General features: G+C 56.8%; 55 protein-coding genes and 1 pseudogene (1 of these 56 running past the window's edge). 41 read left to right on the top strand and 15 right to left on the bottom strand.

Annotated elements, in window-relative coordinates:
* Positions 1 to 1,259 carry the 3' portion of a flavin monoamine oxidase family protein gene (locus tag C0039_RS04880; protein WP_084179949.1) on the top strand. Its footprint begins 205 nt before the window's first position, so the window shows 1,259 of its 1,464 coding nt (coding positions 206-1,464); its start codon lies beyond the left edge, outside the window; it ends in the stop codon at positions 1,257 to 1,259.
* A 107-nt stretch (positions 1,260 to 1,366) separates the two neighbouring features.
* Positions 1,367 to 1,738 carry a c-type cytochrome gene (locus C0039_RS04875; protein ID WP_133125940.1) on the top strand — a complete coding sequence of 124 codons (372 nt, stop codon included), beginning with the start codon at positions 1,367 to 1,369 and terminating at the stop codon, positions 1,736 to 1,738.
* A 175-nt stretch (positions 1,739 to 1,913) separates the two neighbouring features.
* Here C0039_RS04875 and C0039_RS04870 read toward each other — a convergent pair whose 3' ends face one another.
* Positions 1,914 to 3,068 carry an MFS transporter gene (locus C0039_RS04870; protein ID WP_207796370.1) on the bottom strand — a complete coding sequence of 385 codons (1,155 nt, stop codon included), beginning with the start codon at positions 3,066 to 3,068 and terminating at the stop codon, positions 1,914 to 1,916.
* A gap of 447 nt (positions 3,069 to 3,515) precedes the next feature.
* On the opposite strand from C0039_RS04870, the gene ndpH reads away from it, so the two are divergent.
* From ndpH to C0039_RS04830, 8 genes are all read left to right on the top strand, one after another.
* Positions 3,516 to 4,268 carry a maleate isomerase gene (gene ndpH / locus C0039_RS04865; RefSeq protein ID WP_076001920.1) on the top strand — a complete coding sequence of 251 codons (753 nt, stop codon included), beginning with the start codon at positions 3,516 to 3,518 and terminating at the stop codon, positions 4,266 to 4,268.
* 10 nt (positions 4,269 to 4,278) lie between these two features.
* Positions 4,279 to 5,061, top strand: a complete 783-nt coding sequence (locus C0039_RS04860; RefSeq protein WP_076001919.1) for an alpha/beta fold hydrolase — start codon at positions 4,279 to 4,281, stop codon at positions 5,059 to 5,061.
* A gap of 29 nt (positions 5,062 to 5,090) precedes the next feature.
* Positions 5,091 to 6,122, top strand: coding sequence for a 2,5-dihydroxypyridine 5,6-dioxygenase NicX family protein (locus tag C0039_RS04855; protein ID WP_076001918.1), 1,032 nt, complete (start codon positions 5,091 to 5,093; stop codon positions 6,120 to 6,122).
* 54 nt (positions 6,123 to 6,176) lie between these two features.
* On the top strand, positions 6,177 to 6,806 hold the full coding sequence (locus C0039_RS04850) for an isochorismatase family protein (protein ID WP_076001917.1): 630 nt from the start codon (positions 6,177 to 6,179) through the stop codon (positions 6,804 to 6,806).
* Positions 6,807 to 6,894: 88 nt separating this feature from the next.
* Positions 6,895 to 7,824 (top strand): alpha/beta fold hydrolase, encoded by a 930-nt coding sequence (locus C0039_RS04845; protein WP_076001916.1) that lies wholly within the window; start codon positions 6,895 to 6,897, stop codon positions 7,822 to 7,824.
* 56 nt (positions 7,825 to 7,880) lie between these two features.
* Entirely contained in the window at positions 7,881 to 8,576 is a 696-nt protein-coding gene (locus tag C0039_RS04840; RefSeq protein WP_076001915.1) for a TetR/AcrR family transcriptional regulator, read from the top strand.
* A 351-nt stretch (positions 8,577 to 8,927) separates the two neighbouring features.
* On the top strand, positions 8,928 to 9,395 hold the full coding sequence (locus C0039_RS04835; protein ID WP_076001914.1) for a (2Fe-2S)-binding protein: 468 nt from the start codon (positions 8,928 to 8,930) through the stop codon (positions 9,393 to 9,395).
* The gene (locus tag C0039_RS04830) at positions 9,392 to 11,641 is read left to right on the top strand and encodes a xanthine dehydrogenase family protein molybdopterin-binding subunit (protein ID WP_101517410.1); all 2,250 of its coding nucleotides are present in this window, start codon (positions 9,392 to 9,394) and stop codon (positions 11,639 to 11,641) included. Before C0039_RS04835 ends, C0039_RS04830 begins: the two co-directional genes overlap by 4 nt.
* Positions 11,642 to 11,884: 243 nt before the next feature.
* Here C0039_RS04830 and C0039_RS04825 read toward each other — a convergent pair whose 3' ends face one another.
* The gene (locus C0039_RS04825; protein ID WP_101517409.1) at positions 11,885 to 13,399 is read right to left on the bottom strand and encodes an arylsulfatase; all 1,515 of its coding nucleotides are present in this window, start codon (positions 13,397 to 13,399) and stop codon (positions 11,885 to 11,887) included.
* Positions 13,400 to 13,718: 319 nt separating this feature from the next.
* Between C0039_RS04825 and C0039_RS04820 the strand changes: the two genes are divergently transcribed.
* From C0039_RS04820 to C0039_RS04765, 12 genes are all read left to right on the top strand, one after another.
* Entirely contained in the window at positions 13,719 to 14,060 is a 342-nt protein-coding gene (locus C0039_RS04820; RefSeq protein WP_076001910.1) for a hypothetical protein, read from the top strand.
* A 26-nt stretch (positions 14,061 to 14,086) separates the two neighbouring features.
* Positions 14,087 to 14,512 (top strand): hypothetical protein, encoded by a 426-nt coding sequence (locus C0039_RS04815; RefSeq protein ID WP_101517408.1) that lies wholly within the window; start codon positions 14,087 to 14,089, stop codon positions 14,510 to 14,512.
* On the top strand, positions 14,509 to 15,333 hold the full coding sequence (locus C0039_RS04810) for an SDR family oxidoreductase (protein ID WP_133125939.1): 825 nt from the start codon (positions 14,509 to 14,511) through the stop codon (positions 15,331 to 15,333). The genes C0039_RS04815 and C0039_RS04810 overlap by 4 nt, the downstream gene beginning before the upstream one ends.
* Before the next feature lie 460 nt (positions 15,334 to 15,793).
* Positions 15,794 to 16,804 carry a thiamine pyrophosphate-dependent dehydrogenase E1 component subunit alpha gene (locus C0039_RS04805; protein ID WP_101517406.1) on the top strand — a complete coding sequence of 337 codons (1,011 nt, stop codon included), beginning with the start codon at positions 15,794 to 15,796 and terminating at the stop codon, positions 16,802 to 16,804.
* 18 nt (positions 16,805 to 16,822) lie between these two features.
* Positions 16,823 to 17,857, top strand: coding sequence for an alpha-ketoacid dehydrogenase subunit beta (locus C0039_RS04800; protein ID WP_076001907.1), 1,035 nt, complete (start codon positions 16,823 to 16,825; stop codon positions 17,855 to 17,857).
* 16 nt (positions 17,858 to 17,873) lie between these two features.
* Positions 17,874 to 18,119, top strand: coding sequence for a lipoyl domain-containing protein (locus tag C0039_RS04795; protein ID WP_076001906.1), 246 nt, complete (start codon positions 17,874 to 17,876; stop codon positions 18,117 to 18,119).
* 9 nt (positions 18,120 to 18,128) lie between these two features.
* Positions 18,129 to 18,800 (top strand): dihydrolipoamide acetyltransferase family protein, encoded by a 672-nt coding sequence (locus C0039_RS04790; RefSeq protein ID WP_076001905.1) that lies wholly within the window; start codon positions 18,129 to 18,131, stop codon positions 18,798 to 18,800.
* 4 nt (positions 18,801 to 18,804) lie between these two features.
* A complete protein-coding gene (locus tag C0039_RS04785; RefSeq protein WP_076001904.1) occupies positions 18,805 to 19,542 on the top strand; it encodes a lipoyl protein ligase domain-containing protein in 738 nt (245 codons plus the stop codon).
* Positions 19,539 to 20,327, top strand: a complete 789-nt coding sequence (locus tag C0039_RS04780; RefSeq protein WP_101517405.1) for a hypothetical protein — start codon at positions 19,539 to 19,541, stop codon at positions 20,325 to 20,327. The genes C0039_RS04785 and C0039_RS04780 overlap by 4 nt, the downstream gene beginning before the upstream one ends.
* A 47-nt stretch (positions 20,328 to 20,374) precedes the next feature.
* Positions 20,375 to 22,318, top strand: coding sequence for a DUF1302 domain-containing protein (locus tag C0039_RS04775; protein ID WP_101517404.1), 1,944 nt, complete (start codon positions 20,375 to 20,377; stop codon positions 22,316 to 22,318).
* A gap of 26 nt (positions 22,319 to 22,344) precedes the next feature.
* Positions 22,345 to 23,727: a DUF1329 domain-containing protein gene (locus tag C0039_RS04770; protein WP_076001900.1), complete on the top strand. Its 1,383-nt coding sequence runs from the start codon at positions 22,345 to 22,347 to the stop codon at positions 23,725 to 23,727.
* 189 nt (positions 23,728 to 23,916) lie between these two features.
* Positions 23,917 to 24,393 carry a cupin domain-containing protein gene (locus C0039_RS04765; protein WP_076001899.1) on the top strand — a complete coding sequence of 159 codons (477 nt, stop codon included), beginning with the start codon at positions 23,917 to 23,919 and terminating at the stop codon, positions 24,391 to 24,393.
* On the opposite strand, the gene C0039_RS04760 is transcribed toward C0039_RS04765, so the two are convergent.
* Positions 24,374 to 25,408, bottom strand: a complete 1,035-nt coding sequence (locus tag C0039_RS04760) for an AraC family transcriptional regulator (RefSeq protein ID WP_076001898.1) — start codon at positions 25,406 to 25,408, stop codon at positions 24,374 to 24,376. The two genes, C0039_RS04765 and C0039_RS04760, sit on opposite strands and share 20 nt — an antisense overlap.
* Positions 25,409 to 25,596: 188 nt before the next feature.
* On the opposite strand from C0039_RS04760, the gene C0039_RS04755 reads away from it, so the two are divergent.
* The 10 genes from C0039_RS04755 to C0039_RS04705 all read left to right on the top strand — a co-directional run bounded on the left by C0039_RS04755 (position 25,597) and on the right by C0039_RS04705 (position 39,990).
* Positions 25,597 to 26,394, top strand: coding sequence for an SDR family NAD(P)-dependent oxidoreductase (locus C0039_RS04755; protein ID WP_076001897.1), 798 nt, complete (start codon positions 25,597 to 25,599; stop codon positions 26,392 to 26,394).
* Between the two features lie 61 nt (positions 26,395 to 26,455).
* A complete protein-coding gene (locus C0039_RS04750; RefSeq protein ID WP_133125938.1) occupies positions 26,456 to 27,841 on the top strand; it encodes an SRPBCC family protein in 1,386 nt (461 codons plus the stop codon).
* A 64-nt stretch (positions 27,842 to 27,905) separates the two neighbouring features.
* A complete protein-coding gene (locus tag C0039_RS04745) occupies positions 27,906 to 29,777 on the top strand; it encodes a DUF3604 domain-containing protein (RefSeq protein WP_076001895.1) in 1,872 nt (623 codons plus the stop codon).
* A 42-nt stretch (positions 29,778 to 29,819) separates the two neighbouring features.
* Entirely contained in the window at positions 29,820 to 31,355 is a 1,536-nt protein-coding gene (locus C0039_RS04740; protein WP_076001894.1) for an arylsulfatase, read from the top strand.
* A gap of 38 nt (positions 31,356 to 31,393) precedes the next feature.
* The gene (locus tag C0039_RS04735) at positions 31,394 to 33,307 is read left to right on the top strand and encodes a DUF3604 domain-containing protein (protein WP_101517403.1); all 1,914 of its coding nucleotides are present in this window, start codon (positions 31,394 to 31,396) and stop codon (positions 33,305 to 33,307) included.
* A 131-nt stretch (positions 33,308 to 33,438) separates the two neighbouring features.
* A complete protein-coding gene (locus tag C0039_RS04730) occupies positions 33,439 to 35,829 on the top strand; it encodes a TonB-dependent receptor (RefSeq protein ID WP_076001893.1) in 2,391 nt (796 codons plus the stop codon).
* Between the two features lie 279 nt (positions 35,830 to 36,108).
* The gene (locus C0039_RS04725; RefSeq protein ID WP_207796369.1) at positions 36,109 to 37,530 is read left to right on the top strand and encodes an arylsulfatase B; all 1,422 of its coding nucleotides are present in this window, start codon (positions 36,109 to 36,111) and stop codon (positions 37,528 to 37,530) included.
* A 74-nt stretch (positions 37,531 to 37,604) separates the two neighbouring features.
* Positions 37,605 to 38,540 carry a transporter gene (locus C0039_RS04720; RefSeq protein ID WP_101517402.1) on the top strand — a complete coding sequence of 312 codons (936 nt, stop codon included), beginning with the start codon at positions 37,605 to 37,607 and terminating at the stop codon, positions 38,538 to 38,540.
* 809 nt (positions 38,541 to 39,349) lie between these two features.
* On the top strand, positions 39,350 to 39,634 hold the full coding sequence (locus C0039_RS04710; RefSeq protein WP_076002486.1) for a type II toxin-antitoxin system RelE/ParE family toxin: 285 nt from the start codon (positions 39,350 to 39,352) through the stop codon (positions 39,632 to 39,634).
* The gene (locus C0039_RS04705) at positions 39,634 to 39,990 is read left to right on the top strand and encodes a HigA family addiction module antitoxin (RefSeq protein ID WP_076001890.1); all 357 of its coding nucleotides are present in this window, start codon (positions 39,634 to 39,636) and stop codon (positions 39,988 to 39,990) included. The genes C0039_RS04710 and C0039_RS04705 overlap by 1 nt, the downstream gene beginning before the upstream one ends.
* A gap of 599 nt (positions 39,991 to 40,589) precedes the next feature.
* On the opposite strand, the gene C0039_RS04700 is transcribed toward C0039_RS04705, so the two are convergent.
* The 8 genes from C0039_RS04700 to C0039_RS04665 all read right to left on the bottom strand — a co-directional run bounded on the left by C0039_RS04700 (position 40,590) and on the right by C0039_RS04665 (position 48,620).
* Positions 40,590 to 42,716 carry an oxidoreductase gene (locus C0039_RS04700; protein WP_101517401.1) on the bottom strand — a complete coding sequence of 709 codons (2,127 nt, stop codon included), beginning with the start codon at positions 42,714 to 42,716 and terminating at the stop codon, positions 40,590 to 40,592.
* Positions 42,717 to 42,783: 67 nt separating this feature from the next.
* The gene (locus C0039_RS04695) at positions 42,784 to 43,548 is read right to left on the bottom strand and encodes an SDR family oxidoreductase (RefSeq protein ID WP_101517400.1); all 765 of its coding nucleotides are present in this window, start codon (positions 43,546 to 43,548) and stop codon (positions 42,784 to 42,786) included.
* Positions 43,549 to 43,565: 17 nt separating this feature from the next.
* Positions 43,566 to 43,883, bottom strand: coding sequence for a putative quinol monooxygenase (locus C0039_RS04690; protein WP_101517399.1), 318 nt, complete (start codon positions 43,881 to 43,883; stop codon positions 43,566 to 43,568).
* A 44-nt stretch (positions 43,884 to 43,927) separates the two neighbouring features.
* Positions 43,928 to 44,833 (bottom strand): NAD-dependent epimerase/dehydratase family protein, encoded by a 906-nt coding sequence (locus C0039_RS04685; protein ID WP_101517398.1) that lies wholly within the window; start codon positions 44,831 to 44,833, stop codon positions 43,928 to 43,930.
* A 66-nt stretch (positions 44,834 to 44,899) separates the two neighbouring features.
* Positions 44,900 to 45,370 carry an SRPBCC domain-containing protein gene (locus C0039_RS04680; RefSeq protein ID WP_101517397.1) on the bottom strand — a complete coding sequence of 157 codons (471 nt, stop codon included), beginning with the start codon at positions 45,368 to 45,370 and terminating at the stop codon, positions 44,900 to 44,902.
* Between the two features lie 30 nt (positions 45,371 to 45,400).
* Positions 45,401 to 46,315 (bottom strand): NAD-dependent epimerase/dehydratase family protein, encoded by a 915-nt coding sequence (locus tag C0039_RS04675; protein ID WP_101517396.1) that lies wholly within the window; start codon positions 46,313 to 46,315, stop codon positions 45,401 to 45,403.
* 15 nt (positions 46,316 to 46,330) lie between these two features.
* Positions 46,331 to 47,503: a sulfotransferase family protein gene (locus C0039_RS04670; protein WP_101517395.1), complete on the bottom strand. Its 1,173-nt coding sequence runs from the start codon at positions 47,501 to 47,503 to the stop codon at positions 46,331 to 46,333.
* 4 nt (positions 47,504 to 47,507) lie between these two features.
* Positions 47,508 to 48,620 carry a hypothetical protein gene (locus tag C0039_RS04665; RefSeq protein WP_101517394.1) on the bottom strand — a complete coding sequence of 371 codons (1,113 nt, stop codon included), beginning with the start codon at positions 48,618 to 48,620 and terminating at the stop codon, positions 47,508 to 47,510.
* Positions 48,621 to 48,742: 122 nt separating this feature from the next.
* Between C0039_RS04665 and C0039_RS04660 the strand changes: the two genes are divergently transcribed.
* Positions 48,743 to 49,366: a TetR/AcrR family transcriptional regulator gene (locus C0039_RS04660; protein ID WP_101517393.1), complete on the top strand. Its 624-nt coding sequence runs from the start codon at positions 48,743 to 48,745 to the stop codon at positions 49,364 to 49,366.
* A 50-nt stretch (positions 49,367 to 49,416) separates the two neighbouring features.
* Here C0039_RS04660 and C0039_RS04655 read toward each other — a convergent pair whose 3' ends face one another.
* Positions 49,417 to 50,103, bottom strand: a complete 687-nt coding sequence (locus C0039_RS04655; RefSeq protein ID WP_101517392.1) for a hypothetical protein — start codon at positions 50,101 to 50,103, stop codon at positions 49,417 to 49,419.
* Positions 50,104 to 50,532: 429 nt separating this feature from the next.
* Here C0039_RS04655 and C0039_RS04650 point away from each other — a divergent pair, with 429 nt between their 5' ends.
* The 3 genes from C0039_RS04650 to ubiT all read left to right on the top strand — a co-directional run bounded on the left by C0039_RS04650 (position 50,533) and on the right by ubiT (position 52,308).
* The gene (locus C0039_RS04650) at positions 50,533 to 50,832 is read left to right on the top strand and encodes a type II toxin-antitoxin system RelE/ParE family toxin (RefSeq protein ID WP_101517531.1); all 300 of its coding nucleotides are present in this window, start codon (positions 50,533 to 50,535) and stop codon (positions 50,830 to 50,832) included.
* Positions 50,833 to 50,835: 3 nt separating this feature from the next.
* Positions 50,836 to 51,114 (top strand): addiction module antidote protein, encoded by a 279-nt coding sequence (locus C0039_RS04645; protein ID WP_101517391.1) that lies wholly within the window; start codon positions 50,836 to 50,838, stop codon positions 51,112 to 51,114.
* A 645-nt stretch (positions 51,115 to 51,759) separates the two neighbouring features.
* Positions 51,760 to 52,308: a ubiquinone anaerobic biosynthesis accessory factor UbiT gene (gene ubiT / locus C0039_RS04640; protein ID WP_133125937.1), complete on the top strand. Its 549-nt coding sequence runs from the start codon at positions 51,760 to 51,762 to the stop codon at positions 52,306 to 52,308.
* A gap of 12 nt (positions 52,309 to 52,320) precedes the next feature.
* Here ubiT and C0039_RS04635 read toward each other — a convergent pair whose 3' ends face one another.
* The 3 genes from C0039_RS04635 to C0039_RS21390 all read right to left on the bottom strand — a co-directional run bounded on the left by C0039_RS04635 (position 52,321) and on the right by C0039_RS21390 (position 54,902).
* Entirely contained in the window at positions 52,321 to 53,217 is an 897-nt protein-coding gene (locus C0039_RS04635) for a U32 family peptidase (protein ID WP_076001874.1), read from the bottom strand.
* A gap of 32 nt (positions 53,218 to 53,249) precedes the next feature.
* Complete coding sequence (gene ubiU, locus C0039_RS04630) at positions 53,250 to 54,245, bottom strand: ubiquinone anaerobic biosynthesis protein UbiU (RefSeq protein WP_076001873.1); 996 nt, start codon at positions 54,243 to 54,245, stop codon at positions 53,250 to 53,252.
* Positions 54,246 to 54,434: 189 nt separating this feature from the next.
* Positions 54,435 to 54,902: a putative zinc-binding protein gene (locus tag C0039_RS21390; protein WP_207796368.1), complete on the bottom strand. Its 468-nt coding sequence runs from the start codon at positions 54,900 to 54,902 to the stop codon at positions 54,435 to 54,437.
* A 73-nt stretch (positions 54,903 to 54,975) separates the two neighbouring features.
* On the opposite strand from C0039_RS21390, the pseudogene C0039_RS21465 reads away from it, so the two are divergent.
* The 5 genes and pseudogenes from C0039_RS21465 to C0039_RS04610 all read left to right on the top strand — a co-directional run.
* Positions 54,976 to 55,299 (top strand): annotated as a pseudogene (locus C0039_RS21465) (aldehyde dehydrogenase family protein); the annotation flags it as partial.
* Positions 55,294 to 55,536 carry an AMP-binding protein gene (locus tag C0039_RS21460; RefSeq protein WP_341476646.1) on the top strand — a complete coding sequence of 81 codons (243 nt, stop codon included), beginning with the start codon at positions 55,294 to 55,296 and terminating at the stop codon, positions 55,534 to 55,536. The pseudogene C0039_RS21465 and the gene C0039_RS21460, both read left to right, overlap by 6 nt.
* Positions 55,533 to 56,075 (top strand): AMP-binding enzyme, encoded by a 543-nt coding sequence (locus C0039_RS21170; RefSeq protein WP_207796367.1) that lies wholly within the window; start codon positions 55,533 to 55,535, stop codon positions 56,073 to 56,075. The genes C0039_RS21460 and C0039_RS21170 overlap by 4 nt, the downstream gene beginning before the upstream one ends.
* A gap of 22 nt (positions 56,076 to 56,097) precedes the next feature.
* Positions 56,098 to 56,895, top strand: coding sequence for an enoyl-CoA hydratase-related protein (locus tag C0039_RS04615; protein WP_076001870.1), 798 nt, complete (start codon positions 56,098 to 56,100; stop codon positions 56,893 to 56,895).
* A partial coding sequence (locus C0039_RS04610) for a DUF3604 domain-containing protein (RefSeq protein WP_243391556.1) occupies positions 56,880 to 57,671 on the top strand: 792 nt, incomplete at its 3' end. The genes C0039_RS04615 and C0039_RS04610, both read left to right, overlap by 16 nt.

The raw sequence follows: 57,671 nt of genomic DNA, 5'->3' as shown, positions 1-57,671 counted from the left end.
TAGGCGTTGACGGCTATCGAGTGCTCTTGCTTGAAGCGAGGCCGCGATTGGGCGGGCGTACTTTTACTGGTAAGTTCCAGGGCAAGAAAGTTGAATACGGCGGTGCTTGTGTGCATTGGATCCAGCCTCATGTGTTTGCCGAGATGCAACGTTATGGCAAGGGTTTCGAAGAGGTTCCGCTAGTTGATCTTGATGCTACAAATGTAATGCTCTCAACAGGCGAAATTCGAAGAATCTCTCCGGAAGAGTTCATTCGTGAGTATGACTTTGCGATGGAAGCATTTAATGCACGCTCCCTTGAGCTGTTTCCACGGCCTTATTCCCCGTTCTTCAATCCGGAAGTACTTGCGTTGGAAAACGTTTCAGCCGCGGAGCATATTGAGACTCTTGGACTCAACGAAATCCAGAAGGCAACATTGAATGCGGAAATGACGTTGTACGCGGGGGCTCCTACGACCGAGTACAGCTACACCAGCTTTGTGAAGTTGTTTGCGCTTGCTGCATGGGATTATTACATGTTTACCGACTCCGAGAAGCACTACAAAATCGCCGACGGAGGCACACTCGGCTTATGTAAAGCGATTCTTGATCACAGTGGTGCAGAGGTGCGCCTGGGTAAAGTCGTATCTGCGATCACACAGGAACAGGACTCTGTGCGTATCGAAACCACAGACGGGCAGGTGGTAACAGCGAAAACGACGGTTATTACCGTCCCTACAAAAGTCTATGACAGCATTAGCTTCAGCCCGGGGCTGTCGAACGAAAAGCAGGCGTTTATTAAAAATGCTGAGATGTGTGATGCCGCGTGTATGTTTGTACGCTTCAAGCAGAATATTGGAAATACCTTCTCTTTTTGTGACGACCCCAATCCTTTCTCGGCAATACAGACTGAGTACTTCGATGATCAGATTGGTACAATCGTAAAGGTGACGCTTGCACGACAATCACTCATAGATATTAATGATCAAGATGCTGTAAAGAAGGAGATGAAGCGTCTCTTTCCAAATGTCGATATTGTCGCAATATCCAGTTACAACTGGGCCACTGACCCCTTTTCCCGTCAGGGTTGGCCGTCTTACCGTGTCGGCTGGTTTAGTAAGTATAAAGATATGGCGAAACCGGAAGGGAGGCTGTACTTTGCCGGAGGTGCGACAGCAGATGGATGGCATGAGTACATTGACGGTGCCGTAGAAAGCGGGATTCGCGTCGGTCGCGAGGTGCGAGAAGCTCTCGGCCGGGAGTTGGGTTCGCGGGAATGATGTTCATTACAAGACCGCAATCCTATCGAGCCTCGCTTCTTCCGCTTTTGGTTTCTGTCCTGGCTGCTTGCTCTTATGAGGGCGGGAGCAGTCATGGCGCTGCTGGAGTGAACGAATCAGTTGACGTCAGCGACTGGGAGGAGATAGCTGAGAAAGCGACCGCGGCATCAGTGGTTAAAGGGGAAGCGCTTTTTCAGATGTGTACGGGTTGCCACAGTTTTGAGGAGGGCGAGCCTTCTCCCGCCGGGCCGGGCTTATTCGGCTTTGCGGGCCGCAGGGTTGGCTCGCTGGAGGCGTATCCGTATACGCAGGCATTGGCGAACTCAACGGAGCGCTGGACCGTTAGTCACTTCGACGCATTTATCGCATCGCCATATGATGTTTATCCTGGGACGGGAATGGCATTTTCAGGCTTGAAAAACGAGTTAGATCGACAAGCCTTGATTGCTTTCATCGGGGCGAGATTATCTGAGCCGTGATCTGCACGACTGCACGGTGAGAGTATCAACACTAGAGCCGCCTCTGTTACAGAGGTCGATACAGGCAGGGGTATTTCAAGCCGGCCTGACGTTTTGGCACACTAAAAAGCTGCGGTCTACGACTTTCACCTGGCAGGCCAGATAATCCATCGGGGTGGGTCCTGGAACGGGGTGGCTAAGTGGCCGCAATTCGGGCCAATGATCTTTTACGAGCACGAAGCGCCATGGCAGAAACCAGTAGAGCTGCAAGTAACGCGGGTGCCGGCGCAATGACGAAAACTACCGACAGCGAAGCCCCCGTCAAGGCCCCTGCGGCTATCGCCGGCCCGATAGACTGTGCGGCTACTGTTGCGATATACATCATTCGAGTCAGGTGTTCTTCCGGGTCGTTCTCCGCCGTCAGGGCCATGTAGTAGGCGAGTCCCATATTCCACGCAGAAGCATAAAGCCCGAAAGAAATTGTGTAGAGTGATACCGAGTCAGCCAGGTAGAGTGCTGCCAGCGAGGCAAGAAGGAGTAAAGTGGTGAAAGCGATCCATTTTAAGCGACCACCAACCGCACCGAAGATTAACGGGACTGTACTTCCAAACGCAGAAAATATGAAACCCAGCGCCAGGGCGTTGGCCACGCCTGCCTGATCCAGGCCATTTGCAAGGCCTACGCGCTCAACATACCCATACACAATATTTACGCTGATGCCGAAAAGAAACAGGGCGGCGAGTGCAGCCCAGCCTGTGGCCTTGGTGTGCGATATATCCTCCGCCAGATGCGGCTCCTCCACCTTGTCGGATTGACCGCCAAGCTCGCGCGACAGGAAGAGTGCGAGGATGAGCCCCAAAGCAAGCCAGAGTGCTCCGGAGCCCAGGCTGGCGGAAAAGCCATACTGCGTGCGCAGGGCATCAAGAAGCCAGACTGCCACCGCCGAAAGAAACATGCCCAGCGCCAGTCCAACACCAAAAGCACGATCCGGTGAAGCTGCCCGCGCCAGTATGCAGGCTGTCACCGTCGTGATCATTACAACACCAAAACCAGAGAGAAACCTCACCACGGCAAGCACGAAATAGGTGTCGGCTACTGCAGTCAGGACATTTGCCAGCGTTGCAAGGAGTGAGGCGGCAACGATCAGGCTGCGCCATCTGTATCGCGGCATCATGAAGTAACCCGCGACAGCGCCCAGAATGCCCCCAGCCTGGTCTATTGTCTGGACAAAACCTGCCTGGGATAGCGTTAGCCCAAGGGCATCAACGTACATTCCAATGAAGAATGGCGCGATGTCTATTAGGATAATTGAAATGGCATAGATTAGCGCCGCCAGGGCAAGCGTCCTCATAGGATTGCTACCCAGTTTTGGATTTTTATCCCCCATGTCTAGCGGCTCCCTTGCGAATAATCTGGTTATTATCAATCTTGGTTACCGGGACATTACACGACACGTAATTGTTCGTCTATACAATAAACTGAACGCAACAGCCAAAAGAACCTGGGCGCTTTCAGTCGGCTGGGGATATCCATGCTAACTTTCGGCTCGGTTAAGTCGTAACTGTTCTCTTTTTTCTATCGAATGATAGGCATGCGTTGGGGTGATAAAAAGCGCCCGTAGTCGCAGGATTTTAAGTAGTTTGCTCAGTTCAGGAAACGAAGAGATCCCTCCGGGATCGAAGCCTTCGCGAGGAAAGTAGTCACCAATCTAATTGCCACTTTACGTTCTTGCCACCGTCCGAGTTTTAATTATATACTTGAACAATATAATATTGATCTGCTGCGCTGTGGGGCTTGTATGACGAATTACAGAATTGGCCAGATAGTACCGAGTTCCAATGTCACAATGGAAACTGAGATTCCGGCGCTTCTCCGTGCTCGAGAGGGTGTTTCACCGGAGAGGTTTACCTTTCACTCTTCACGCATGCGAATGAAGAAAGTGACAAAAGAGGAGTTGGCCGCCATGGACGCGGCCAGTGACCGATGCGCGCTTGAGTTGTCCGATGCGAAAGTCGATGTAATGGGTTATGCCTGCCTGGTCGCGATTATGTCGATGGGGAGGGGCTATCATCGAGAATCTCAAAGCCGCCTGCATGAGGTGACGAAGGATAACGAGAGTCCCACACCGGTGGTTTCTTCTGCTGGAGCATTGGTGGAGGGCATCATGGCGCTGGGTGCCAGGCGCGTTGCAGTGGTTGCTCCGTACATGAAGCCACTGACAGAACTTGTAGTTGACTACATTGGTAGCGAGGGCATCGAAGTTGTTGAATGGCGAGCACTCGAAATCTCTGACAACCTGATGGTCGCAGCCCACGATCCGAGTAAGCTTCCCGGGATTGTAGCGGGTATGCAGCATATCAGCGATGTTGATGCTGTCGTCCTTTCAGCATGTGTCCAGATGCCTTCCCTTCCCGCGGTGGCCCTGGTTGAGGCGCAGACTGGCAAGCCAGTGCTGACCGCTGCGATCGCTACGACCTGGGCGATGCTTAAGGCTCTCGACCTGGACACTCGCGTGCCGGGTGGCGGTGCATTGCTCTCCGGCGCCTACTGAGGGATTTATCATGTTTGGTTTTAATGTTCAGGCGAATGGAATACGACAGCATTTGATTCAGTATGAAGGTTCTGGGCCAGATTTGTTAATAGTGCCGGGGATTACTTCACCCGCTATCACCTGGGGCTTTGTCGCAGAACGGCTTGCTGAAAACTTCAATGTTTATGTTCTGGATGTGCGAGGAAGGGGGCTTAGTCAGGCCGGGCAGCTTGACTATTCTCTTGATGCAATGGCCAAAGATGTCGTCGCCCTGACAAATACCGATTATTTTGACAGGCCCCTGGTGCTTGGCCATTCCATGGGAGCGCGTACAGCGATCCGTGCGGCAAGGAATGCACCAGAGGCTTTCTCGGGCATGATTCTTGTCGACCCGCCAATGAGTGGCCCGGGAAGAAGGGATTACCCCTCCCCATGGCCCTGGTATGAGGACTCTATCTTAATGGCTCAAAAGGGCTGTTCTGCTGAGGCAATGCGGGACTTCTGCCCGACCTGGACAGACCAGCAGCTAGCACTCAGGGCGGAGTGGTTGCACACCTGTCAGTTGGATGCCATCGAAATTGCCTACAAGGGTTTTCACAGTGACGATATCCATTCAGATATCCCCTCTCTCAAACTACCACTTCGCCTTGTTGTCGCGGGCGGGGCGCCGGTGATAAGCGATAGTGACGTTGAGGAGTTAGTCGAACTTGCACCGCATCTTGAGGTGCGGGTCGTTGAAGGTGCTGGCCACATGATTCCCTGGGATGACCTGGAAGGCTTCTTTGCGGCGGTTTCTGATTTCGCCTGCCCTTAAAAATACCAGAACTTGGAGTTATAGCGTCAATGGATCATGCCAGCTTTGCTGAAATTTGCCTGCATCAACTTAAAATGTCGGGTGTTCGAGAAGGTGAGCGCGTCACTGTTCTGACACAAGGTGACGAGCGGCTGGATTATGCAGATGCGTTCCTTGCTGCGGGTCGCCGCCTGGGGGCGAGTATTTATCATATCCGCTTACCCCCTCCGCCAGTGCAAGGGAACTGGGCCGTTGGTCAAACGGTGCTGGCATCCATGCCAGAGGTGGTTGAAGCCCTCAAAACCTCGGATATGCTGATTGATTGTGTATTCCTTCTGTTCTCACCAGAGCAAATGGCGATTCAGGCGGCGGGGGCCAGGATACTGACCGTGGTTGAACCGCCTGAGTTGCTGGCGCGCATGCTGCCCAATAAGGCGCTTCGTGAGAAAGTTGAGTTTGCGGGTGAGTTGCTTGCCAAGGCAAGTCATATGCGAATTACTTCGCCTCACGGAACGGATGTGTCATACCAACTGAATACCTACCCGACGCTGACAGAATATGGGTGTACAGATGAGCCGGGACGCTGGGATCATTGGCCTTCCGGGTTTGTCTTTACCGGCGGAGACGACGACGGCGTTGACGGCCAGATTGTCGTGGCGCCCGGCGACGTGCTGTTACCGCAAAATATATATGTTCGTGAGCCTATTACCTACACTATCGAGAAGGGGTGGATCAAAGATATCCGCGGAGGCGTTGAGGCCGATCTGGTTAACGCTTATATGGCCTCGTTTGGTGACAGGCAAGGCTATGGGATGAGTCACGTGGGTTGGGGAATGAACCCAGATGCCAACTGGCATTCGATGGTGCCTGGATTGTTTCCGGGCGGTATGGGCATGGAAGCGAGAAGCTACCTGGGTAACGTAATGTTCTCAACGGGCCCAAACAACGAATTGGGCGGCAGCAACAATACCCACTGTCACCTGGATATCCCGATGAGGGGGTGTTCTCTGTTTCTTGATGATGAGGCGGTCGTCATCGACGGAAAAATGGCATTGGAGAGTTTGATGTATGACGGGAAATAGTGCGTTTCCAGTTTGGCGGTCTGCACCGATGCCACCGATTACAGGCGCGCTGTGATGTCTGATCAGGACAGCGTTTATCATACAGCGGGCTTTGGTGGAGGCGTGCCGCGTGGCGTGCGCCCTGCAATTGTTGTCGTTGACTTTGCTTATGGGTTTACCGATACGCAATACCCCACAGCAGCCGATATGGGCGCGGAAATCGCGGCAACCAGAACGTTAACGGACTTTGCCCGCTCTGTTGGCATCCCGGTGATTTATACGACCATCGCCTACCAGCCGTGGGAGATCAAGGCACTGCCGTGGCTCCAGGTGGCCACAGGAATGGCTGCTTTGCAAGTCGGTACGCGTATGGTAGAAATCGATCAGAAAACAGGAATCCAGAATTCAGACACAGTGATAGTGAAGCATGGGGCTTCAGCTTTTTTTGGGACAAACTTGTCTGCTCTTCTCACGGGAGCCCGCGTTGATACGCTGGTGGTGACGGGCGCAACCACGTCTGGGTGTGTGCGTGCCACGGTGGTTGATGCTGTTCAGTCCGGGTTCAATGTGCTGGTGCCGAGTGATTGCTGTGCGGACAGAGCGTCTGCGCCGCATGCCGCCAACTTATATGATATGGCGCAAAAGTATGCGGACGTTACTGATTCAACTGACGTGCTCACTTGGCTAAGGGCGGTGTCTGGTTAGCAACACAGGTTCTTTCACGACGAAATGAGATGCGCGATCCCCTGCATGGATTGAGTGACTCGGACAGGCGATTGTTGCAGGGAATCAGATGAACCACTATAGCTTACAGGATTTTGGCGGGCGCTTTTTAACGACCGGCAGTATAGCCGTAGGGGATAAGACCTATCCCGGTGTTTCTGCATATGTCGAGTGGTTTATACCCGAAGCGCACCGTGACGTGTCTGTGACTTTCGTTCACGGCGGAGGAGGTCAGGGGTCTGAGTTTCTGCGCACACCCGATAATCGGCCGGGATGGGTGCACGCGTTTCTCGCTGCCGGTTATCCCGTATATCTGCTTGATCGACCCGGTCATGGCAGGTCTTTCTGGAACGATTCTGTGCTGGGCGCGTCAGTCGCTGCCCCGGACTACGACCTTTTGTACCCGAGATTCGTTGAGCCGGCAAAACACGCCTTGTGGGAGGGTGCCGCTTCGCACTGCCGTTGGCCCGAAGATCCTTGTTGCGGCGATCGCTTCATGGCAAGTCAGGGCGCCATGGGCATTACGCTTGAGGCTGCTCAGCGCCATGTGGAGGCCATAGCCGGTGAGCTTTTTGAGCTTACTGGCTCTACGGTTATCCTCAGTCATTCCGCTGGAGGGCCTTGTGGTTGGGCGCTGGCCGCGCTTGGAGGCGAGATGGTGGAAGCCATTATCGCGATTGAGCCGTTAGGCTACCCCGGGCAGGAGCATATGCTTGGGCGTTTTGACAACGGATTGGTGGCAGCACCATTCGCAGGCGATGCAAACCCCTACGAGCGGCCGGTGTTGGTGGTAACGGGGGAGGCAACATGGATGCGTGAAGCCAACGCAATCGCTTTTGAATTCCTGCGTGCTCAGGGTCATGGTGCAGAGCACATCAGGTTAGAAGAGCGAGGCATTACCGGGAACGGGCATATGATGATGTCAGAGACAAACAGTGATAAGATCGCAGGCCTGCTGCTAAGTTGGTTAGCTGAACTCTGGGTCGCCACTGAAAACTGATGTGCGTCTCACGCCGAGGCTCTTGGCCTCATCATAATCCCTGACGAAAAGAACACATGAATGCGACAAGCGTAGCCTCGAAAAAGAAAGCAAAAAAAACTACTAGTCGTAGGCCGGGGCGTCCAACCAAAGATGCTGATTTGCGAGAAGAGATCCTTAACCACGCGGAGATTGTCTTCGCCGAGGGTGGGTATCTTGGGTCGAGTACTCGCCAGATCGCTGTGTGTGCAGGAGTTACCCAGAGCCTGGTGCGTTATTATTTCAGCAGCAAAGAGCAACTTTACCGTGAGGTGTTTTTGCGGCGAGGAAAGCTACTGGCCACGAAACGCCTGGAATTGCTTGATGAACTAACCGGTTCTGAGAATTCATATGAGGTGGAGGACGTGATTATGGCGTACCTCAAGCCGCAATGGGATATGAAATATGACGAAAATGGCGGGGCGGCGTTCGTGCGCCTTCAGGCTCGTCTTCACTCCGAGCCCGAAGAGCAGGCTCTGCGTTTGCGCAAAGAAATCTATGACGGCCCTGTGAAGCGCTATTTGAAAGTGCTGGGCCTCTTACTGCCCCATGTGCCGACTACAGTACTCAGTGTTCGGATGTCGTTTCTTGTGGGTACATACATGTTTATGTTGAATGATCTGGGGCGAGTTGGTGATTTTACCGACGGGGAGGTCACTTCCCTGCAGGGTCGCGAAATGCTGGCGCAGCTCGTGAGTTTTCTTTCCGCTGGCTTGCGCGCAGATCCGCCTTAAGCGAAAACCCTTCCACGAATTTCGTACGAAATTCAGACATTATGCTGTTGTGTGAGTGGCGCTATAGCACCCCCGACAGCCTGCCCGATGTAATTTCCTGTTCTTTCTCCCGCTCCCTGGTCTTCCTGAATTGCAATATATATTGTTCGAATATACAATTATGGGGAGGGTCAGGTGTGATGGCTTGTGTTCCGTATCTGAAAACTACATGAACTCAACCTGGTCCCAATACGATATCAGGCCGGTATACGGGTGCTATCGGGATCCAACCCGATATAGCGTGTAGATCCCCGTATCATTGTCGATTGCGGCACCAACCAAAGTGGTCATGGAGTTGCTCGGGAGTTCGATATGATCAACATGCGAGTGAATAATCAGGACATCACGGTTGAAGTCGACGGAGACACTCCACTGCTTTGGGTTATCCGTGACGCGCTAAAACTCAAGGGCACGAAATTCGGGTGCGGAGTGGGTCAGTGTGGTGCATGCACCGTGCATGTTGATGGAGCGCCTGTGAGAAGTTGTAGCTTTCCCGCGAGTGGTGCCCATGAACGAGAGATTACAACAATTGAGGGCCTGTCCGCCCACGGTGAGCATCCGGTGCAACAAGCCTGGCAAGAGCTCAGTGTCTCACAATGTGGTTACTGCCAGTCCGGGATGATCATGTCGGCAGTGGCGCTTCTGAATAGCAACTCCTCCCCTGATGACGCAGATATCGACAAGGGAATTACCAACATTTGCCGGTGTGGCACCTATGTCCGAATACGCGATGCGATAAAAGCAGCGGCGGACAGCCACGCTGGGGAGCCTGAGTCATGAGCGAGTTCAAGCTTGATCGCCGTTCCTTTCTCGGCGGTATTTTGACGGCTTCGGCAGTGGCTGCTTTCCCCATCATGGTTTGCGGCGTCTCTACGGCTGAGGCGTCGGAACAGCCGGTCGAAATCCTGTATTGGGTAACAGTAAATAGCGACAATTCGGTAACTTGCATCATTCCGCAATCCGAGCTTGGCCAGGCGGTGACCACGACCATCTCTCAATTGTTGGCCGAAGAGCTGGAAGTCAACTGGTCTACGGTGCGTACTGAATTCTATGACCCCAATACAAACCTTGATAACAACAACATGTATGTATGGACTACAACCATAGGTAGTATGTCCGCTCATTACCTCTTCGACCCTGCTCGGGTAGCCGGCGCACAGATTCGGACAATGCTGGTAGAGGCTGCGGCAGCCCATTCGGGATGGCCTGTATCCAGTTTTGTTGCGTCTGAAAACTTTGTCCATCACAAGACGACAGGGAAGAAGTTCTCCTATGCCGAATTGGCCCCGCTGGCCATAGATATCGCACCTCCCCCCGCCGATCAGTTACAACTGAAGCCGGCCGGTGAGTGGAAACTGATTGGCAACTCAGTAGATAGAGTCGACCTGAAAGCAGCTACCACCGGGAGCATCCAGTACGGTATCGACGTTGAAGTGCCCGGTATGCGCTACGCTGCAATCAGGCAGTGTCCGGTATTTGGTGGAAAGATAAAGAACCTTGATGACTCTGCGCTGAAAAACCTCGCCGGGTCCCCTGTCGCAGTGCGGCTAGGCGGCGGCCATGCGGGATATAATTCACCGGTGCCGGAGGGTGAAGACCCGGATTTATGGGCTACTCCGGCAATTACCAGTGATGCGGTGGTTGTTGTGGCAGATACCTGGTGGCAGGCAGAGAAAGGCCTTGATGCGCTAAAGATCGAGTGGGATGAGGGAACACACAAAAACCACTCCAGTCGCAGCCTGGAAAATACGCTGTCGAAGAAACTAGACGCTCCGCTGTCTTTCACGATGTCCAGAGGCGATGTTGACGCAGCGATGAAGTCTGCGTCACGAACTCACAAAGCGGAATACCGGTATCCTTTCATGGATCCCGCGCCGCTTGAACCGCTGAACTGTACTGCGCTTTTCAACAAGTCAGGGGTGACAATCTGGTCCAGTAGCCAATATGCCGATGAAGCGGTTAGAGTCGTGGCCGAACTCACCGGTCTCCCGAGAAACCAGGTTAGTTTTCGCATGATGAACGCGGGCGGAGGATTTGGCCGCCTTGCGGAAAATGACTTTGTCTATCAGGCTGTTCAAATAGCGATGGAATTTCCTGACACTCCCATAAAGCTGCTGTGGAGCCGGGAAGAATGCATTAGAAAAAGCTTTTACGCTCCGCTAACTGTAGCCAGATACGAGTCTGCCATAGATTCGGATGGAAAGATTTCTGCATGGGTATGCCGGGCGGCCAGCGTTCAGGGAGGTGACCAGGCCTACGGCGCGACGGAATTTCCGTTTTATTTCCCTAACTCGCTCATTGAATATGACCGCTCTACACCCAGCCCGCTTCCCTTTGGCTGGATGCGTGGCGTAGGTTACACGCAGCACCTGTGGATGAACTTCGGTTTTCTGGACGAAGTGGCGCGGCTCTCAGGTAAGGACCCTGCCAACGTCTACCGTGATTTATTACATGAGTCCAAAGTGCCTTTGGACACCAGCGAATACGACATTGCCGTGGCGCGCGCAAAGACCTTACGTCGCGTACTTGAGGAGACCCTTAAATGGACGGCCTGGGATACGACTGCAGTACCCCGGGGTTCGGGTCGGGGGATTGTGGTCAGCGATAGTGAGTACTACGCCGGATATGGTGTTTCTTCAGCCAAAGCAGCCGTTGTCGACGTGACTATCCAGGCTGATAATTCGCTTTCAATCGATAAAGTATCCATCGCAATCGATTGTGGGACTGTTATCAATCCCGATGTCGTCAAAGCTCAACTGGAAGGCGGTGTGGCTTACGCGCTAACCAATGCGTTTCATAGTGAGATCACTGTGAAGGACGGCAGAGTACAGCAAAGCAACTTCCATGATTACCCAATTCTCAGAATGCACGAAATGCCAAAAGTGGACATCAAAATACTCCCCGGGACGGGAACGCCCCTGAGTGTGGGAGAGGACTCCGTACCGATCACAATCGCGGCGTTGACCAATGCCATCGCGGATGCCGGTGGCCCTAGAGTTCGCAGTCTGCCAATAAAGATGAGCTGACACCTGTGTTGGTCTCCCAGCGCATCGTGTGTGCCGCGATTCACTTTGGTCGCGCAAAGCACTATGTCATACGCTAGTGCGAGCGCTCGGTGGAGAGCTTATTCTGTCTGTACCGGAGACATGGTCTACAGTTACAGGGAGCATAGTTGTCAATTCCGGCACAAAAGGATAAGCGGCGGGTTCAATCCGTCCCACATCCTCATCGAAGAATCCCAGGCAACCTAAAGACTTCAGTGCTTTCCCCTAGGATCCCATAGCCGCTTGTTTCTTAAGTTTATTCAGCGAACGCTCCAGGAGTTCTGGCTTGAAAAACGGGATATTGACCTGTGCGTCGCTGCGCTTGTCGGCGCCCGGTTGTATGAGACCAAAATTGTTTACGCTGTAGACGAATGGCATGACTTCCTGCAGCAGGGGGGCCAGGGTCCACAGATAGGACTGGTGCGCGATATCATGCGATTCCTTGGGGTCAATCATGGTGTTGTAGACCCGCGGCGCCCAGAGGTCGCGATAGGTGGCGTTGGTTCGTTCCACGCCTTCTTCCCTGAGGTAGATCTTGAACTGTTTCCACTTCACGGCTATCAGGGTGTCGTCATGGAAGAAGAGCACCGACTCGCGTGCTGAGCGTTGGGTTTCGCCGGTGAAAAATGGCAGCTGGTTGACGCCGTCATAGGCGCGATCATCCGGAAGTTCGGCGTGCGCCAGGGCAGCGAAGCTGGGCATGAAATCATGAATGGACACGATCTCATTACTCACCTTCCCCGGTGTCACCTTGCCGCGCCAGCGCAGTATCATCGGCGTCCTGATCGAGCCCTCATGCACGGTACCAAGGTAGCCGCGGAAGGGGCCGGTGTCGCCAACGTGGGGGAACTCCGCCCGATCAGGGCCGTTATCGCTGGCGTACACCACCAGGGTGTTCTCGTCCAGGCCGGCAGCCTGGAGTGCGTCGAGGACCTGGCCAACCCGATGATCGTGTTCAACCATCGCGTCAGCGAAGCGCCCGTTGCCGGTGATGCCGTCGAAATCAGGGTGGGGCAGCGAGGGGTGATGTACCAGTGAAAAAGGCAGGTAGAGGAAAAATGGCTTGTCATCCCCGGCGCGTTCGCGGATATAGCTGATCGCGCGCTCGGTAATGGTCTCATCCACCAGGGGCCGGGCCTCCAAATTATACTCACCCGCAGGTTTAGCGCCGGATTCTGCTGTGCCCTCGTAGAAGGGAAAGCTCGGCAGCAGGCCTTCCTCGAAGCCAATGGCGTGGGGGAAACTGGCCACGTCGGTACTGTTGGGGAAGCCCCACCAGATGTCGAAGCCCTGGTCCGTGGGGAAACGCCCTTCACTCGCCCCGATATGCCACTTGCCGAACATGGCGGTGTCGTAGCCTGCATCGCGGAACATTTCCGCCATGGTGTATTCCCAGGGCGCCAGACCCTGGGGTATACCCGGCACGGGCACCGCCCGGGTCGTACCGGAGCGGATCGCGTAGCGGCCGGTCATCAATGCCGAGCGCGAGGGTGTGCACTCGGCCTCAACATTGAAGTTGGTGAAGCGGAGGCCCTGGTTGGCGAACTCGTCGAGTCGCGGCGTAGGTGCGCCGCGCACAGCGCCGCCACCGTACGAACCGAGATCGCCGTAGCCCAGGTTGTCCGAGAGCATGAAAACAACATTGGGACGCTCGTCCGCTGCCGTGTCAGCGGCAACGAAGCCAGCGAAGAGCGGTGCCGCCAGAAAAGCCGACAACAGGATCAGTAACTTATTGTGCATGCCCGACACACCTTTTGTGCTGTGAGCGCAGCATCGTATCAAAATCACAGAGCGACGGGGAGCGAACCATCGACCATTGGTGGATGTTGTAGTGCCCGCCGCTAAATAAGCCGAGACCAGGCTTGTCAACCCGAGTGCCAAGTGCCGGCGCTAGCTACAAAGTCCCGAACCGCTACTGTCGTTCTCATGCTGTCACCAAAACAAAACTTTGTGACGCCAAATATAAAGAACCGTCGAAGTGCAGGAGCTATAGTGTTCGAAATTTGTTTGTCGTCAGGTACGCGCTGTGACACCGACAATCTCTTACTGGTTGACTGCGATGGCATTCGGCATTGGTGCGGAAGCCGTTGCCAGGTCAGCGCGATGGTGGATTTACCACAAACCGAGTTCGCCAGTAATCAATGTGCTGCTGATGTTCGGCATTGTCATGGGCACGCTGTCCGCACAGGTTACCCAATGGGGCGCGCTGCAGGTTACATTGATTGCCTTTGCAATTGGCTATATCTATGAAATCGCCAACTTCAAATGGCTGTGCTGGTGGTATTTCCCGGATAACAAATTTCTCGTCTTCCGCGGCGAGCAGGGCTGCGCGATCTCGGTAGCATGTCTGTGGGCCGCCATCCCTGTTTCGGTCGACGGGGTCTTTCGGTTTCTCGTCTAATCTGCAGAAAAAAAGGTGCTGACAACATGAACCAAAGTGACTTCAAGGCCAGTAAGGCGATCCAGGTTACTCTCTGGGTTACCGCAGTAGGCATTGTCGCTTACTGGATATCCTATTTTACCGACGGCACGGTGCATTCCACGGCGGATTCCTGCTACCACATATTCCAGCGGAACTTTCCCGCGCCGGATGGCATGATCGCGATCTGCGCTATCGCTACCGCCGTAGGCCTGGGCAAAGCCCGTGAATGGAGTATCTACACCGGTATGACTGCCGTGGGCGGCCTGCTGTTTCTCGCGCTGATCGATATTTCGTATAACGTCTGGAACGATATGTACAATGGTATGCACGGGCCGATGGTGATGGAGACAGTCATCAATATTTTTTGCCTTTCCGTCTCGGCAATCATCACCCGTTACCTGTGGGTAAACCGCGAGCACTTGAGGTCGTGAATGGGTCGACTCCGCAGTCGCAAGAAGAAGTCGTGCTCATTACCGGCGCTTCGTCGGGCTTTGGCCTGCAGATGGCGGATAAGCTTTCAGCAGCCGGGTATCGCGTTTTTGGTACCGGACTGGAAGATGAACTCAGCCACCCCCGGGCCACTCTGTTGCAGATGAATGTCAATGACGATGATTCCGTGGATCAATGTGTCGACAGAATCATGGCACAGGCAGGGCGTATCGACGTATTGATCAACAACGCCGGTTTTGGCATCTGTGGCGCTGTAGAGGATACTTCTATTGAAGAGGCTCGAGCCCAGTTTGAAACGAATTATTTTGGCGCTATCCGCATGTTGCGCAAAGTGCTGCCGATCATGCGTAAGCAAGATTCTGGACGCATCATCGCGGTGGGCTCGCTCGGTGGTGAGATCGCGCTGCCTTTCCAGTCGCACTACTGTGCCACCAAGTTTTCGACACGGGCACTATCTGACGCGCTCAGGCTGGAGTTACACGGATCTCCCATCGATGCAACGGTCATTCAGCCAGGTGACTTCGCTACCGGCTTTACGGCCTCGCGGCGCTTCAGCAGCGAATCTCAAACCAGTCATTTGTCAGCGCAATTGAAGACGACCATGGCGATTGTCGAGCGCGACGAGAAGAATGGTGCCGATCCCGACCTGTTAGGGGATCTCTGTCTGAGACTGGTGCGCAAGCGCAAGCTGAAGCCAGTCTATAACGTGGGCGGAGCCGGCCAGCGCGCAGCTGCGCTGCTGAAGCGGCTGGTACCCGCGTCCTGGTTTGAAGCGCTTATGGTGTCCAGCTACAAGCTTTAGCGAGCTACCCGGCACCTTCCTTACAGAGTCGCTCGACTCACGCAGGTAGCACCCGGCGATACCAGAGTTCAGCAGGTGATGAGGCTGGCGTAGTGCAAGCCATTACGGCTTTTGCATTCATGTGGTGTCGTGCTGTTATTTGAAATCCCCGGTGACGCCATTCATAAACTATTTGTCGTTGATCCTAAAGTTTCTCTATGGGAAGCCACGTAGCCTGAGTACTCAGTCAACTAAGTATCCAGATGACAAAGCTAATGAAGGCTACTTGGAAAAAACAAGCTATTGCTGGTGGCGCCAGTCGAATTGACAGTGCTGTGGCCCAGCCCCATGTTCGCGGAGATCTGCTCATTTCGAACCGCTTCGGGGCGCGGGCACTCGGGCGCACGGATGTTCGGCGGGCAAGCGTCATCGACTGCTACACGAACCCTATCCTTTCAACCCACTCACAGGAACACTAGTCATGCCAGTTTCAGCAGCACAACAGCTTTGGATGTACGAGACCATGGTGTTGATCAGGGACTACGAGGATTACCTCGCCATGGCCTACTTCGACGGCAAGATGCCGCCAAATATCCAGAAGGGCCTGGCCTTTGATATCGGCGCCGGCACCATCCCGGGCGAAATGCACCTGTCGGCGGGCCAGGAGACGGCTGCCGTGGGTGTGTGTGCGCACCTGAAAGAAGGCGATTCGGTATGGGGCACGCACCGCACCCATCATTTCGCCATTGCCCACGGTGTAGAACTGAATGCATTGACCGCGGAGATTTACGGCAAGGTCACAGGCCTCTGTCGCGGCAAGGGCGGTCACATGCACTTGTTTGACCCGGCCACCAAGTTTGCCTGCACAGGCATTGTCGGTGGCGGTATTCCCCATGCTGTCGGGGCTGCACTGGCGGCGAAGAAGCGCGGCAAGGACTGGGTTGCCGTGGCCGAGTTTGGTGAAGGCGCGTCCAATGAAGGGGCGTTTCACGAGGCGCTCAATATGGCGTCACTGTGGCAATTGCCGGTAGTTTTTGTCTGCCAGGACAATAACTACGGCATCTCCGTACCCAAGTCCGTTTCGACCTCGGTGGAGTCGATAGCCGAGCGTGCTTCGGCATACAACATGCCCGGCATCAGCGTTGGCGAGGTTGATCCGGAAGCTGTCTTCGAAGCAGCCGGCCAGGCGGTTGAGCGTGCGCGGAGCGGCGGTGGCCCCACTCTCATCGAAGCGAAGGTATTCCGCTATTACGGTCATTTCCAGGGCGATCCCGAGCCTTACCGGCCGAAAGGTGAGGTCGACAGCCTGCGGGAACAGGACCCGATTCCCGCTTACGCAGAGCAGCTCAAGCAGCAAGGTGTTTTGAGCGCCGAAGCGGAAACAGAAATCAAGTCGCGGGTGACTGCCCGCATACAAGCTGCCTTCGAGTTCGGCCAGGTCAGCGGCTATCCGGCCGCTGACGAGGCCTTCCAACACGTTTTTGCTGATTGAGCATCGGGAGACTAGCAGATGTCAGAGACTACTATTCGCAAGAAGGCCTTTTACCAGGCCATGACCGAAGCCGTCGCTCAGGAGATGGAGCGAGACGACGATGTTTTCGTGATCGGGGAAGATGTCGGCGCGATGGGCGGAGTGTTCCAGTCCACGCTGGGTCTGCACGCCAGGTTCGGCAGCGAGCGGGTCATGGATACGCCCATATCCGAAACCGGGATTATGGGTGTCGCCCTCGGCGCCGCAGCAGAAGGTTTGCGTCCCATTGCCGAGTTGATGTTTGTCGATTTCATGGCGGTCTGCTTCGACCAGATCATGAATGAAATCGCCAAGACCCATTATATGTCCGGCGGCGCCGTAAAACTGCCCCTGGTCATCACCGCGAGCACCGGGGGCGGCTTCTCTGACGCGGGGCAGCATTCCCAGACACTCCACGGTCTCTTTGCGCACGTGCCTGGTCTCAAAGTGGTAGCGCCATCGAATCCGCACGACGCCAAGGGTTTGATGACAACGGCGATCCGCGACAACAACCCGGTTGTGTACATGTTCCACAAGGCACTGATGGGTCTGCCCATCATGGGCTTCGTGGATGCGGAGATTGATAGCAACGTTCCCGAGGAATCCTACGCCATCCCCTTCGGCGAGGCGCGGATCGTGCGAGAAGGCAGCGATGTCACTATCGTCGGTTTTTCGCAGACAGTTGCCAAAGCCGTCGTAGCCGCCAGGCAACTGGAGGAACAGGGAATCGACGCTGAAATTATCGACCCACGCACGCTGGTGCCGTTTGATACAGACGCGCTGGTGAAATCTGTCAGTAAGACAGGACGCTTGCTGGTGGTCGATGAAGATTACCTGAACTATGGCATGACCGGCGAGATTACCGCACTGGTAGCAGAACGCCTGGACAGCATTACGCTGAAATCGCCCGTTCGCCGACTGGGCATCCCCGGGGTCTCCATACCCTACAGCCGCCCGCTGGAGTACGCGGCTATACCCCAACCCGATCATATCGTCGACGCAGTCACCGACATGATGAACCTGACCGTTGCATAAATTAGGAGACCAGAGAATGACGACTATCGTAAAACTCGCCGCTGAAGCCTGGGAAGACCTGGAGGACGATGCGGAAGCGCTTCTCGACGAATGGTTGGTCAGTGAGGGTGACACGGTAAGCGCCGGCCAGGTGCTGGCCAACGTGATGTTGATCAAGACCACTCACGAGATAAGCGCACCTGTCGACGGCACAGTGGTCAAGTTGCTGGTTGCCGAGGAAGACAGCTTCGGCCGTGATCAGCCCCTGGCTGAAATCGAGTAGGGCAGCGTCATGACGAGTGACAAGTTGATCCCCTTGAAAGGCTTGCGCGGCATGATTGCTCGCAACCTGAGCCAGGCCTGGCAAGCTCCAAGGGTGGCGCAGGGAATCCGCTTCAATGTTTCCTCCTGTCAGGCGCTGATTGAGCAACAGCGCCAGGAAACGGGGAAAAAGGTCACCATAACGCACCTGCTTATCAAGGCGCTGGCACAGACCCTGCAAAATCATCCGCTGGTCAACGCCACGCTGAGCGATGCCGGGGTGCAGTTGCATGACGAGGTCAATATCGCGCTGGCCGTGGCCACAGATGCGGGCCTGCTGGTGCCTGTTATCCGCAACGTGCAGAGCATGAGTACGCCCGAGCTGGTGGACGCGGTCGCAGACCTCGCGGAGAAAGCGCGCAGCAATAACCTGCCGGCTTCGGCATTCCAGGGTGGCACCTTTACGCTCAGCGCCCTCGGCAAGTCGGCAGTGGAGTGGTTTACCCCGGTACTGAACCCTCCCCAGGTTGGCATTCTGGGAGCAGGTTCCATCAGTGAAACAGCCTTAGTCGTCGACGGAGAGATTGCGATCGCCCCGGTCATGGAACTCACGCTCGTGTTCGATCACCGAGCCCTCGATGGCCATCCTGCAGCGCAGTTCCTCAGTGAATTGAAACAGCGCCTGGAACAGGCGGAGCTATAAAGCGATGCTCGCCCATCTCGAACAAGAACAGATCGAATCGACTATCAGCGGCGAGATCGACGGCCCCCGCTGGATGACAGGGCGCTACGCACAGGCCGCCGTCGTGCTTGGGCGATCGCAACGGGCGGATGCCATGCAGCTTGAACGCGCCTCCAGGTGCGCGCTGCCGATGGTGCGGAGAAAGTCCGGTGGCGGCGCGGTGATAGCAGGCCCTGAAATGCTCAGCGTCTCTGTCTTTCTGCCGGTACAGCACCGGCTCAGTCGATGCAGTGCAGTAGCCGCTTACAAATGGATTGGTGAGTTTTGGCGCTCGGTGCTGGCTCGTTACGGCGTGGATAGTCACCTGCTGGCTCCGGATGAAGCCAGGCGCTCTCAGCTCTCCGCCAGGCAACGTGGACTCGATTGGGCCTGTTACAGCTCGCTCTCCCACGGGGAACTGGTGGACCGGCACGGCAGGAAGTTGCTGGGTGTTGCACAGATCCGTAACCGACACTGCACCGCGCTGACAGCGGGCATGTATCTCAGTGCACCGGACTGGGGTTCCCTGTGTGAAGTCATGGTGGGAGATAGCAGCCAGGCCAGCGCGCTTCGCCACGGCAACGGTAGCCTGGAAGAGTTGACCGGTATTTCACTGCATGAACTCGCCGACAGCGTGCCGCAGGACATCGAACAGCAACTGGGAGTGACTCTGGGCGTTTCCGCCAACGAGGGTTCTCTGTACACAGAGAGGATAGAAAAATGACTGACAACTGGGCCAAAACCCCCATAGACATGAGCGACCTGGACCTCAGCGGCGACGGGCTGGCCACGAATTGGCCGCTGCTCCATGCCGGCAACAACGAGCCTTACCCCGAGGACCCGCAGGTACAGGAAGCCTGGCGCCGTTATCACCTGGGTGACTTCGCCGGGGCCGTGACGCTTGGGCGCGAAATCGGTGGCGAGGGCATCGTGCCGGCTGCGTTCGCGGCGACGATCTACGCGCAATACGTGGAGCAAGATGAAGGCAGGAAGTCAGCGTTGTTCCAGCAGGTAATCAAGTGGTGTGAAGAAGCGGAGGCCACGGGCTTGTCCACCGCCAACCTGCACTACATGCACGCGGTCAGCATGGGGCGCTACAGCCAGTTTATTTCCATGATCGAAGCCCTGGCGCAGGGTTTTGGCGGGCGCATCAAGGAGCAGGCGCAGAAATGCCTCGAGTTGGATAACGACCACGCCGAGGGGCATGTCACGCTTGCCGGTTGGCATGCCGCGATATCCGACCAGGCCGGCGCGCTGATGGCGAAGATGCTCTATGGCGCTGAGCGAGACGGCGCCTTTGAACACTACGATATTGCCGTTGCCCTCGCCCCCGATTCACCAGTGCCGCTGATCGAGTACGCCGACGGCATTGAGGTGATGTTCGGCGATAGCAAAAAGGCCGACATCATCGCAAAACTGGAGCAGGCCATGGAGAAGCGGGCAGTTGATGCCATGCAGCGGCTGGACAAAGAGAAAGCAAGGCAACACTTGCTGGCTCTCTCCGCATAGAGAACACCGCAAATTTTGATGCACGGGATAAATGGAAGGAGGAGATAATGAAAACAGCGTTCAATCAATGCCCCACTGCATTCGATCCGACGACAGCTGGTCCGGGCAGGCGCACTGCGATATTCAGCGCCCTGTTGTTAGCCAGCATGACTTCCCAGGCTTTTGAGATAGACACGGGTAACCCCGACCTGACCGTACGCTGGGATAACACCTTCAAGTACAACCTCACTGTCCGCGCAGAAAAGATTGATAAAAAGATCGTCGGTGACGGCGGTTCCAAGGCGATTTTGGGAGACGATGCCGACCTGGGCTGGGAGCGTGGGGATATCGTAAACAATCGCCTGGATCTTATCTCCGAGTTTGACCTGGTCTGGAAAGACCAGTTTGGCTTCCGGGTCAGTGCGGCGGGTTGGTATGACCACGCCTACTCTGGCGACAGCGAACATCCCGGTTACAACGAATACCTCGAGGCACCGCTTTACGCTGACACCTGGGGCTCGATAAGTGTTCCCCCGGGGGAATTCACGGACGATGCCCTTGACCTGCACTACAAGGGCGCTGAGCTACTCGATGCCTTCCTGTTTGGAAATTTCACCTTCGGTGATATGGGCCTGACCGTGCGTGCCGGACGCCACACGATCTACTGGGGTAACAGCTTGTTTCTGAACGGTGCCATCCACGGCATTGCCGGATCCATGACCACGCTCGATGCAGCCAAGGGATTCAGTGTGCCGGGCACAGAGGCACAGGAACTGTATCGGCCTACCAACAAGATTTCTGCGACTGCACAGCTCAGCTCCAACCTCAGTTTGGTGGGTTATTACTCCTTCGAGTTTGAGGAGTACCGGACACCCGGCCTGGCCACCTATCAGAGCCGCGTGGAAGGGATAACCCCCGACGACGAATTCGCCACGCTCTCCCCAGGCCTCATCGACCCCGCAACCCTCGAGCTTATCTCACCACGCTCGGGCTTTTCCAAGTTCCGCGACGAAACCCCGGACAAGCATGAATGGGGGATGGGAGTGAACTACTACATTGAGGATGGCGGCTGGGACCTCGGTCTCTATTACCTCAATTACAACGACAAGGTACCCCAGGGCCTTAACGGTGCAATGAATCTGGGGCAGTTCGCCAATCTGCGAGCCGCGGCCGGCGGGGCGGTCTTCCAGCAGTTGGTTGATAGCTGGCCGGAATTCAACAACGGCGTGCCGGCAGATCTGCAAGACACCTTCCTCGGTGGTGGTTACCCGGCATTAGGCTACGGCAGCTTTAACTGGGTGTATAAGGAAGATGTGAAACTGCTGGGCTTCAGCGCCGCTAAAGAAATGTGGGGAATGTCCTTCGGTTCCGATTTCGTGTATCGCATGGATGCGCCCCTGAACACCAACCTCGAGGCCCAGCTCCAACACGTAGGCGATATTCCGCCTGATATGCCGGATAGCATCCGCGATCTACTGGCCGAGAACCTTGGCCAGAACGGGTTTGCTTTTGACGACTGGGATGTCCGTGCCCGTGACTCTGGAAACTATCCCGGCGCGTACGGCGACAGCTGGCATATCGTGCTCAATGGCGTGAAGTTTCTTTCTCCTTCACCGCTGTGGGATGGCGGCAGTTGGGCCTTCGAAACCACACTGTCCAGGCTGGTGAGCGTGGCGGAAAACAAAGAACTGTTGAATGTCAGGCTCGCGAAGAAAGAGGTGCTGGGCACCATCGCCCTGCGTTTCACGCCAGAGTGGTTCCAGGTCATACCGGGATTGGACGTCCGCGCTCCCATGAACATCAGCTACGGCTACATGGGTGAAAACTCGCCCATCGCATTCGGCGGCACGCGCAAGTTTGGGTCGGGCGCGGTGGGTCTGCGCTTTGACTACAAGCAAGAGTGGCGCACTGATCTGCGTTACGCGTTCAACTTTGGGCCGCGCAACGAGGCACTGGGTGGCAACGTCGGCGACCGTGGCAATGTCAGCCTGACGATCAAACGAACATTCTGATAACAGAGAGAATGAGGTAGCAAATTATGAAGCTCAAAGTATTCATTGCGGCCCTCGCGGTCGGATTAGGCAGTACAGCAAACCTCCAAGCGGCTGTAAGCGAACAGGACGCCGCGCAACTGGGTAATGAACTTACACCTACAGGCGCCAACTCGACTGGTAACGCGGATGGCTCGATTCCACCATGGACCGGCGGTGGAGTAGATAAAGTGCCGGATGGATTTGATCCGGAAAAAGGCCTCTACTCCAACCCATTCGCGGACGACGAGATCCTCTATACAATCACGCATGAGAATATGGGCGAATACACCAGCGTCTTGTCCGAGGGACAGCAGGCTATGTTGAAGCGGCTGGGTCCCGATGGATACAAGATCAATGTGTATCCATCGCGCCGCACTTTCGCCGCACCGCAGTGGTACTACGATGGCACCAGGGCAAACGCCACCCGAGCAGCGCTGGAAGATGACGGTCAGCGCATCGCTGGCAATGTGGCTGGCGTACCGTTTCCAATGCCCCAGAATGGCCTGGAGGCGCTGTGGAATCACATGATCCGCTGGATGGGATACGAGTGGGCGCAGGCCAATGCCACGTACTATGTCGACTCAAAGGGCGACGCCATCCTCGCTTCATCGACCGACACGTATTGGGAGTTTCCCATGTTCATGCCCTTTAAAGATGCGGGAAGAAAATATGATTCCAATATTCTGCGTTGGGCATTCTTACGCTCCAACTTCACCGCGCCCTCCCGACGCGCCGGCGAAATTCTGCTGATTCACGAACCTGGTGCAGACTATACTGCCGGCAAGGGGCGCTCTGCCTGGCAGTACCTGAAGGGCCAGCGTCGCGTGCGCAAGGCACCCTCGGTTTCATTCGACACACCGCGGCGCGCGTCGGCGGGAACATCTACCTATGACGACACCTATGTTTTTAACGGCTCGCCCGAGCGTTACGACTGGAAGCTTCTTGGCAAGCGGGAACTGATAGTCCCCTACAACAACTACGAAGCCATATTCAATCGCGAGACGCCGGAAATGCTTGGCGAAAAGTTCATCAAGCCGGAATTTATACGTTTCGAGAAACACCGTGTGTGGATAGTGGAGGGAACCTTGAAGGAAGGCTTGCGGCACATTTACAGCAAGCGGCGCATACTAATCGATGAAGACAGCTGGCACGGCCTGGAGAATATGCGCTGGGATAATGAGGGGACCCTGTGGCGCACCGGTTTCAGCCTGCAGGCTATGGTCTGGGACATCCCCGCGCCCCAGGCCACTTCCGAGATGAACTATGACCTGGTCAGTGGCATATTCAATATCACCGGCAAACCGGCGCCCGGTTCGCTGCGCTCCGAAAACGGCAAGCCGCCGCAGTTCTTTACGCCGCAGGGGATGGCGCGTTCGGGCATCCGCTAGGTGCACGCCATCACTGTCTCGATGAATGGCGCCGGATGTAAACTATCTGTCGCGCAGTCTAAAGTCTGCAGCCCAGCCATGCTAGATGATGTGTCCGGCTGCAGGCGTTGCGTCCGGGTGTTTTGGACAGTCGTGGATCGCCCCTTTCAGCGCCTTACAGCCACCAACCAACCCAAGAGGCGAACAACGATGATTAATGAGTCAATGAGCATTCTGCGAGATGGCGAGCAGGACTGGCTGCCGATACCGTTGCCGGGCGCAGAAGGCGTATTCGTCAAGGTACTCAAGGCAGATGAAGAGATGGACCGCGTGGTCGTAAAGATCCGCTTTGAGCCCGGTACGCGTATGCCGCGCCACATACATCACTGCCGGGCTGTGGCCTATACGATCAGTGGCCACTGGGAATACGACGAAGGCAAGTTTGGTCCCGGTGAAGCGGCCTGGGAAGACGAAGGTAATGACCACACTCCCTGGAGTGACGAGGGCGCTGAACTGTTCATCGTGTTTGATGGCAGGAACGGCCGTTATCTCGACAACATCCTGCCCTGCGGTACGGTGGTCAAACTCGATATGCCCTTTCTCAAGGCCTTCGAAGGCGTGAGTCTCAAAGAAGCGGCCGAAGTGGACGTGCAAAATCTGGTAGAGGTCATCGCGCCTGCTGCGTGAGGTCTTGCACATGTTGTCCCATTCGCTGCTGTTTCCAGCAACGCGGGGAGACGCCAAAGCGTTGGCGAAAGGCATTGGAGAAAGCGCTCAGGTCCGAATAGCAAAGCATTTCCGCAAGCACTGTCAGTGAGCCGTTGGACTCGCGCAGGTACTTGCGGGCGGCATTGAAGCGCACCTCGTCGAGGAGTTCCTTGAAGCTGGTGCCCTCGGCCTTCAAGCGTCGCTGCAGGGTGCGCTTGTTGATGGCCAGGGTCGCCGCGACCCGCTCTATGGAGCAGTCGCCGGTATACATGGCCTGCTGGATCAGGTAGCGGACCTTGTCGCGAAAGCTGTCGGGATGTGCGATATGCAACTCGTCCAGGTACGTTTCGAGCAAGCGGTGCAGTTGCGGGTTGGCCTGCGATATGGCGGTGTCGAGAATCGTGGCATCGAAGGTCACAGTAGGGACGTCCCAGTCGAAGTGCAGCGGGCAGCGGAAGCGCTCGCGGTAGGGCTTGAGGTTGGCGGGTGCCCCATGGGCGAAATAGACCGCATTGGGTGTCCAGTCGGTGCGCCAGAGCAGGCGCAGCAAATCCACGCCGATACCCGCGACCAGATCCTCCTGCTGCCGGATGGGTACTTCGCCCTGCAGTTTGCAGGCAAACTGCCATGAGGCAATACCTTTGTCCACACTCAGCGAGACACTGGCGCCCTGGTTGTGGAACGAGAAGCGTGTTATCAATTCGCGCAGGGCGGTGCGCAGGTCCGGCGCTTGCTGGATCACGAACCCCAGTGCGCCGAGGATGCCGACATCCTGATGTTCGGACAGCAGCAGCCCGAAGTGCGGGCAGTCAGTTTCCAGGCTAGCCTGCTCCAGTAACAGCAGGAAGCGCGGGTACGAAATCCACGATTCCGGATCGGCTTCAACGTCGTCGAGGCCCAGGCGCTGCAGCAGGTTCTTGGCGTCACCGCCAAGTTGCTCGATGGTAGTGCGAACCCCCGTCAGTGCTGACGCTCGCACCAGATAATCCGACATCGTTTGTTATTCCATATACCGTATGTCTGTCGCCAAATATCAAGTATCGGAAGCATGCTGTCAAGGCCACGGGCTCGGCAATCCGGGCTGCGTGACACATATTCGCAAGTTGTTGTCGCGAATTACAAAATCACCCTGCCAGCCGTCGGCTAAAGTGCAGCACAGAATAGGATAAGGGCAGCACTGACATGAGCGAGCGGCAACAGGTGGTAGTGATCAGCGGCGGCGGCAGCGGCATCGGCCTGTTCCTGGCCAGACATTTTGCTGACGAGGGTGCCCGCGTCGCAGTGCTTGACCTTACCATCAGTGCCGAGGTGCGCGCGCAAATCGGCGCGCTGGCCGGCAGTGAAGCAGTTTTCCATGAGGTGGACGTGCGCGACGCAGAGGTCCTGTCACAGCGAATCAGTGAGGTCGCCGACGCGCTCGGCGCGCCTACGCTGGCGATCAACTGTGCTGGCGTACAGCTAGCCGGCAAGTTCACGGACCTGTCGGCGGAGCAGTTCTCTCGCGTGCTGGATATCAACCTTCTCGGCAGCCGCCATTTCGCCGCCGCGGTACTGCCGCACATGCGCCGGCAGGGCAGGTTGGTGCTGGTTGCTTCGCTGGCGGGCCTGGTGCCCAATTACGCCTACTCGGCCTACAGCGCCTCGAAGTTTGGCGTTGTAGGGCTGGCGGGTGCCTTGCGCATGGAGTGCCTGCCCCGTGGGATCAAGGTTTCGGCCGTCTGTCCCCCAGAGGTCAACACACCCATGGTAGAAGAGGAATTGAAGACCATGGATCCTATCACCCGGGAGTTGAAGCTGGCCGCTGGCACGCTCGGCCTGGACGCGGCCTGCCGGGACATTCTCGCCGGGCTGGAACGTGGCAAGTTCCTCATCATACCCGGGTCGAGAGCGAGGATGATTGATCGGCTTAATCGCTGGTTCCCGGGGCTACTGCGGCGCAAAGCCGACAAGATTATTCTGACCATGGCGGGTTGTGAGTGATGTTGCTTTTTACAAGCCCGGTTCGCAGCTCGGACCACTGTTTTGGAAAGGGCCAGAGGCCGTGACTGACGCGCATATCGCCCAGGTCGCACTCTGCGCTCACAATGCGGGGAAGTTGCGGCATTGGTATCGTAACGTATTCGAGATGGCACCCGGGAGCGGCGCCCTGGTATCGGTGCCGCCCATGCCGACGCGTCGCATACAGGGGATTGATCCCAATCCCACCGAGATGGTGACCTGGCTGGTAGACCAGCAGGATTACTTCCAACTGGAGTTTTTCCAGTTTTACCGGCCGCGTTCCAATTTAAAGCCAACAGCCTGGCGGCCCTGTGATATCGGCTACAGCATCATCGGTATCTGCGTCGCCGATTTTGACGCGACCATGCGCCGCTATGCTGCGCACAGCGATGTGACCCTGCCGGCCTCTGTGGGCCAGTCGGGCAGGCGGCGCACCTGCGTGCGCGATCCGGAAGGGAACTGGATTGAAATTCTGGAGCGGGATCCGCTGGAGGACATCGAGGCTTCCACGCCGGGAATAGTGCGCCCTGAACTGGGCGCCGTGGTGCGTTTCATACGCGTCTCCGTGCCCGACATGGAGCGTGCGCAGGTGACCTATGTCGACGCGCTGGGTCTTGTGGAGGTGGCTGACGCCACCCTGCACAGCGACGAGGACGAGGCGCTCTGGGGACTGCCCGGCGCCAGCACAAACAGAGTGCTTTTGCGCGGAAGCAATTTCCTGGTGGAACTGGTGCAGTATTTCGATCCCCAGCCAGCGCCAAGACCCGCCGGTTACCAGATTTGCGACCAGGGTGTGATGAACATCGCCCTGGGTTTCCGTACACCGGAGCAATTCGATGCGGCCTTTGTCCGGGCTACCGGGCATGGGCTGCGCCCTAACGGCAAGCCGGTGGATGTCGGTATTTTCCGGGTCATGTACGTCAATGATGCGGATGGCTTCAGCGTGGAGATGCTGTGCGCGCGGCCCTCCCTGTGGAGCCTGAGTGGCTTCTCGCCGGGCGGCGCCTACGTGCAGAACGAAGTCCTCATCCGCGCGCAGCCCGAGCGCGTCTGGCAACGACTGATCGATCATGCAGGCCTTGGTGACTGGACCCTGTTTCGCGGCCGCGTGCTGCGGCCCGGGGCGCCCGCGGAGGAGGGTCCCGGTTGTGTGCGTGAACTCAAGGCCCTCGGTTTGCGCATTACCGAGGAGGTCGTGAGCTGGGAGGAGGGCAGTCACTATCGTTATCGCCTGCGCAGCGGTGCGCCGTTTCGCTGGCACTGCGGCGATGTGTTTGTCACTGCGGAGCCGGGCGAGTGCACGCGGGTGCGCTGGGCGATACGTTTCGAGTCCTGGCTGCCATTTACCGGCAAGCTGACCGCCTGGGTATTGGGCCGCATCTTCCGGCGCGCGCTGGTCCAGCTGAAGCAGCAGTTGGAGGCCTCGTGAACGATGGCGAGTCAGCGCGTTGACCTGTCGGCAAGCATAAGAGAATAAGAGGGTAGCTAAGCCTATGCGCCACAACATCACATTCGGCCTCGCATTGGCCATTGGCCTGACTGTGAACCTGGTACAGGCCGCCGACTATTCACCCCATGTTGCCCTGCAGCCGCCGCGGGCACTGCTCTGGGGCGACACCCACCTGCATTCCAGCCTGTCCACGGATGCCTTTGGCTTCGGCGTTACTCTTGGTCCCGAGGCAGCGTACCGTTTCGCCTCCGGTGAGACAGTCACCAGCACGCACGGTGAGCCTGCCCGCCTGGCCCGTCCCCTGGATTTCGTGGTGCTTGCGGACCACGCCGAGTCCTTCGGCCTGATGAACCGGGTGCAGGAGGGGGATAAACGGCTTATCGCCAACGACAAGGCGGCGCAGTGGCATCGCGTGTTGACGCAGGGCACGCCGGAGGAGAAGCGCGCCCTGCAGCGCAAGTTCCTGACCCGGGAGGGGCGTTGGGAAGCCTTTGGCCTGCTGGACAGGATCAGCACGCCGGACCTGGAACTGGATGTATGGGGCGACGCCGTGGCGATCGCCGAGCGTTACAACCGCCCTGGTGTCTTTACCACGCTGCTCGGCTATGAGTGGACGTCCGCGCCGGGCGGCAGCAACCTGCATCGCGTGGTCATTTTCCGTGACGGCAGCGACAGGGCAGGGCGTATACCGCCTCTTTCATCGCAGGCGGACCCGGATCCCCGTTCGCTCTGGGCACACCTCGAACAGTACGAGCGCAAGACCGGCGGCAAGGCCCTGGCGATCCCGCACAACGGCAATCTCAGTAACGGGCTGATGTTCCCGGTCGCCGAACGTCTCGACGGCCTGGAAGTGGATGCCGAATACGCGGCGCAGCGCGCGCGCTGGGAACCCGTGGTGGAGGTCACGCAGATCAAGGGCGATGGTGAAACGCACCCGCTGCTGTCGCCGGACGACGAATTCGCCGACTACGAAACCTGGGACCTGGGTAACTTCGAGGGCAAGCCGAAGACGCCTGAGATGCTGCCAAGGGAGTACGCCCGCGCGGCCCTGCGCAGCGGGCTCAACCTGCAGCGCTCGCTGGGCACCAATCCCTACCAGTTCGGCATGATCGGCGCGACCGATTCCCACACCGGTCTGGCCACCGCGGACGAGGACAATTTCTTCGGCAAGCACAGCGCCGTTGAACCGGGCCCGCAGCGCTGGCAGCACGCGGTTGGCCGGGCCGGCGATACCGTGGTGCGCGGCTGGCAGATGGCCGCTTCCGGGTACGCGGCGGTGTGGGCGCACGAAAACAACCGTGAGGCGATATGGGATGCGATCAAGCGGCGCGAGGTTTACGCCACCACCGGTTCACGCATTGCCGTGCGCTTTTTTGGTGGCTGGGGCTTCGAGCCGGGGGATGCGCAGCGCCCGGATATCGCCGCCGTAGGCTACGCCGGGGGCGTGCCCATGGGCGGCGAACTGGTCCCCGCTGGCGGCGGCTCGCCGGTTTTCCTGGTAGCCGCCAGCCGCGATCCGCTCGGCGCCAACCTGGACCGCATCCAGATCGTCAAGGGCTGGTTGGACGACCGGGGTGAAACCCACGAACAGGTTTACGACGTGGTCTGGTCCGATGGCCGCGAGGCGAGCGCAGACGGCAAGCTGCCCGAGGTGGGCAGCACCGTCGACGAAACTGCAGCGACCTGGCTGAACACGATAGGTGAAGCCTCGCTGGCGACGGTGTGGCGGGACCCGGATTTCGATCCGCAGCAGGAGGCCTTCTACTACGCCCGCGTGCTGGAGATCCCAACGCCGCGCTGGACCGCCTACGACCGCCAGCGCTATGCCCTGGGCATGGACGCCGCGGTGCCCCTGTCTACACAGGAGCGGGCCTACACCTCGCCCATCTGGTACCGGGCGGCGTCCGGGGAATAAACGCGACTACACTGATTACTCGAAAAGCAGGAGACAATAACAATGGCAACCCGATTATTGACTGGCCGACTGCTGGCACTGCTGCTGGCCTGTTGCGGCCTCGCGCCACTGGCCCAGGGCGCCGACAAACCCAACATCCTGGTGATCTGGGGTGACGACATCGGCTACTGGAACATCAGCCGTTACAGCCTGGGGATGATGGGTTATCCCACGCCCAATATCGACCGCATCGCCAATGAAGGCATGATCTTCACCGACTACTACGGCGAACAGAGCTGTACTGCCGGCCGCTCGGCATTTATCACCGGCCAGCACCCCGTGCGCACCGGCTTGACCAAGGTGGGCATCCCCGGTGCGAACCTGGGCATACAGCCCGAAGACCCAACTCTGGCGGCACTGCTCAAGCCTCACGGTTACGCGACGGGACAGTTCGGCAAGAACCACTTGGGCGATCGCGATGAGTTCCTGCCCACCAACCACGGTTTCGACGAGTTTTTCGGCAACCTCTACCACCTCAACGCCGAGGAGCAGCCGGAAGACCCTGACTACCCGAAGAATCCGGCTTTTCACGAGCGTTTTGGCCCCAGAGGTGTGATCCGCAGTTATGCCGACGGGCGCATCGAGGATTCGGGACCGTTGACGCGCAAGCGCATGGAAACCGTGGACGAGGAATTCCTGGCGGCATCGCTGAAGTTCATGGACAAGGCCCACCGCGAGGGTAAGCCCTTTTTTGTCTGGTTCAATTCCACGCGCATGCACTACTACACGCACGTTAAAGACGAGCAGTTGGGGGCCTCGGGGCAGGGTTTCTACAACGACGGTATGGTGGAGCATGACGGCCACGTGGGCGCGCTCCTCGATAAGCTGGACGAGCTGGGCATTGCCGATAACACCATCGTGGTCTACTCGACGGACAATGGCCCGCACTACAACATGTGGCCTGATGCGGCAATCACCCCGTTCCGGGGCGAGAAGAACACCAACTGGGAAGGGGGCTTCCGCGTGCCGGCGGTGGCGCGCTGGCCTGGTCAAATTCAGCCTGGCAGTATCAGCAACCAGATGATGTCACACCTGGACTGGGTGCCGACACTGATGGCGGCGGTGGGCGACAAGGATATCGCCGAGGAACTGAAAAAAGGCAAGCGCGTGGGCTCGAAAGATTTCCGGGTGCACCTGGACGGGTACAACTTCCTGCCTTTCCTGCTCGGTGAAGCCGAGACGGGGCCGCGCCAGGAGTTCTTTTATTTCAGCGACGACGGCTTGCTGACGGCGGTGCGCGTGGGCGACTGGAAAATGGTGGTCGCCGAACAGCGCGCCAGCCGTTTTGATGTCTGGCGGGACCCGTTTGTCACCCTGCGCATACCGAAGATATTCCATCTCCGCCGCGACCCCTTCGAGCGCGCTGATACCGATTCCAATGGCTACAACAACTGGTGGGACAAGAAAGTCGCGCCGGTGGCCATGCAGGGTAGGGGGGCGGTGGAGCGTTTTGTCGGCTCGCTGATGCAGTACCCACCGCGGCAGCGGCCGGCCTCGTTCAGCGTCGACCAGGTCATGGAAGGCCTTTACCAGAAATAATTACCGCATCATCGGCACAATCAACAGGAGTTATTCTTATGCAGCAACGCGCACTGCCAGGCATGGTAACTGCCGCAGTCATCACCGTCGCCATGAGCCTGCCCGCGCAGGCTGCAACAGATGCCCAGAAGTCGTTCTCACCCTATGCAGGTCGCGACTATCCCACGCAGGTGCTGTTCGGCGACGTGCACGTGCATTCCGGCTTGTCGGCGGACGCCGGCGGTGGTGGTACGCGCCTCATGCCCGGCGATGCCTATCGCTTCGCCCGCGGCGACGAGGTCATCTCCAACACCGGGCTGCCCCTCAAAATCTCTCGGCCCTATGACTTCCTCGCAGTCACCGATCACAGTGACGGAATGGGCGTGATCACCGACATACTGAAAGGCGCACCCAATATCATGGCCGACCCCTATGGCCGTGAACTCAATGCGGCCTTCAACGCCGGGGGCATGACCGCCAAGAAGGCCATGGTGGGTATGATCGCCCGCTTTGCCCAGGGTGACGTACCCGAGGCACTCAACTACCAGCCCGGCAATCCCGCCTACCGTTCCGCCTGGGAAGACACGGTCGCGGCTGGTCGGGAGTTCAACGAACCCGGCCGCTTTACCACCCTGTTCGGCTTTGAATGGACGTCCCTGGTTAACGGCAACAACCTGCACCGCGTGGTGCTGATGCGCGACAACGCAGCCGTGGCGGAAAAAGTCGAACCCTATACCACAACTCCCCCGGTGGGCAGCCCGAACCCCCGCGACCTTTGGAAGTGGATGCAGGACTGGGAGGCCCTCACCGGGGGGCAGATGCTCGCCATACCGCACAACGGCAACCTGTCAAATGGCTGGATGTTCCCGCTGGTTGACGACTTCAATAAGGGCAAGGGGCTGGACGCCGAGTACGCGCGCACCCGCCAGCGCTGGGAGCCCCTGGTGGAAGTGTCGCAGCACAAGGGCGACGGCGAATCCCACCCACTGCTGTCAACGGATGACGAGTTCGCCGACTTCGAGACCTGGGACATCGGTAATCTCGATCTCAGTGAGGCCAAGACGCCGGACATGTTGTCGGGCGAGTATGCACGTTCCGGCCTTAAGCGTGGCCTTGAACTGGGCAGTGCCCTGGGCGTGAACCCCTACAAGTTCGGCATGATCGGTTCCACCGATACCCACCTGGCGGCCTCCACCGCACGCGAGGAAAATTTCTTCAGCAAGAATACGCCTGAGGAGCCCAGGCCGGAGCGGGCCACGGCGGTCGCCAAGCAGAACAAGGAACTGGGCCTGGTTCGCCAAGGCTGGGAAACCTCGGCCGGTAGCCTGGTGGCGGTTTGGGCGAGGGAGAATACGCGCGGCGAAGTATTCGATGCCATGCAGCGACGCGAGGCCTATGCCACCACCGGCACCCGTATCCGTGTGCGTTTCTTTGGCGGCTATGGCCTTGATGCCGCGGATGAGCGACGCCGCGATATCGCCCGCGTGGGCTATGCCAAAGGCGTACCCATGGGCGGCGACCTGCCTGCAGCCAGAAAAGGTAGCGCCCCCAGTTTTCTGGTAGCCGCCATGCGCGATCCGGACGGGGCCAACCTCGATCGTGTGCAGGTAGTCAAGGGCTGGCTGGATGACCAGGGCACTGCGCAGGAAAAAGTCTACGATGTGGCGTGGTCAGGGGATCGTGTGCCAGGCGAAGATGGCAAGTTGCCGCCGGTTGGCAATACTGTCGACATGTCGGTGCCCACCTGGACCAATACCATCGGCGCGGCGGAGCTGACCACGGTGTGGACGGATCCCGATTTCGATCCCGCACAGGATGCTTTCTATTATGCCCGGGTGATCGAAATACCCACGCCGCGCTGGACCGCCTACGACCAGGCTCGTTTCGGGATAGACCTGCCCGACGATATAACCATGACGCTGCAGGAGCGCGCCTATACGTCCCCGATCTGGTACACCGGCGTGTCTCGCTAGGCGAGTAACTGTCGCGAACGGAGGCAGGCTTGTCACGGCATCGCAAGTCATTGTCGCCAAATCAAAAGTTTATTGTGATACCGATGATAGTCTTAAAGGGCCGTGAATAATTCAAATAGAGGAAAGCTCTCATGCGCACTACAGCCATTCACCGCCTTACCCCCATTGCCATAGCGCTTGCCATGGTGCCCACTGCGCCACTGATGGCACAGCAACTGATGCTGGAGGAAGTGGTGGTTACCGCGCAGAAGCGCGAGCAGAGCCTGCAGGACGTGCCCATCGCGGTGTCGGCGATGAGCGGTGACAGAATCGACGATATAGGCATTACCGACCTCGAGCAGGTGGCGCTGTACATTCCCAATGTGAATATCAACCAGGGTCAGGCCACCTCCAATATCTTCATTCGCGGCGTGGGCTCAGGCACTAACCAGGGCTTCGAACAGTCGGTGGGTCTCTACATAGACGGCCTTTACTCCGGCAGGGGGCAACTGGCGAAGGTGCCGCTGACCCTGGACCTGGCGCGGGTGGAAGTGCTCAAGGGGCCACAGGGAATCCTCTTTGGTAAGAACACCATCGGCGGCGCCATCAATATCACCACCGCGCGCCCCGACTTCGAGACCGGCGGTCTCGTCGAGGCGCTCTACGACCCGGACCACGGCGAGCAGATACTGACCGGCGTATTGACCGGTGGCCTCAGCGATAACCTGGCCGGCCGCCTCGCCGTGCGCTACGAGGGCATGGACGGTTGGTGGGAGAACGAGACCCTGGATAAGGAGGGGCCGGACAAAGATAACCTGTTTATTCGCGGCAGCCTGCTCTGGGAGGCCACGGATACACTGGAAATCATCGCCAAGTACGAGCATGGCGACTTCGAAACCCTCGGCCGACCGCAGGTGGTGTACCAGTCTGATCAGCCCACCAACTACCTCGGCCAGTCACCTTTTCCGGTCCTTGATGACCATGACCGTGGCGCCGGGGACATCCTCGATACCGACGACACCGAACTCGACGTGGCCCTGTTGACGCTCAACTGGGATATCGATGTGGGCACATTCACCTCGATCACCGGCTACGCGACCTATGACACCGTGCGCAATACCAACAGCGATATCGCCGCCGTGCCCGCACTCAATCGCTTCCAGGAGGAGGAGTACGAGCAGTTCAGCCAGGAAGTCCGTCTGGTGTCGCCCGGCGGCGAGACCCTTGACTGGATAGTGGGCGCCTATTACCAGAGCTCGGAACTGTCTGTAGCGAAGACCAACACCGACACCGATTTTCTGCAGTCCGGGCCCCTGTCGGTAGCGGGGCTGACCTTCACCACCGACGAGCGCATCCCCACGCAGTTCGACCAGGACTCGACCAGTTGGGCTGTGTTCGCACAGGGCACCTACGCGCTTACCGATACGCTGCGCCTGGGTCTGGGCCTGCGCTACAACGAAGAGGAAAAGGATCTCGACAAGGCCGCTTCCAACCCGGGCCTTGGCGCGCGTCTCAGCGCGGATTTCGTGGTGTTGGCCAATCCTGCCAGCGGTATCCTGATCGAGGATTTACGCAGTCATTCGTTCCAGGGCCTGGAGCGTGACGAGGACAAGGTCACCTGGTCCGCCAACCTGCAGTGGGACGTCACTGATGATTCCATGGTGTACGCCAGCATCAGCACCGGCTACAAGGGCGGCGGCTTCGATGAGGCCTACAGCAACGCCGGGCCCACGGCACGCACCGGCAATATCTTCACCGGCGAGCCCGACGGTGGGGTAGTGGATACCGGAGTGGACAGTTCCATTCTCAACTACGACGAAGAAACGGTGCTGGCTTATGAGCTCGGCGCCAAGATGACCCTGGCCGATGGCGCGGCGAACCTGAACCTCGCCATTTTCCGCATGGAGTATGACGACCTCCAGGTCAGTTCCCTGGTGGGTGACGTGTTCCGCGTCGGCAACGCCGGCGAATCAGTGAGCCAGGGGGTTGAAGTGGATGGCCGCTGGCTGCTGGCCGAGGGCTTTACCCTCGGCGGCGCGGTTGCCTATCTCGACGCCACCTACGACACGTTTACCGGCGCCACCTGTACCGTGCCCCAGGTCTCCGATCCGGTGGCCAATCCCGGCTGCCTGAGCGAAGACGGCACCAACATCGCCCCCGGCGAACGCGGCGGGCAGGACCTCAGCGGTGAAACTCTCCTGTTCGCCCCGGAGTGGAGTGGCAACCTCAACGCGGAGTGGATACTGCCGCTGGGTGACAACCTCGAGTTACGCAACAACCTCGACGTCAACTTCACCAGCAGTTTCTACTCCTCGCTGGACCTGGACCCCAACACCAAGCATGACTCGGCAACCAAGGTGAACCTGCGCATCGCCCTGGCCAGCATCAGCGATAGCTGGTCACTGGCGGTGATCGGCAAGAACCTGACCGACGAGAAGACCATGATCTGGCGCAACGATGTGGCCCTGACGGACAGCAACAGCTACTTCGGTGTGCCGGAGCGCGGTCGTTCCGTTGCCGTCCAGGCAAGATATCGCTTCTGATCTTGTGCTGGGCGGCTGCATTTTGCACTTTCGAGCGTCGCGGCAATGCCGTGCACGGCGATCAGATCACCGAAAAGCTATCTACGTTGATGGTGGCGTAGATAGCCACAATCGCAAGTCAACTTCCTGGGTAATCATTACCCCAGTCGGCGCAGAGGAGGACGAAGAGTGTTGGTAACGACGGGGAGGCAACGAAGAATCTTGAGGCCTACGGTAAGACTTTTGCACAGGCGCGAATCCACATATTGCAGCCGGTGGCAAGGCAGTGGTTTGCAAGCAGTGCTTGCCTTGGTAGTGGCGCTTGGATTGTCGGGACCTGTTGTTGCGGGCGAACCTGCTCAGGCACACGGCAAGCCAAATATCGTGGTCATCGTTGCCGATGACCTGGGTTTTGCCGATGTCGGCTTCAATGGGGCTGAGGATGTGCTGACGCCCCATATTGATGACCTTGCCGCGGCCGGAACTCGTTTCGAGTCGCTGTATGTGCAGCCTTTCTGTACCCCCACGCGGGCTGCCTTTATGACCGGGCGCTATCCGATCCGTTACGGGCTGCAGACATTCGTGATTACTCCGGGGCAGACCTACGGCCTGCCGCACAGCGAGCGAACCCTGGCCAGTGCATTGCAGGACGTCGGTTACAAAACCTACATCATCGGGAAATGGCACCTCGGTCACGCTGATCAGTCTTTCTGGCCGCAGAACAGGGGCTTCGATTACTTTTACGGCACCACACTGGGAGAAGTCGATTTCTATACCAAAGAGCGGGCCGGGTCGGTGGACTGGCAGCGTAACGGCGCACTCCTCGATGAACAGGGCTACTTCACCGACCAACTTACCAGGGATGCTGTTCGCATTATTGAACAGCAAAGTACCGACAAACCGTTCTTCCTGTATCTGCCTCACCTCGCGGTGCATGCTCCTTATCAGGCGCCGCAACATTACATTGACCGCGTCTCGGGAATAGAAGATGAAACACGCCGCGTCTATGCGGCCATGGCAGCGGCATTGGATGACTCGGTAGGCGAGGTGATTGCAGCGCTCGAGAGAAAGGGTCTGCGGGACAATACCTTACTGCTTTTCTTCTCCGACAATGGTGGCATCGCCGAGTATGACGCGGCGGCGGCAATGGCCAAGGGTGACAAGCCTGCACCGGCTGATAATTCGCCGTTCCGCGGGTCCAAAGGCGGGCTGTATGAAGGCGGGGTGCGCAGCGCTGCCTTCATAAACTGGCCGGGACGCATCGAGCCGGGTGCGATTGCTGAAATGGTTCACGTTGTCGATTTTTTCCCCACGCTGGTCAAACTCTCCAGCGGCAGTGTTGAGAGTGAAAACGCGCTCGATGGCAAGGATATCTGGCCAGTGATCACCGGTGATGCCCCCAGTCCTCACGCTGACATTCTGATTAATGCCGAGATACATCGAGGAGCGGTGAGAAAAGGTCGCTGGAAGCTGGTGAAAAATGCCGCACTGCCTTCATCAAATGAGTTATACGATCTCGAGTCCGACGTAGCAGAGCGGGAAAACCTGGCTCACAAGCACCCGGAGAAAGTAAAGGAGTTAGAAGACGTATTGAATGGCTATGCCGAGGAATCAAAACCAGCGTTGTTTCTGCATGCTTACATGCCCTTTGTCAGAAAGCACTTTGCGAGTGCGGCGTTAGCTTACGACGGTGATAAAAATGATGGTCAGGCAGAAGAGTAGGCCTGCGCTCAAGGCCACCATCAGGGCCGGGCTTTTGAATCTGAATCTCCCTGAATTATTGGCAGCGAGTTCTAATGATGAGTGAGTCCAGGTTCGCGACGCGATGTGCCAACGCCGGCTTTCTACTGATCCTGCTTTCCGGGTTTTCGGTGGCTGGCGTTGGCGATGGCCCAAGGGCGACCCAATTGGCGCCGGTCGGAACCCGGACACTGAATGTGATGCCCATTCATCAGAACACCAGTTTCAACGTTGATGGCAGTCCTGCCGAACCTGCTGCCCGTATCAAGGCCGATTTAGTCGCGGTGCAACTTACCCGAGTCGACGAAGTTGCTGGTAGAGCTGCCGGTTTTTTCGCTTTGGTTCCTGGGGGGGAACTGGATGGCAAGTTGCTTGGGACATCCAAACAGTCGAGCAATTCAGGTGTTGCGGACCCGGTATTGGGAATGGTGATTGGCGTGGTGGGGTCACCTGCGTTGTCACCCCAAGCGTTCAGTTCCTACAAGCCGGATTTTACACTGGGGTTTCAGAGCAAGCTGACCCTGCCCCTGGGCTCATACGACGCAGATGAAACATTCAATCTCGGGGCCAATCGCTGGGCGTTTCAGGTAGCTCTTCCTGTGGCTTGGTATTTTGGGGAGGGACTTATGCCAGGTCAGTTGACCAGCCTGGAACTCACTCCGGGGGTTACCTGGTACGGTGATAATGATGACCTGACCGATGCTGAAAAGTTGGAGCAACGTCCTCTTTACAGTCTGGAAATGAATTTTACGCACGATTTTACACGCCGGTTTTGGGGTTCTGTTGATGCGTTATACGTGATTGGTGGCGCAACAGTTACCGATGGCGTCAGAGCTGGCAATGAAACGGAAAAGTTCGCGCTCGGTGGGACACTGGGTATGTATCTTCCCCGGGGCTTCGGTGTTCAACTGAATTATGGCAAGACGCTACAGGTTGATACTGATGGGTACCATGATCATCTGATCAGAATCAAACTGACCAAGGTTTTCTGAAGGTGTCCCTGGCGAATTCACAATTCAAGCTGCTACTGGTAGTTCGAATAGCCCGCGACAGTGTTTGTCCCATTGGTAACTATTGATGTCGATTACCTTTTTTCCCTCAGAGCTCAAGGGTGGAGCCCCGTCCCGGACAGTAAGAGTTCGGCTCTGTTTGTGGCAGCACTGATAATCCCGCAGCTTGTTTTCCAGATCTGTCGCAGTCCAAAACAGTGTTTGATCAAGCAACTCTCGCCGAATACCACCAATCAGTCTTTCAACAAATGGATGCGACATCGGTACATGTGGCAGTGATTTAATCTCGCCTGTCTTAAGCACTCGCAGGTTGGCTTTCCATCGATGGTGTCGCTGGCACTGGCCATGCGGTACAGTGTGGCCATCTGAAATCGTGGATTACGCTGTTTCATCGCAACAATGGTATCTATGACTTCTTTGGACGGTCCTTTTGGATCTGGCTTGCGCCCGCCTTATGGTGCACGTTGCCTTGACCTGTTATGGATTATCAGCTGCTGCTTCAGGAGTAGATTCTCAGCAATAACAGTTCGGCTGCCACCGGGTCTAATCAGCTTGGCCGGGGCGGTGAGCAGGTGAAAAAGTAGGTAAATGACGTCTCTCATGTCGCCTGAGCGTAGTAGTGATCGGTGAAAGCGGCAATAGCTAACGTTCTGATACTATTGTCGGATTTGTATCTCGCCATGCACACGGTCTATTTGGGGGCACCCCAGCAACAGCGTACTTAATATTGCATCTTGTGCAATATGCAATATTTTACTACGCTGCTCGCGTACTCAGAAGGAAAGTGGGAATTGATCAAGAGCATCAAGCACAAAGGGTTGAAGAAATTATTCGATAGCGGAGGTAAAAATACCCGGGGCATCAATCCCGACCATGAGGACAAACTGCGCGACCAGTTGGCCGCCTTGGACTCCGCTACGGACATTGCGGATATGGATTTGCCGGGGTGGCGCCTACACCCTTTGAAGGGAAAGGATAAAGGGCGGCACGCTATTTGGGTCAGTGGCAACTGGCGAATGACCTTCGAATTTGAGAACGGCGACGCGTATGTCGTGGATTATGAGGATTATCACTGATGGCTAAAATTACTGTACACCCGGGCGGGTTCATCAAGCGCAACTATATAGATGAGTTGGGCCTCACCGCCACGGAATTGGCTGGTGCGCTGGAAGTGTCAGAGTCCACCTTGAGCCGTCTTGTTCATGAAAAAATCGACTTGTCGCCAGCCCTAGCAGTGAAGGTGAGTAAGGTGCTGGGGCGTTCGGCGGAGAGCTGGATGGCGATGCAAGCCAATCACACGCTGGCAAGATGCCAGGCCGATTTGGAGCAATGGACGCCGACCAAGCAGGTGACTGCGGAAGGCTTGGTTGCCGTGAAAGCTGGCAAGTCAAAAGCCAGGAAGAAGGCTGGGACGAAGACAGCGACGGCCTAGCGAGAGCCGCCCACCATGAATATGTGGTCCAGGGGGCACTTATTGTTGAGCGCGATGCCAGAACATTTTCCAGCCAGAGTAACGATTCTGCGCGATCCCTTCTAATTCCCTGTAATTTGGATAAGGGTGTACCAGCTTGAGAACAGCCTGGATGCCGTGCCATCCGAAACGCTGGATCAGCGTTACAGCAGCCCCCATCAACTATCTATCCTTGGGACCACCATGGGACCACCCTCACGCCTTCTGATGCCTTCTAATGCCGGGCCCATTTTTTAACTCTCTGATTTACAAGGCATTAGGAGGCATGGCGAGGCGCAAAATAGCATGGCTCAGGGTTCGAATCCCTCGCTCTCCGCCATTTTTACCCATAACCTGTTGATTTTATAGGATTTATGTTACTCCGGTTTTCGCGTGGGACCATTCTGGGACCATCCATCCAGAAATCACCAGCAGCATCGAATCAATGTATCGTTAGTCATAGTCGATTCAACTTCCGCGAGAATCCGATCACATAATCCCGCAAGCGCTTTGTCTCGTAGCAGCCAGCGTATAACTACCGCGTTTGTAGAATTTGAATCGCTCTCATCGCGTCACTTATCTCATCCAAACTCGGCATTGATGGTGTCCGCTACCTCCATTGCTGAGCGCATGGCCCCTTCAATGTAACCAACCCCGCAGCCGTCACCGATTTCATGAACGGTCAAGCCTGCAGCCCGTAATGCCTGTGCCTGGGTAGAGTCTCCGGTCGCGCCCTTGGCCACAATCACTTCATCGGCGACAACCGCGTGAGAATCGCCGTCACTGCCACTGAAGCACACCTTCCCCGAATCAATACGGATATCCGTTACACCGGGGTGCATCTTCACCTGGTGCTCTCGTAACTCGGCAAGAATCCGCAGGCGCCGCACTAAAGCAAGTCCCTCTCCGAATTTCGGCGTCTCGTCGATCACCGCGACCTTGCGGCCACGTTCCACCAGAAACTCCGCCAGTTCCAGGCCTACAAGCTCACCACCTATAATCACGATATTCTTACCCAGTGGCATCCATATCCGTGTCGCCTTGCGCACGAAACCAAGGTTTGAGGTAAGCCCGGTAGTTGCCCCGACACGGGTAGCAACCCGTGTGAACAGTGAGGTCTTCTCCCTGACACTTCCCGAGTGCATACCCAACACAAGATTACGCATGTCATCGCCGCTGAATACATGTGGCAACTCTGAACCTGGTATCGGTGGCAGGTCACGTCGAGCCCCGGTAGCGACAACCACATGATCAGGTGCCATGGACGCAATCAATTCTGGGGTTGCGGCCGTCTTCAGGCGCACATCAATCCCCATGAAATTCACCTGCAGACAGAGCCAGTCCAACAAACGTTCATTCGCGGGGTAGGCCAGTGCGGCAAAACGCAGCGTACCACCCAGTCGATCACCCTTCTCCAGTAGAATAACCTCATGACCGACGATGGAGAGACGCCGTGCGGCCTCCATTCCGGCTGGGCCACCGCCCACCACCACGATACGCTTGGCGCTCGCCGCCCGTGGCGCCTGCCCACGCAAATATTCCCGGCCACACTCTGGATTGACCGCACAGTACATTCTTTCACGTTTGTAAATTGCGCTGACACAGCTGTAGCAATATACACAGGGCCTGACCTCGTCGGCGCGCCCTTCCTTCAGTTTGCGCGGCAGGTGCGGATCAGCCAGCAGCTTGCGCCCCATGGCCAGGAACTCAAACCGGCCAGCATCGATTTCCCTGTCCGCGTACTCCGCCTCCACACGCCCCAGGGCGATTACGGGGATATTCAGTACTTCCCGGATGGCCGCTGCGGCGGCGAGGTGGGAGTTCGGCTTATGCGGGACGTTTGAAGCCGAGTGCATCTTGCCCTTGCTGAAGTCGTGATAGGCGCTGACAGTAATAGCGTCTGCACCCGCCTGTTCCAGCCATTGGGCCGTCGCCTTTGCGTCCTCAAGTGTAATGCCGCCCTCTTTGCCCACTTCACGGGAATCGATCTTTACGATAACAGGGTAGTCCGGGCCGACTTCGGCACGAACCGCGCGTACGATTTCCAGCAACAATCTCGCCCTGTTCTCAAGACTACCCCCGTACTCGTCAGTACGTCTATTGGATTTAGGCGACAGGAAGGAAGAGGGCACGTATCCATGGCCGCCATGTACTTCGACTGTATCACAGCCCGCCGACATAGCGCGCCGGGCGCCATCGGCGAAGGCCTGTACCAGTTCTTGAATATCTTCCCTGGTCAAAACCCGGTAGCTTGGTACGCCAGTGCTGGCAAGCACCTGCAACTCTGAAGGTAGCAGGCCATCAGCGAAGTCGCCTGCATCAAACTCGGGCTCGGATGGACACCAGCGGGATCGCCCGGCGACAGTATCGTCCACCGCATTCAATCCACCCTGGTGCAACTGCACCCCAAAGCGACTGCCATGACCGTGAACCGCTTCGACCACCCGTTTCAGTCCCGCGATATGCTCATCTTCAGAGATCCCGACTTGCCATTCCTGCACTTGACCTATCGGATACATCACCCCGCAGGCACCGGAGAGAATCAAGCCCGCACCACCACGCGCCTGCTCCTGGTGGAAATCCAGAATTCTCTGCCCCCAGAAGCCACCTTCCTCGCTGAGATTGACCCCCATCGCAGAAACTATCAGGCGGTTGGGGATTTCCAGCGGGCCAATCTGCCCGGGCGTGAAAAGGCTTTTGTATGACATGGGAGGCCTTGATCAGTAACTATAATTGGTTGGTAGAACTCCGGAAGGCACACATACAGGCAATAGCTTAATAGCTGTCTGGCCTGAAAACTGCATCGTGACCGCCATCAACAAACAGGACGGAACCCGAAATGAACCCGGCCTTGCCACCGAGAAGGAACAGGACGGCATCCGCCTGATCCGCGGGCATTCCAGGGCGGCCAATGGGGATCGAGTCCACAAATTGCTTCAGTGCTTCACGGAAACGAGGATCACTCTTGCCGGATGCAGTCATACCCGTCTCAGTATAACCAGGCGCGATGGCGTTCATTCTCACACCACAACCAGCCACAGCAGCATTCGTCTTTCGCATCCACCGTGTCAAGGCCTGCTTGCTTCCGCCGTAAGCACCCTGTCCGTCCACAGTTTCGACCAACCGCAGCGCCTTCTCACGATCTTCCGTCAACAGTGCCTGCATATAGTCCTCGTCGTACTCGAGCATACGGGAAGAGTTGGAACTGATGAGAACAATAGCCCCTCGCTTCCTTTCAAGCAGAGGAAGCAGGCCGTTGACCAGCGCCACCACGGCAAAAAAATTGACCAGTGGTATCAAGGCTGGCCTGGGGCACTCCGGACCGACTCCCGCACAGGGAATTAGGCCATCGATACCGTCGGTCGCCAGTTCCCTGATCCGGGTGATAACGGATTCACAATTGGCCTCATCGGAGAGGTCGGCGACGATATCTGCATCGCGAATATCCACGCCTATCACCTGGTGACCTTCAGCCCTGATCTGCTTAGCCACGGCATCACCGATGCCGCTGGCGGAACCGGTAACTACATATAAGCCCATTGTTCAATACTCCATTATTAGACTGTAGTGCTAATCGGCTGGCTCTTCACAACCCCGAAGGGCAACAGCTTCTTCATCTCGAGAACGTCGGCCAGTTCGCCAATACAGCCAATCATTTGCTGAAAGGCCTCGGTTTGGCAGTGCTCGAGGTAGGCCTCTTCGGATTGGTACAGGTCGTAATAGTAAAATTCGTCCGGGTTTTCTTCGCTGGTGTGGAATATGTAGACGGGGACTCCTTCCTCCTGGAGTGTCGCGGACTGCATTCTGATATTTGCGTCCATCAGGGCCTCGCGCTTGCCCGGCCTGGCTCGTACGTGCGTCAAATAAGCAAACATGATTTACCTCATATGTGTAATGTGCAGACAAGCCGATGTCACCCTTAATGTGCCATCATGTCAGGGCGGCTGTGTTCGACCATACGCCGCAGGCCGTCACGCCAGTGAACCCTGGCGGGCCCTACCAGTTCCTGCAATTTTGTACTATCAGACCGAATACTGGGCAAGGCATCGGGACTGACTATAAATTGAGGTGTTAGACCTACGAGTTCGCCGAGGTAGTGACACCAGTCCTGTATCGATACATGCTCGTGACTACTCCAATTGACGATGGTGCACGGCACGCTGGCACTGTCCAGCAGACCGGGCACTGAATCAATGATATCGTCCTGGTGTATCAAGGTGTATTCACTGAGCCCCTGTGGAATGGGAATCGAGATACCCTGTTCCATCATCATCAGGTGAAACCACGGCCAACCCCCATTGCTGCTGTAGGGCACATTGAGTCGGCAAATGACACTCGGCAGCCCGAACATACGCGCACAGCTGCGGACAACCGCTTCCTGAGCAATCTTGCCAATGCTATAGGTGGTAAACATATTGCGGTGGTTATCTCCCAGAGCGCTGCGTTCTGTGAGCACAGTGTCCGGCGCCGGATGATAAACGGCGCAAGAAGAGACATGGAGGACAGCTTGATACCGTTGGCAGTGCTGCATCAGGAGAGCCAGGCCCTCAGCATTCAGCCGCAGTTCCGCTTCGAAATCATTCCCCACCTCACGGTTCACGGCGAAGTTCAGCAGGTAGTCAGCATCTAACGGTATATTCCCGAAGTCGCCATCACCAAGGTTGGCAGCAATACAGACAATGCCGGCCTGCTCAAGCTCCTGGCGCTTGGATTCATCGTTAAAGCGTGCAACGGCATAAACCGTGTTGTGCTCCGCCAGCGAGACAGCCAGGGGCAAACCCACCTGACCTGTGGCTCCCGTTATAACAATTTTTTTGTTGCGCATGGTGAATAACCTGTAATTCGTGCTTTCTTAGGCGATGTATAACCGCAATTCATTGTAACGATTCCATCAGGTCTCCTGCCGGTGGATCTGGTAGAGGCGCTCGGCACGTTCCTTGAGATCGTATGCGCAGCGATTGAAACCAGCCTCGACGGCCGCGGCCAACTGTTCCATCATGGTTGCCATGGCAGGCCCGGAAAATTCGTCCACGGTCCAGTATATGCAGCTTTCTTCATCCCGCGGTTCGATGTACTGGCTGCGCACCGCATGTACCGGATCATCTTGCCGGTTAGGCATACGCCAGGCAATACATCGTTCGGACTCGATTCTGGAAATGTATTCCACCTGCCTCGAGGGGCCGTTGCCCAAGTCGATCATCATATCCACGGCAGACCCGATCTCAAGCGAGTGGTTCTCCAGGCTGGGACAGAACCCGTTCCACTCGGAATATCGTTCAAAGTCCAGCAATATCTCCCACACCAGCTTCGCTGGTGCGCCAATAGCTACCCTGTCTGAGTAAACAGCGTCCTCAGTAATCATGATGTCTGTGACAGACGTGTATACGAGGGATCAGCCAACACTTCTCACGTCTCCTGCATCGCTCACTACCAGCAATTTCATTGCATCGCGCCAGTGGTTTTGTGTCTTGCCGATTTTGCTGTGCATCAATGTAGTATCGCAGGGTGTGCAGGGAAAAGCGTTTTCTGTATAGACGATATTTGCTTCGACAGCTAATAGTCCGGCCATGTATTCACACCACTCCTCGGCGCTCACCTGCTCACTGCCGCACCAGTTCATCACTAATGCCGGTGTGCTTGCCACCTCCAGCATCTTTAGCACCTGCTGATAGTAGTCTTCATCATAGACCGGGTTGAAATAGTTTGGTTTCTGCGGATTAAGGTAGATTGGCTTGCCTCTGCGCAGGGCCTCCAAGTGTATTAGTGGCAGACCACCGTCGCGGCCATATGCCACATTCATTCTGGCTATCACGGTGGGTATCTCAAAGTGCTCGGCGGCGAACTTGACCACTGCTTCCGCTGCCACCTTGGACATGGAATAAGTCGGGCAATGACTGCGCATGGCGTCGCCCAGCGGATGGCTCTCCTTAAGTGGTGTGTGGCCATCAGGCGCATACACTGAGCAGGTCGAGCTGAAAAAGAACGCATCGATATTGCGAAAATGTGCCATCAGGCGACCGGTGGCGACAGCATTGACCTCGATGGCGTTGTCGAAATCCAGGTCTCCATGCTCCTGGGTTGTGGCCAGATGTAGCACGTAGTTGTAATCACTGTCCAGTTGAGCGGGGTCGTCGTTGGCAAAATCGAACTTGATGCAAGTGACTCCGGCCTGCTCCAAATGCTCACGAGCTCCTGCACCTGAAAATCGCGCGATGGCATGAACCGTATTGTCTGCTGCCAGCTGCACAGCGAGGTAGCGTGCGATCTGACCGGTGGCGCCCGTTACCAGAAACTTCTTGTCCTTCACTCAAATTTCTCCCTGTCAGTCACTGATGGGCCAGCGATCGTCACCTGTATAAAAAGCGAAGCGTTCGTCGATCATTTCTTTGGTCAAACCGTAGGCCGCCAGGTCGTACTCGTGCTTGCCGTGCTTGCCCTTGGGGTTGGCATCGATATGGGCCTGTAGGGCGGCGCGGCCATCCTCGCCCAGCGGTAAGTCGAAGTGCTCGCAAACCTGCTCCACCAGTTGCAGGGGCCTGTCGACGAACTCCTGTTGTGAACAGTCGATAAACAGTTCCTCCGGCAGTTGCGCGCGCTCGGTAAGCCCTTTCTCGAGTGACAGGGCGTACCACTCCATAACGCTGCGCCCCACTTCGCCGGCATCCAGGTGACTGCAGTCACCCATGTACATATCCATGATCGCCCGGTTCATGCTGTTGATGGAGGGCACCACTTTCTGCGGGTTCCGGTGGCACCAGACGAAACGGGCGTCGGGGAACACCTTGCGAATGGTGTCGATACTCCACATGTGGGCCGGCGCCTTGAGCAACCACTGCTGGCCGGGGTTGCGCCAGTTGAGCAACTGCAACTGCTGTTTCTGGTAGCGGTACAATGGCCCCAGATCCTGGGCCAGCAGCCAGCTGCGGTAGGGTTCCATCATCACCTCGAAGCCCAGGTGCACGCCGTGCAGGGCGAAGGCGTGCAGCAACACGCACTCCTCCGGCGTATCCGCGTCCACGAAGTGGATCTTGCTGAACTTGGAGTCGGCGGTCGCTTCCAGAGCCTTTTTCAGGGGTTGGTAACGGGGATCCTCCTCCCCCGGCTGGCTGCCACGCCAGGGATCCGGGAACTGTACTTCCCACTGCAACACACCGCGGAAACCCGGTGCACGCTCCATCAGGTTGAGCAGGGCCGAGGTGCCGGAGCGCGGCAGGCCGGTGATGAATACCGGAGCCACGATTTCCTGCTCGGCAATCTCGGGAATGGTGGCGAAGGCATTCTCGCAGCGCAGGCGGGTGGCCAGCAGATTGAGCACCCGGTCACGGCAGCGCTGGCGGCCCGCGGGATCCTTGACATTGCGGTCGTAGGTTTTCAGCAGGACTTCCAGCCCTTCTCTATAGGGCAGCCAACCAAAGTCACTGAAACCGGCCTGTTCTTGCGCCTGCTGTACCAGCTCATCGGCATCAAACTTTACCGTCTCTACGTCGTTCGACATCCTCTTACTCCTCCAGGCTAGCCAGGTCAGCCAGCTTCATCACCCGCACATTGAGCAGCGGGTGCTCGTCGGCGCCGATCCACCGCCAGCACATGGTACCCATGTCGTGCCCGGCGGTCTCGATCCAGTTGGGCACCCCGGGATCGATGTGGGAGATTACTACCCGTACGCTGCCGTCATCGCGGTAGTGGGCGGTGTGCTTGTTCACGTGGATGGTGTGGTGGCGGTAGTCCAGGGACTCCATCCACCAGTTGTCCAGTTGGAAGTTCCAGGTCTGGCACTCGGGTATCTGCGGCGCATCTATCACCATCACCTCATCCGGCGCCAGTTGCCAGGCGCTGTGGAAGTAGAAGATATTCGGATCACCGCCTATGGACTGGCAATAGTCCTGGTCCGCCGGCGGCAGGTCGTTCAGGGTGGGCAGGAAGCTCTCCGCCCAGTTCTCGAACATCTGCGCCGACCCCTTGACGAACATCACCGCACCCAGCAGGCCCCGCTCCAGCTTTTCGGCGGTGAGGGGCTCGGGCCGGGTGTCGCCTGCGTCGATGCGCTCGATCTTCAGTTCGGCACGCTTTTCGTTAATGCGGTCCTGGAAGGTCTGGCGCACGGTGATGGAATTGGAGGCCTCTCCCAGGGGAAGCCAGTTACCGGACTTCTCAGTCTTGCTAAGGATAATCTCCAGCTCGCCGTCGGGACCGATTTCCATCTGCCGGTGATCGATGTGGCCGGTTACCTCCATAGTACCGCCGGAGGCGTATTTGTTGATGATGCTGCTGATACCCAGGTAGTCCACCGTGCAACGATTACCGGTAATGCGGTAGTCGTATTTCGGGTTAATGGTGGCACTCTCGTAGCGATTGTCCGGGTTGTCGGCGCCCAGCTTGATGGTCTCGTGAGCGCCACAGCGCAGATGCGGGAAGGCCGGGTCGCGGAACTCCAGAAAGCTCTCCAGGCCACCACGCAGCAGACGGGTCAGGTAGCGATAACCCTCCGCCTGGTTGAAGGCGTCTCCGGGGGCCTTTTTGCTCTGGACGATGCGGCCCGCTTCCTTCAGGGCATCGCAGAATTCGTCCCACACGGTGCCATCGAGTACTTTCTTTTCAGCTTCTGATATCATGCTCATCTCCACTTATCATGTGATAAGATATTGTCGGAGCCGAAACCTGTCAACTGATAGGTTGGAAACGATTCGTGTTAGAATCATGTACTTTGAAAAAGTGCGATCTATTGAACCAGGATATGGATAAACCTAAGGGCAATGCCCGCGAAGATATACTGAACACCGCTGAGCGACTGTTCGCCGAAAACGGCATTCAGAACGTTTCCCTGCGGGAAATAAATGCCGAGGCAGGCTACAGCGCGGCTGCTCTGCACTACCACTTCCGCAGCCGGGACGGACTGTTGGAGGCGTTGCTATTGAAGCGGCAAGAGCCTGTGATGACATTGCGTGCGGAACTGCTGCAGCCGCTTCAGGAAGAGCGGCGACCTTCGGTTGAATCCCTTGCGGAAGCACTGGTAATGCCCTTTGCCCACCCGATTCTCAATGACCCGGAGACCGGTCTGACCGCGGTAAAATTTCTCTTCCGGGCCTACGTAGAACAAAGTCACCACGGCCAGATACGCAAGACTACGGAACGGAGTCTGAAGACCTTCGAACCCTTACTTGCCAGAGCACTGCCAGATCTGGACCAGACAAGGCGTCGTTCGCGCTGGCTGCTGGCAACTGAGCTGACTTTCCAGGGGCTGGCGAACATGGACGCAATCATGGCGCTCAGCAAGCAATCACACGCCCGGAAAAGCCGCGAACAATATGTGCAAACTCTGATAACATTTATTGCCGGCGGCTTGAGGTACCGCGGCTAATCAGGACGAGAAAAATGCTATCAGCGACACCCTGATCTGCAGCCAGAGCTTCATTCAAAGTAATATTCACTCATAGCAAGTGAAACCATGCTGCCCAAATCGCAGAAACCCGGCAAGTGTCCGATCATGGTATTTACCGCCTCTTCAGACCCGAAATAGCGCTCGTCTTCCACAAAGTCTTCCAGTGTGTGAAAGTGCTCGGACACAATCGCCATATGGGTCGGCGCACCAGGCGTTAAAGGGCGGGCCACCGCATTGCGTACATAGGACCAGCGAAGCGGGTGAAGGTCAAAAGACTGCTGCGAGTGCGTTACCTGCCAGTTATGGTAAAAATCCTCCAGCGAAACGTTGTCGGGCTTGCCGTTCATTCCAAATTGGGTCACGCCCGGGCGACGTGCTCCACCCTCCCACTCGGGTTCAAATCCCTGTGGCACAGATTCGGTAACCAGATACCCGTGTAAACTTTCCGCGGTCTCGCCAAGCAATGACTCGACAGGCCCACGTGCATCCAGCGAATCCAGCCACAGCGATACAACGGCGGAAATGTCCTGCCAGGGCCCGATCAGCCTGGCAGGGGAGCGGGACTCTATTTGCTCATTCAGGTCCGCAACATTGACTGTTATCCGGGTACCACCGAGTGAACGCAGCCCTGTGACGACCTCACCCAGGAGGCGTTCTCTGAACTGCTCTACCGTTAATACCTGTCCGGCTTTCAAGATATATACAAGCTTTTCCACACTATTACCCTGCCTTTCAAACCACCTATTCAAATAGAAAATGAGGCTTTACATTACCGCTTGAATCTTTCCGGCAATTCAGCCTCGGCGTGCGCAAATATGTTTTCCGTTACCCTTCAGGAATCGGCTCGAGCGCCTATAAAACGCGCCGTCTGCAGTTCATCTCACTCCGGGCGGCAGAATAGTAAATCAGTGACGGGTATCTATCACTCTCATGTGCAGCAACCCCAACTCTGGTGCTGGCTAAACAACCCTTTTATCTTATCATTTGATAAGTGCTATCTCAATGCAATATCAACCGGTTAATTTCAGTGAGCCATAGTCAGTTCAAACAATCAGTCCGGTAGCGCCATCATGACGACGTAGAGCTGCACAGGGGCTTGTGCCCCCCCCCTTGTCTATATGTGGCCTATAGGCTACAGTACTCGCATGCACTATCACGTCGTTACCACCCATGTATTTAATCGTTGGCTCGCCCGCATCCGCGACCGGCAGGCGGCTAAAGTAATAGCACAGCGACTCGACAGACTGGTCGCTGGTAATCTGGGTGATGTGAAGTCGGTGGGCGATGGAGTTAATGAAATGCGGATATTCGCCGGCCCGGGCTATCGGTTGTATTTTACGATCCGTAATGGCGAGCTAATCATACTGTTGTGCGGTGGCAATAAATCCAGTCAGTCACGCGATATTGCCCGCGCGAAACGGATACTGAAAGAATTGGAGGCTTGAACAATGCCCACACTGACCGAATACAATCCTTTTGATCACTTGTTGACCGAAGACGAGTTGTCTCAATACTTGACCGATGCTTATGAAGACGATGACCCCGCCGTGTTTGTTGTGGCATTGGGACATGCCATCAAGCACAAGGGGGTAGCGCAGGTGGCTGAGGCCGCCGGGCTAAACCGAGAAAGTCTTTATAAGGTGATCAATGGCAAGGTGCAACCCAAGTGGGACACAATCCATCGGTTGATGCGTGCATTGGGGGTGCATTTGTCAATAGCTGCCTGAACAATACCAACCCCGTTGCTGTTTTCGACAGTGCAAATCGAGCGGTGAAAAGGGTGATCGACCCAGACTGCCCATAGGATTTGATGGGACCACCATGGGACCATCTCCACGCCTTCTAATGCCGGGCCCCTTTTTCTTGCTTTATAGAGGTGAGTGCGGACCTGATTCAAGCCTCCGGTTCGACAAATTCGCCTAAGAGGCGAATTTAGACGCCGAAGGCGCCCGAAGGGTCAGAGCAGCCCCTGGGCTGTTCTGATCAATCCCTCGCCCGGACCGCCAAGAAATGGACCACTGTTCTCGCAGTGAACGATCGTTGAACTTCCGCCAATCTGTCGCTCTCCGCCATACAGTCTGCATGTTAGCGACAATTCTCCGAGATTCTGTCGATGATGCTCTGTTCTTCAATGCATGCAATGACTTTGACAGATCCACCGCAGCGGCCGCTGACCTCGATGTGCCTCCTGCTGCCGTTATCAGGCGTGCGGACAGGGCATTACTCCAGTCAATCAAGCATTCGATCGCGAGCAGGCGCTGTAAGAGCCGCGCATCGATGACAGGGCCCGAAAGGTTGCTCTGTGGACCGGTGCCTGAGCTACCGATACGCTGGAATGGCGTACTGATTGCCAGGCTTCCTTGACCTGCATCATGGCGCGTATACTGGGTCGAGGCATGATCTGGTCGTCTTCCATCATCCACTTCTATCGTATGAGTACAATGCCGCAAAGACTGGCGTCACTGCCGGGTTTCAAACGCTTCCCCTGGCGCGCGCCCCTGCGCCTTATACCCGGTCCATTACAGCATTTTGCCGCCGCTAAAATGGCCAACCAGATACTGGCCAGTCAGATAAAGGATGGTGATCTGGATTTCCTTGAAGGCGCGGTCATACGCATAAGAGTCCGTGATCTGGGCTACGACTGGGGGATTTCAAAGCTGGGCCAGGTACTGGTTTTCATTCCCGGCAGCGACAGCGCTCAGGGCTGCATCTCGGGGGATAGCAGGGAGTTCCTGTTGCTTGCCAGTCGGCGTGAGGATGCTGACACCCTGTTCTTCCAGCGACGCCTGGTGATCGAAGGTGATACCGAGCTCGGTCTACAAGTAAAAAACCTGATCGACAGTATCGACCTCGATGACTTTCCCCATCTGTTCACCAATGCCATCGACGTGGGAGCGGATTTCGTCGAAGCACTTTCGTAAAACGCTCCCCGCTCAGGCGCGGGCGATAATGTCCTTGCCGGGCTTGTTCAGCCAGTAGCCGTCACACGGCGGTGATGACAGCAGCTCACTTATGCTAGTGCCGGCATCTGCCGTCAGGGCCTGATGATAGCGTTGCACGACCTCAAGCGTATGTTCGGGCTGCGGGCTGATGCGCATGAAATCCACGCCCAGTTCCGCAAGTGTGCGCCAGTGTGGCAACAGATGCTGAATGTTCCCCGATTGCGTCTGGATACCGTTCAGGGTAAAAAACTCCTCATCTTCCTGGCTGTGCATAGCCAGGCCCTCGGGATAGTCTCGGCATTTGAGCTGGCAATCATCTTTGGGCAGATTGTGATGAAGAGCGGTAAAGCAGCGAGCGGAATAGGCGAGCGGCATATGCCCAAAGCTGAACACCTCGGTCTCCAACTCGTCGTCAATGGCCAGCTTGCGCGCATCCTCGAGAATATCGGCAAGCGCGTCTCGTGACAGTTCGATTGGCATCACCCAGCGGCGCAGACCCATTCCAAGCAGATGTTTCAACGCCTGGGCGTTGTAGATATTGAGCGTCGCCCCACCAACGAAGGGTAGTTTGCGTTCAGACAACAGCTGTACCGCGCCTATATCATTGGCTTCTACCAGCAACTCCCCGTTGCTGCACAAGCGCTTGACGCCTCCCAGTTCAGAGCCCGCTTCTATCAACGCCAGTGTCGACAATATAATCTGCTTGCCCCGTGTGCCAAGCTGTCTGGCCAGTTCTATCCACTCGGCAGGTTTGAAACTGCGCCGCTTATGGCACACCGTCTCCCCCAGATAGATCACCTCTACCGGGGAGTCGATCATTTGTTCATAGAACTGTTCAATGGTGTCGCGTTCCCAGAAGTACAGTATGGGGCCAAGTGATAACTGCATAACACGCCTACTCTGTTTCGTTTCGCTGGCAATTACTGCCAGGGACGATGATAGGCACCCAATGTCGTCTGGGTACCTTCGGAGACACTCGCCAGAGCCTCCATCCACTGTGACTGCGGCGCGAACCCGGCGGGATTGCGCGCACAGCTGTCAATCGCATCGCGCCAGACTTGAGCGACTTTGCCAACGTAGGCAACACTGCGTTGCCGACCTTCAATTTTGATAGCCACTATGCCTGCTTGCTGTAGCTGGGGCAGCAGTTCCAGGGTGTTCAAGCTGGTGGGTTCCTCGATGGCGTGATAGGTGGAGCCGGCTACCGTGAAGCGCCCCTTGCACACCACGGGATATCCCACCGCATCCCCTTCCTGGTAACGGTCTATCAACACGCCATTTAACCGGGACTCCAGACCCTGGGGCGTCTCCTCCCAGCGCACTGCGCTGGCGGGCGAACAAGCGCCACTGGTATTGGGTGACTCACCAGTGGCGTAAGAGGAAAGCAGACAGCGTCCCTCCACCATCACACAGAGACTGCCAAAGCCAAAAACTTCCAACTCGACAGGCGCCTGTTGCGCCAGCTGCTGCACCTGCGCCAGGGATAGTACTCGGGGGATCACCGCCCTGCGGATACCGAACTGCTGCTGATAAAAACGCAGTGCCTCTACGTTGGTGGCCGAGCCCTGCACCGACAGATGCCGTGGCAGTTCAGGATGGTGCTCAGCGGCGTAAGCAAGCACACCGATGTCGGCAATAATCAGCGCGTCTACGCCCAGGTCCGCCGCCGCATCGACCGCCCGCTGCCAGCGCTCCCAGCCAGCGGGCTGTGGGTAGGTATTGATTGCCACAAATACCTTGCGCCCCCGATCATGGGCATAGCGCACGGCTTTGGCCGCCGTGCCATCATTGAAATTCAGGCCTGCGAAATGGCGGGCGTTGGTATCATCCTTGAAACCGATGTAAACGGCATCGGCGCCACTATCGACGGCGGCCTTCAACATCGGATAATTTCCTGCGGGACACACCAGTTCCATTGAATTCCTACCCCAGTCCCAAAAAACCGTCACATACTAAGCGCTGTGGTACCACTTGCGCTTGATTGATATCAAGGAGAGTGATTTCAATACTGGGGGAGGGGAGGCTATCCACCACGAATAAGTCGGCTGACTGGCACCCATCTTGGCCGCCCACAGGATAATTGCCTTGGACCGACCCCAACAAGGCTATTCAGCCGGCAATTCCGCAATCACCCATTTCAACGCCTGCTCCAGATGTTCAGGCACAAAGTCTACGCCCTTGCTTTTTTTTAGCCCGATCTCATCGAAGCGGAAATAATGGGTGGGTTCCAGGTTCAGCTGTTGTAAACAACTTTTGACACAAGCCATGGGACAACCGTCCAGAGCAATAATGGGACGGCCTGACCTGGCCACACGTACCAATCCCGGAACCTTGCCGCCCACGCCTGCAATGCAGGACATCTCGGCCAAACCCCGACGATCCAACGCCAGGGCCACCCCATTGGTGACCTGGGCAACATCGGAACAACCGGAGCATGAATAGACCAAAGGCTTGACAGACATAGTATTCAAGAAGGCAACATTCGCAACAGCCTCGTACTTTACTGCGCCTGGCCACGACGGGTATTGATACACGTCAACCAGGCCACTGCGTTGCGCTGCAAGTACCTGCAATATCACGCCATTTCCCGCAGGACACCCGAGGGAAACCCTGCCGACCACAAAGCAGTGACAGGTCAACGAACCTAACTTCGATCGTGTACAGGGCTACCTCACCGACGCGAAAGCTAAGGATGCGCGAATTGTCACACTGATATCTGATGGTGAGGATGGGGACGAAAGGTGCCGCCACCGTATGTCCATTCACCGGGTGATTGATCCCAGCGATGATATGCAAGTCATGCAAGATGAGCTTTTCGGCCCCGTGCTCTGCTTGCGTCCCTGGCAAACGTTGAATGAGTGCATTGCCGATATCAATCGTCTTCTATGTCCAATGGTCGTGTATTACTTTGGTCACGACGCGGCGGAACAAGAGCACATCATCGCCAACACAATTGCCGGTGGTATGAGCATCAACGACATCGGTTTGCACTTCGGCCATGCGCTGGTGATGGTTGAGAAGTGGGACGCGCAGGGCATGCTGGCGGCGATAGACCGCTACAAGGTGACGACCAGCCATATGGTGCCCACCCAGTTTGCCCGTCTGTTGAAACTGCCAGATGAAATCAAGGCACGGTGCGCCGTCTCCAGTACCCGCCACATGATTCACGCCGCTGCGCCGTGTCCACCCGACATCAGCGCGCAATGATCGACTGGCGGGGCTTGTCAATTTTTGAATACCACGCTGCCACCGAGGGCGGCGGTACCCTGGCCAGCCCCCAGGAATGGATACAGCACCCGGGTACGGTAGACAAGGTCAAGACCGAGAAAGACCGCATGGGTGATTACTTCACGGCCGTTGATGTGGGTTATCTGACTGACGAGGGCTATCTGTTTCTCTGCGACCGTAAAATCGACTTGATTATTGCCGGGGGAGCCAATATCTACCCGGCGGAGATCGAAAATGTGCTGATCCTGCGTCCCACAGTCGCTGATTCCTGCGTGTTCGGTATTCCTGATAGCGACTGGGGCGAAGGGATCAAGGCTGTTGTTCAGCCGGGAAGTGGTGTGCATACTGATGAAGGCCTCACCATGGAACTGATCCCATTCTGTGCCGACAGGTTGGCGAAGATGAAGCTGCCGCGCTCCTTCGACTATATGGAGGAAGTGCCTCGAGATCCCAACGGGAAACTCTACAAGCGTCGCCTGCGTGACCCCTACTGGGAAAAAGAAAACCGGCAACTCTAACGCGACCTGGAAAGGAGTCAGCATGCCCTATCAATACATCAATGTTGAGACAGAAGGAAACCTGTTCGTTCTTACAATCGACCGCCCTGAAGTCATGAATGCGATCAGCCCCGCTGCGAGCTACGAAATGGCCGAGGCAGTGGATCGCTTCGAGGCCGATGACAGTCTTTGGGTGGGTATCATCACCGGCTCGGGAAGCGATGCATTCTGTGCCGGCGGCGATATCAGTGTTATGGCCGCCGCCAAAACCAATGAAGATTACCAGATGCCTCCCAGTGGCTATGGGGGAATGACCAACAGGACCAGCTGTAACAAACCGATTATCGCTGCGGTTAATGGCATTTGCTTTGGCGGGGGTTTTGAAGTGGCGCTGGCCTGTGACCTTGTGATCGCCTCAGAAAACGCCAGTTTTGGTTTACCGGAACCGAAGATTGGCACCGCTGCAGTGGCCACGGGTATGCACCGTCTGGCCCGGGAGATCGGGCTCAAACCCGCGATGGCCCTACTCCTGACAGGGGATGCCGTTGACGCCGAACGGGCGCGCGCGCTGGGGCTGGTTACAGAGGTTGTACCCGAGGGAGAGGCTCTCACAGCTGCGAAGAAGCTGGCTGCGCGCATTCTGCGTTGTGCTCCACTGGCGGTTCAGGCAACCAAACAATGCGTGTTGGGCGGTCTCAATCATGCCGGGGTCCCGGCCGCCCAGAAGGCGCAGGAGAATGGGGCTTTCCCGGCCCTGCAGACAATGATGGAGAGCCAGGATATTAGTGAAGGGCTCAATGCGTTTCTGGAGAAGAGGAGACCCAAATGGAAGGGATGTTAAATGCAAGGCGCCGTGCGGAACCAGTGTGTCAGCAAAGCACGGTAAGGGCAGCAGAGAAGCAGTTCTCTGGTTCGAGAAGCTGCAGTTGGCTGGCTACCGTTATAGGTATCGCTACTTTGGCTGTGGCGGGCCTGGCTGGGCCAACTCTAGCTGGGGAACTGGCGGAAGATCCGGGCAGTTCTCAACGTTCTGAACACCGGGCACCCTGTCGAGACTACCGCGAGCAGCGTCAGCCACTTTTCGGTGACCTGCACGTCCATACCAGCTACTCATTTGATTCCTATCTGTCTAGTCAGCGTCGCGACCCCTGGGATGCCTATCGTTACGCCAAAGGCGAATCAATCATTCTCCCGGACGCTCTGGGTGAGCAGAAAGTGACGGCGACAATCGGTCGCCCGCTTGATTTTACTGCTGTGACCGACCATGCAGAATTTCTCGGCCAGATCGATATTTGCACGATGGACTCGGGCAAGGCCGGTTACTGGTGGCCTCATTGCATGATGACGCGAGCGCAGAACCTCTGGATTCAGTTGCTGGCAGCCAGCTGGTGGACAACGCTGGGCGGGCAGCAGCAGTCGGCACCGGAAAAATCTTTCGCCTGCACACTGTCTGACTGCGACGCTGCCGAAAAGGAAGCCTGGGGGCGTATCCAGCAAGCAGCAGAGGATCACTATGATCGCGGTAAAGACTGCGCATTCACGACGTTTGTCGGTTACGAATACACCGAGGCCTTCGACCAGAAGAATATGCACCGCAATGTCACTGCTGTCCCACAG

Origin of the sequence: Pseudohalioglobus lutimaris (assembly GCF_002866825.1) — a bacterium.
GTDB lineage: Bacteria > Pseudomonadota > Gammaproteobacteria > Pseudomonadales > Halieaceae > Halioglobus > Halioglobus lutimaris.
This window is presented reverse-complemented; position numbering and strand designations above follow the sequence as displayed.

Coding starts and splice junctions, on each gene's coding strand:
- C0039_RS04870 (WP_207796370.1), bottom strand. CDS start 3,068: ATGAGGACGCTTGCCCTGGCGGCGCTAATCTATGCCATTTCAATTATC.
- ndpH (WP_076001920.1), top strand. CDS start 3,516: ATGACGAATTACAGAATTGGCCAGATAGTACCGAGTTCCAATGTCACA.
- C0039_RS04860 (WP_076001919.1), top strand. CDS start 4,279: ATGTTTGGTTTTAATGTTCAGGCGAATGGAATACGACAGCATTTGATT.
- C0039_RS04855 (WP_076001918.1), top strand. CDS start 5,091: ATGGATCATGCCAGCTTTGCTGAAATTTGCCTGCATCAACTTAAAATG.
- C0039_RS04850 (WP_076001917.1), top strand. CDS start 6,177: ATGTCTGATCAGGACAGCGTTTATCATACAGCGGGCTTTGGTGGAGGC.
- C0039_RS04845 (WP_076001916.1), top strand. CDS start 6,895: ATGAACCACTATAGCTTACAGGATTTTGGCGGGCGCTTTTTAACGACC.
- C0039_RS04840 (WP_076001915.1), top strand. CDS start 7,881: ATGAATGCGACAAGCGTAGCCTCGAAAAAGAAAGCAAAAAAAACTACT.
- C0039_RS04835 (WP_076001914.1), top strand. CDS start 8,928: ATGATCAACATGCGAGTGAATAATCAGGACATCACGGTTGAAGTCGAC.
- C0039_RS04830 (WP_101517410.1), top strand. CDS start 9,392: ATGAGCGAGTTCAAGCTTGATCGCCGTTCCTTTCTCGGCGGTATTTTG.
- C0039_RS04825 (WP_101517409.1), bottom strand. CDS start 13,399: ATGCACAATAAGTTACTGATCCTGTTGTCGGCTTTTCTGGCGGCACCG.
- C0039_RS04820 (WP_076001910.1), top strand. CDS start 13,719: ATGGCATTCGGCATTGGTGCGGAAGCCGTTGCCAGGTCAGCGCGATGG.
- C0039_RS04815 (WP_101517408.1), top strand. CDS start 14,087: ATGAACCAAAGTGACTTCAAGGCCAGTAAGGCGATCCAGGTTACTCTC.
- C0039_RS04805 (WP_101517406.1), top strand. CDS start 15,794: ATGCCAGTTTCAGCAGCACAACAGCTTTGGATGTACGAGACCATGGTG.
- C0039_RS04800 (WP_076001907.1), top strand. CDS start 16,823: ATGTCAGAGACTACTATTCGCAAGAAGGCCTTTTACCAGGCCATGACC.
- C0039_RS04795 (WP_076001906.1), top strand. CDS start 17,874: ATGACGACTATCGTAAAACTCGCCGCTGAAGCCTGGGAAGACCTGGAG.
- C0039_RS04790 (WP_076001905.1), top strand. CDS start 18,129: ATGACGAGTGACAAGTTGATCCCCTTGAAAGGCTTGCGCGGCATGATT.
- C0039_RS04785 (WP_076001904.1), top strand. CDS start 18,805: ATGCTCGCCCATCTCGAACAAGAACAGATCGAATCGACTATCAGCGGC.
- C0039_RS04780 (WP_101517405.1), top strand. CDS start 19,539: ATGACTGACAACTGGGCCAAAACCCCCATAGACATGAGCGACCTGGAC.
- C0039_RS04775 (WP_101517404.1), top strand. CDS start 20,375: ATGAAAACAGCGTTCAATCAATGCCCCACTGCATTCGATCCGACGACA.
- C0039_RS04770 (WP_076001900.1), top strand. CDS start 22,345: ATGAAGCTCAAAGTATTCATTGCGGCCCTCGCGGTCGGATTAGGCAGT.
- C0039_RS04765 (WP_076001899.1), top strand. CDS start 23,917: ATGATTAATGAGTCAATGAGCATTCTGCGAGATGGCGAGCAGGACTGG.
- C0039_RS04760 (WP_076001898.1), bottom strand. CDS start 25,408: ATGTCGGATTATCTGGTGCGAGCGTCAGCACTGACGGGGGTTCGCACT.
- C0039_RS04755 (WP_076001897.1), top strand. CDS start 25,597: ATGAGCGAGCGGCAACAGGTGGTAGTGATCAGCGGCGGCGGCAGCGGC.
- C0039_RS04745 (WP_076001895.1), top strand. CDS start 27,906: ATGCGCCACAACATCACATTCGGCCTCGCATTGGCCATTGGCCTGACT.
- C0039_RS04740 (WP_076001894.1), top strand. CDS start 29,820: ATGGCAACCCGATTATTGACTGGCCGACTGCTGGCACTGCTGCTGGCC.
- C0039_RS04735 (WP_101517403.1), top strand. CDS start 31,394: ATGCAGCAACGCGCACTGCCAGGCATGGTAACTGCCGCAGTCATCACC.
- C0039_RS04730 (WP_076001893.1), top strand. CDS start 33,439: ATGCGCACTACAGCCATTCACCGCCTTACCCCCATTGCCATAGCGCTT.
- C0039_RS04720 (WP_101517402.1), top strand. CDS start 37,605: ATGATGAGTGAGTCCAGGTTCGCGACGCGATGTGCCAACGCCGGCTTT.
- C0039_RS04705 (WP_076001890.1), top strand. CDS start 39,634: ATGGCTAAAATTACTGTACACCCGGGCGGGTTCATCAAGCGCAACTAT.
- C0039_RS04700 (WP_101517401.1), bottom strand. CDS start 42,716: ATGTCATACAAAAGCCTTTTCACGCCCGGGCAGATTGGCCCGCTGGAA.
- C0039_RS04695 (WP_101517400.1), bottom strand. CDS start 43,548: ATGGGCTTATATGTAGTTACCGGTTCCGCCAGCGGCATCGGTGATGCC.
- C0039_RS04690 (WP_101517399.1), bottom strand. CDS start 43,883: ATGTTTGCTTATTTGACGCACGTACGAGCCAGGCCGGGCAAGCGCGAG.
- C0039_RS04685 (WP_101517398.1), bottom strand. CDS start 44,833: ATGCGCAACAAAAAAATTGTTATAACGGGAGCCACAGGTCAGGTGGGT.
- C0039_RS04680 (WP_101517397.1), bottom strand. CDS start 45,370: ATGATTACTGAGGACGCTGTTTACTCAGACAGGGTAGCTATTGGCGCA.
- C0039_RS04670 (WP_101517395.1), bottom strand. CDS start 47,503: ATGTCGAACGACGTAGAGACGGTAAAGTTTGATGCCGATGAGCTGGTA.
- C0039_RS04665 (WP_101517394.1), bottom strand. CDS start 48,620: ATGATATCAGAAGCTGAAAAGAAAGTACTCGATGGCACCGTGTGGGAC.
- C0039_RS04660 (WP_101517393.1), top strand. CDS start 48,743: ATGGATAAACCTAAGGGCAATGCCCGCGAAGATATACTGAACACCGCT.
- C0039_RS04650 (WP_101517531.1), top strand. CDS start 50,533: ATGCACTATCACGTCGTTACCACCCATGTATTTAATCGTTGGCTCGCC.
- C0039_RS04645 (WP_101517391.1), top strand. CDS start 50,836: ATGCCCACACTGACCGAATACAATCCTTTTGATCACTTGTTGACCGAA.
- ubiT (WP_133125937.1), top strand. CDS start 51,760: ATGGCGCGTATACTGGGTCGAGGCATGATCTGGTCGTCTTCCATCATC.
- C0039_RS04635 (WP_076001874.1), bottom strand. CDS start 53,217: ATGCAGTTATCACTTGGCCCCATACTGTACTTCTGGGAACGCGACACC.
- ubiU (WP_076001873.1), bottom strand. CDS start 54,245: ATGGAACTGGTGTGTCCCGCAGGAAATTATCCGATGTTGAAGGCCGCC.
- C0039_RS21460 (WP_341476646.1), top strand. CDS start 55,294: ATGAGCATCAACGACATCGGTTTGCACTTCGGCCATGCGCTGGTGATG.
- C0039_RS21170 (WP_207796367.1), top strand. CDS start 55,533: ATGATCGACTGGCGGGGCTTGTCAATTTTTGAATACCACGCTGCCACC.
- C0039_RS04615 (WP_076001870.1), top strand. CDS start 56,098: ATGCCCTATCAATACATCAATGTTGAGACAGAAGGAAACCTGTTCGTT.